This is a genomic window from Erythrobacter sp. HI0063 (assembly GCF_001635685.1).
Lineage (GTDB): Bacteria > Pseudomonadota > Alphaproteobacteria > Sphingomonadales > Sphingomonadaceae > Qipengyuania.
In genome coordinates this window covers 1-56,201 of sequence record NZ_LWFF01000333.1, presented here as the reverse complement: position 1 = coordinate 56,201, position 56,201 = coordinate 1, and the positions used below count along the sequence as shown (strand labels likewise).

Genomic DNA, 56,201 nt, shown 5'->3' with positions numbered 1-56,201 from the left:
GCGCGAGACGGCACTGTTCTACGTCCGGCAGCGCACGCAGGATCTGCTGACGCAGATGGCGGTCAGTGTGCAGGGCTATCTCGCGCTCGATCTGGTCAAGAAGAACAATGTCGAGCTGGTGAAGGGCGTCGATCGCGCCAGCACCACCACGGTCGGCGCGCTGCGCACGGCGGTTACGGTGGCCGAAGCGATGACCAATCAGCGCCTCGTATTGGGCCAGATCACCGCGCTCAACGAAACGACGGCGGGGATCATCGACAGCACGAGCACGATGCTGCGCGACCAGACGGGAAAGATCCACGAACAGGCCGCCGCCAGCACGATCCCGCTGGAAACGCTCCAGCGCGCCTTCCAGAACATCTACGACACGATGGACGAGGTCGACCAGTTCAAGCTGCGCGCGCTCCATTCGATGAAGCAGACCGTCACCGTGCTCAGCGACGAGGTCGAGAAGTCGAAGGGCTATATCGCCCGCGCCGAAGGCCAGAACCAGGCCCAGCGCCAGGTCGCCGAAAGCGGCCTGCTGAGCATCGAAGGATAAGATGGCGGATTTGACCAGCCAGTCCGATCGTCTGATCGCCGACGCGAAGAGCCTGCGCGACGACAACCGCACGGGCGGGCGCCACCGGCGCGCGGTCTCGAGCCGCTCGATCGGAGAAGCGTCCCGCAAGGCCAAGCGCGATTTGTGGGTCAAGCGCCTGCGCAATATCGCGATCGCCCTCTTCGCGATCTGGGCGGCAACCGGAGTACTTGGGATCGTCCTCAACGGCATTGGCTTCGTCGGCGTGATGGCGCTCATTCTAGCGAGCGTGGTCGCAGTGGCGGTGCTGGCGGGCTATCCCAAGGCGAAACCGCCCAAGCGTTCCGATCTCAACAAGGGCGATGTCGGCCAGATGGTAACGCGCACCGAGTTATGGTTGGAAGCGCAGCGCCCGGCCTTGCCGCCGCCCGCCGCTGCTCTTGTCAGCGATATGGGCGTCCAGCTCGACGCGCTGGGATTGCAGCTCGAAGGGCTCGACCAGAACCACCCAAAGGCACGCGAGGTCCGCAGCCTGGTGGGCGAACAGCTACCCGAAATGATCGACAGCTATCGCAGGATACCCGCCAATCTGCGCACGGAGAAGCGCGCCGGAGCGACGCCGGACGAGCAGCTGACTGACAGTCTCGCCAAGATCAGCGGCGAAATCGATTCGATCACGCGCCAGCTTGCCGAAGGTTCGCTCGACGATCTGGCGATCAAGCACCGCTATCTCGATTACAAATTCGGCGAAGGGGCAGAGACGAGCCCGCAATTGGAGAACCGGACCTGATGCGTGTGCCTATCGCCCACCAGCTTCCCAAGGAGGAAGTCCGCCGCCGCTTGAGGGAACGCAGCCACGAAATCGCCAGTTTCGTGCCCGGCGGCATGGCCGACGTCAAAACAGACTGGCCGCATGAAGACCGGATGGACCTCTCGGTGCGCGCGATGGGCCAGGGTATCGATGGGCGCGTGCTGATCGAGGATCACGAGGTGGTGTTCGAAGTCGACCTGCCCCCCGCGCTTTCTTTCGTGGAGCCGATGATTGCCGGAGCGATCCGCGACAAGGGCCGCAAGCTGCTGGCGCCCAAGTAGCGCTTCTTAAAGCCTTTTCAGCAAAAAATTTGCTTTTCTTGGAACGAATTTGCCAGTCTATCGCTAATCGTGATTGCGCGGGTGGGCTGCGTCATCGGTAAGCGGGCGCTCGTCAGACGCTTGCATGGTCGTTGCTGGCAAGCCGTAGGGCGATGCTCGCGACACTGGAGGGGCTGAACAGAATTTCATGGGTCGTACGGGTCGTTCCGATTTGAGAAGCGTGCTGAAGCGCGAAACCGCGTCGATGCATGATACGCTCGATGGCACCATGGGAGAGGAGGCAATCGCCTCGCCGCGTGATTATGCGCGCTTCCTCATGGCGCAGCATCGCGCGCGCAAACCCATCGAGGAATGGGTCGAGCGCAACCTCCCCGCCCATGCCGCCCCTCCGGCGCAGGCTCCGCTGATCGAAGCCGATCTTGCGGCGCTGGGCCAGACGATACCCTTGCGACACCATGGTTTCTCCATGCCCGAAAACGCCGATCCCATAGGGCTTAAATGGGCGCTGGCCGGATCCTCGCTCGGCAATCGGGCCATGCTCGCGCAGCGCCGCAAGCTCGGACTGGGCGGGCCGGAAGCTTTTCTGTCCGACGGAGCCATGCCCGCCTTTTTCAAGAAGTTGCGGCCCGAACTGGAAGTCGAGGCTGATCCCACGCGCGCGCGCCGCGCCGTGCTGGCCGCTGAAGCGGTTTTCGCTTGCTTCCTCGACGCGCTCGAACCAGTGGCCGAAACGGCATGAACGAACATGTCGATCTCGACCCGGTCGATCTGACCAATTGCGACCGCGAACCGATCCACCAGATCGGCGCGATCCAGAATTTTGGCGCCCTGATTGCAGTCACCACCGACGGCATGATCGCCCATCGCTCGGCCAATTTCGCGGACATCCTTTCTTTGTCCGAGCCTCCGGAAATCGGGACGCAATTGAGCGCGCTGTTTACGCCCGAAGCCATGTCCGCGATCGGTCGCGCCAGCGGAATGCTGAACGATCCGGAAAGCGTGGAACGGCTCTTCGCCGTGCATCTGGTCGGTGGCAAAGGGCCGTTCGACTGCGCGATCCACAACACCGACGGGTTGACCGTCATCGAGTTCGAGCCGAGTGCGTCGGACGAGATGGATCGGCAGTTGCGCAGCCTTCAGCCGATCCTTCGCCAGCTCGAACGCTCCGACGATTTGCTCGAACTGTGCCAACAGGCCGCGGATCGTTTGCGCGACCTGCTCGGCTTCGACCGGGTGATGGTCTATCGCTTCCAGTCCGACGAGAGCGGCGCGGTCATCGCGGAGTCGGTCGAAGAAGGGTATGACAGCTTCCACGGCCTGCGCTATCCGCGCACCGACATTCCCCAGCAGGCGCGGCGCCTTTATCTGCGCAATCGCTTCCGCATCATCAGCGATACGCTGGCCGAACCGGTGCCGATCGAACCGCAGATTCGTGCCGAAGGCGATCCGCTCGACCTGTCGATGAGCACGCTGCGCGCCGTCTCGCCCATTCACATCGAATATCTGATCAATATGGGCGTGCGCGCCTCGCTCTCGATCTCGATCGTGATCGACGGGAAGCTGTGGGGCCTGTTCGCCTGCCACCATTACGCGCCCAAAGTCCTGCCCTATTCGCTGCGCACGGCGGCGGAGTTGTTCTCCGAGCTGTTTTCGCTGACAGCCGAGCGCACCATCGGTAAAGAGCGCGCCTCCGTCCAGGACGCGGGCCGAAGCCTGCACGATCAGTTGATGCGTGCCATCGCCGGCGGCGAAGCTCTGGTCGAAGCACTCCCCACGCTGCGCCCGATCATCAAGCGCGCCATCCCGCATGACGGGATCAGCGCCTATGTCGATGGCGAATATCGCGCTCTTGGCGCTGCGCCCGACGAATCCGAATTCATGGCGCTCATGCCGGCACTCAATTCCTCCGCGACCAGCCGTACGATCGCGTCTGACAGTCTCGTGAAGCGCATACCGGCAGCGGCCGCCTTCGCCGACCGGGCGGTGGGCGCGCTGATCATCCCGGTTTCACGCAGTCCGCGCGATTACGTGATCCTGTGGCGGCGCGAATTGAAGCAGACCGTCACCTGGGCGGGTAATCCGGAAAAGCCGGTCGAATTGGGGCCGAACGGCGCACGGCTTACGCCGCGCAAGAGCTTCGAGGCGTGGCAGCAATCGGTCACCGGAAAGAGCGCGGAATGGACCGAGGTAGAGCTCGGGCTCGTCGAAAGCCTGCGCGTGACGCTTCTCGAAGTGATCCTGCGCGTCACCGACGAACTCGCTACCGAGCGGGCGAAAGCCCAGCGCCAGCAGGAATTGCTGATCGCGGAACTCAATCACCGTGTGCGCAACATCCTCAACCTGATCCGCGGCCTCATCAACCAGTCGCGTCACGAGGCCATAAACGTCGATGAATTCGCGCGGCTGATCGGCGGGCGGATCAACGCCCTTGCAAGCGCGCACGACAACATAACGCGCGAAAACTGGTCTCCCGCTTCCGTCACCGAGCTGATCGAGACCGAAGCGGAAGCGTACGTATCGGGCAAGCTCGACAGGATTTCGATTGTCGGGGACGAAGCCCTGGTCTCGCCCGAGGCCTACACTGTGTTGGCGCTGGTCATTCACGAGATGATGACCAATTCCGCCAAATACGGCTCGCTTTGCGACAAGAGCGGAAGGCTTGCGGTGGAAATCGCCTGCGATGAAAGCGGAATGACGATCTGCTGGAAGGAAACCGGCGGCCCGCCCGTGCGCGCTCCCGAACGCCGCGGCTTCGGCAGCACCATCATCGAAAAATCGATCCCCTTCGAGTTGAACGGACGTGCGGAGCTCGATTTCAAGCTGTCGGGCGTCGAGGCGGAATTCTGGATCCCGGGTCGATTCATTACTCACAAGGGCCGCATCGATGCGGCTTCCATGGCGGAAAGGGCGCGACCCAACCGCAAGGATACCGGCATGCAGGGCGAAACCATCGAAACTCTCCCCTCACGCGTGCTGTTGGTGGAAGACGGCATGATCATCGCCATGGACACCGAAGAAACGCTGCGCGATCTCGGTGTCGTCGAGGTGACCATCGCTGCGAAGGTGTCGAGCGCTCTGAAGGAGCTGGAGGCCGAGAGCTACGATCTCGCCGTGCTCGACTACAATCTCGGCACCGAATCGAGCGAGCCTGTGGCGGCGAAGCTGAACGAGTTGGGCGTGCCTTTCTGGCTCGCGACCGGTTATGGCGAGATGGCCGACAGGCTGGAAGAGATCGGCGCTCTCGGCGTGCTTACCAAGCCTTACGGCAAGGACGAGCTGCGCCGCATGCTCTGCAAATATTCCGAAATCGCCAAAGGCTAAACCCGTCGAGATGTATCGGGCCGGGTCAGGTCATCGCCCGGTCCGGAAGAAGTCCTGCCGCCAGCCGTAACGTGCGGCGACCGGTTCGCCCTGCGCATTGCGAGCCGGATTGAAGCGGATCCGCTCGACCACCAGACGGCAGACCAGCGCGTTGGTCTGGGCATCCGGTCCGGGCTCGGCCACGCTGCAATCGGAGGCGCGCCCGTCGGGGCCGACGGTGAAAACCACCGTGACCGATGTGCCTGCCCGCGCATCGCGTCCGCCCGGCGGAGGCGGGAAATCGCGCACCGCGTCGATCGATCCGGACCGCACGCTCGGCCGTGTGACCGGTCCGCCGCCATCGCCGCCACTGCCCTGCCCGCTACCCGAACGCCCGCTGCCCGTACCAAGGCCACTGCCCGCAGCGCCCGTGCCATCACCGTCTTGCGTAGCGCCCGAGCGGGTTTCCGTGCCCGTCGAGGACGCGCGGGGCGCCGGCGGATCGCGCCGCAGGGGCTCCGGTGGGGAAGGCGCGGTGACGGGCTGCGGCACGGCCTCGCGCCCGGGATCGCCTTGCGCGCCCTCGGCAGCCGGCTCTTCGTCGTCTTCCTCCAGCGGCGGGGGTGGCGGCTCTTCGGGGGTCGTGACGGTCACCGTGAAGGCGGACACGACGGAACGCTCGACCGACTGGACCGCGCCCGGCGCGAGCGCGCGGATCAGGCCGTAGAATAGCGCGATATGGATGACGGCCACACCGGCGATCACCCAGGGATTGGGCTTGCGGCGCGTGGCGCTGAAAGGGGTTGGACTGTCCGACACGCTAAGACGAACGCCCCGCAATGCGGCTGCGTTCCGGAACCGTTATCGCGTTCAGAAAGCGAAACGGCGGCCCTTCCGAAACGGAAAGGCCGCCGCTCTTGCCACGCACGAGGCGGGACGTGTTCGCTATTTAGAACTCGTAGCTCACGCCGAGCTGGATCTTCCACAATGACGACGAGACGCCGATGAACTGGTCACGCAGGCCAACCGTGTTGCTGGCCGCATCGTATACGCCGCCGCCGGGCGAGTAGACGTAGCGGCCCTGGCTATCGATATTGCCGCGAACCAGCGCTTCGGAATACCCATACGAACGCCGGACATTCGCACCGCTATCGATCAGGTTCAGGAAGTTGTCGAAGTCCACGAACAGGCGCAGGCTGTCGTCACGCACGCCAAACACGCTCATCGGACCGGGGATTTCCTGGCCGAAACGCAGGTCGAGATCGTAATACCAGTCATTGCGGCAGCTGTTACGCTCCACCGTCTGACCGCGGAAATCGTTCAGGCAATCGTTGGCCGAAACGAATTGATCCACCGCATTGGCGAAGTTCGCATTCGAGAACACCACGTTTGGATCGTTCGGACCGGTCGGCACATAAAGCAGCGAGTTGAAATTGCCGCTCGCGCTGTCGTTGAATACCGAGCTCGACGCGTTCTGGAACACGATCGAATACGGACGGCCCGAGCTCGCGCGGAACACGAAGCCGAAGCTCGTGTCGTAATCGCCGAAGAACGCCTCACGGAAGTTGAGCGCCGCCGAGATGTTGTGACGGTTCTCGAACTCGCCCGTCGCAACGGCGACCTGCTGACGATCGGCAGCGGCAACAATGTCGAAGCTCGACGTCGCGGTGGAGCTGTTCGAATAGCGATTGTTCTCCGCATCGGTGTAGGCATAGCCGATGTTGAAATTGACGCCGCCACCATCGGTGAACAGGCCGCGATTCCAATGCTTGCTGAGCACGACCGAAGCGATCTTGCTTTCGAAATCCTCGCCATTGGTGAGCTGGATTTCATCGTCGCGGCTGGTGTTGAAGCAAGGTGCGGTGACGTTCGCGTATTGCGGCGGGCGACCGCCCTGATTGAGGAGAGTGGCGTTACAGCCATTCGCCGTCGGATCGATCGCACGATAGATCGGGCGCCCATCCACGCTGAAGCCGTTCAGGCCGAGGCGCGTGTCGACGACCTGCGAGAGATCGACGAAGTCCACCGGGTTCTGGAAGCGGCTGTAGATGAAGTCGAGGTTCAGGCGCCAATCGGCGAAGAAGCCGGTCGGTGTACCGAATTCGGTCGAAAGGCCGAGATTGGCACGCCACACGGTCGGCTGCTTGAAGCTCGGATCGGTCGACTGCGTGTCGGCCAGGCCGCGAGCGGACTGCGCCGCAGCATTGTTGACGACGCAGGCCGGAACACCGGTGAAGGTGTTCCCATTGGTCACGTCGGCACGGCTTCCCACGAAGCAACCATCCCGACCGGTCTGGCCGAAGCCGACCGCGAAACCGTTGTTCGAGAACGCGTTGGAGAAATACACCGCCGGATCGCCGCCGGTGAACCGGCCGACGCCGCCCTTGATCTGCGTGTTGCGGATGAAGCCGTCATTATAGACGTCGTAGGTCAGGCCGAGACGCGGAAGCACCACCGGATCGACCTTGCCGAAGCTATTGGCATTGGTGAAGCCATAACGGTTGAAGAAGGCGGGGTTGGCCGCCGGAGCGTCACCCGACAGCCATTCGACGCGCACGCCGGCCACGAGACCGAGCTGGTCGGTCGCCTGCCATTCGTCCTGGGCGTAGACGGTCCAGGTGCGGCGCTTCCAGTTTGCCGCGGCATCGTTGATGTCGCCACTCGCGGTAAAGTTGCCGTAGGCGCCCGCCGCCTGACCCGCATTGATGGCATCGCCATCGGGGAAGGTGTTGGTCCCGCCCGACAGCACACCGTTGGCGAAATCGTCGAGATTGTTGAAGGTCAGCGTGCCGGTGGAGTTCTGCGCGAACAGATTGAACACGTCGAGCTCGTTGAATTCGCCGCCGATCGTGATCGTGTGATCGTCGGCGTTGATCCGACCGAGCGCCTTCAGCTGAGTGACGGTGGTCTTGAGGTCGTTCGAAGTGCGCGAGAAGCCAGGGCCCGCCACGATCGAACCGTTGTTGCCGTTATTGTTCACACCGACGACGAAGCGCGGCATGGGCATGTCGCTCTGGGCTTCGCCGCCACCGACGGGGCCCTGGACGTCCTGCACTTCGGCGCGGCTGGCGCGGATTTCCGTGGTGAAAGTGTCCGACCAGTCGGAATAGAGGCGCAGCGAGTAATAATCGCTGGTCGTGCCTTCTTCCTCGAAGCTGTTCAGGCCAGTAAAGATACGGTTGTTGAGCGAGAAATCGTCTTCTTCGACGTTGATTTCCTCGAGCCGCTGATAGGTCGCCTCAAGACGCTGGTTTTCGGTGATGTAGGCGTCGATACGACCGAAATAGCGCTGGCTGTTTTCGGCCAATGCCGTCGCCTGTCCGCCGCTTTCGAAGCCATACACGCTGCTCAGGATGTCGGAGAAGCGGTCGAATTGCGCCTGCGTCACGAAGTCGACTTCGTTGGCGAAGCCCTGGCCCGGCAGGCCGGTCAGCTGGCTGTCGCCGAGATCGGTTTCTTCATAGCCGAGGAAGAAGAACAGGCGATCGCGGATGATCGGACCGCCGAGAGTGGCACCCCAGCGCTTCTCTTCATACGGAGCACCGTCGAAATTGGTGCCTTCGATGCTGTCGCCCTGCAGGCTGTCATCGGCATAGGTGAAGAAGGCAGAACCGTGGAAGTCGTTCTGGCCCGACTTGGTGACCACGTTGATCGCACAGCCGGTGAACTGGCCGTACTGAACGTCGAACGGCGCGAATTCGACCGAGGTCTCGCGGATGGCGTCGTAGGGAAGCGGCAGCGAGTTGCGGCTGGCGAAAGGCGTGCCGTTGAGGCCGAACAGGTCGGATTGGGCGATACCGTCAACCGTGAAGGCGTTGGTACGGTCGTTGCCGCCGAGGCAGGATACGCGATCGACTTCATTCGAACGGTCGAGGCTGACGCGCGGATCGATGCGGATGATGTCGCGGATGTCGCGGCTGATCGAGGGGAAGGCTTCGATGGTTTCTTCACCGAAGGACTGGCCCGGACCGATGGCACGCTGGCTGAGCTGGACGCGCGCGCCGGTGACGACGATCACGTTTTCCGCAGCGGCAGTCGCAGCACTCGACAGCGAGAAGGTGAGCTGGCTGTTGCCCTGCAGGTTGATGAAGACGTCTTCGACCGCCTGACCTTCGTAGCCGGGCGCAGTAGCGGTGACGGTATAGGGGCCACCCGTGACGAGACTATCGACACGGAACGATCCGTCGGAACCGACGCTGAGCGTGCGGCTGGTGCCGGTGCGAGTGTCGGTGACGACGACCTGCGCGCCCGAAAGCGGCGTGCCCCCTTCGTCGGTGACGAAGCCTTGCACACCCGAGGTGATCTGCTGGGCGGCGGCGGGCGTGGCGACGAGGGCGGCGCCGGCGGTGAGGCTGACGACGGATGCGGCCAGCAGATATTTCATCTTCATGGATTATCCCTAACTCGGAAGCGAAGAAAGTTCGGATCGAAAAACGGCGAAGTGCGTTGTTGCGAATCCCCCGCTAGGCGGGGTTCGTGACGTCCAAGCTATCGTTTTATGACAGCGTGATTACAAGATCGCGTGCTAAGTTACCGCATTGCAGCAGAGCCGCTAAGGCCCTGCAAATGCGCGGTTTTCTGGTGTGCCTGAATCGCAACACTGAAAGATTTTTACAAATGTCGCGGCGAGAAGTCGCTCCCACATGCTGCAATGCAGCAAGTCAGGCCAGATTGATCTCGCGCAGGCGCTGCATCAGAAAATCGTGGCTGGAGATCGGTTCGGGGCCGGTTTCGCCGCTCTTGGCATCGACACAGGAGTGCAGCGTCTCGATCACGTAATCCGGCCGAAAATGCAGGAAGAACGGCATGGAATAGCGCGCGCGATAGGCCGCCTCGCCTGTCGGATTGACGACGCGGTGGGTGGTCGAGCGAAGGCGGCCATTGGTCAGCCGATCGAGCATATCGCCGATATTGACGACGAGCGCGCCCTCGGGCGGATCGACCGCCAGCCACTCGTCTTCGGTGGTCAGCAGTTCCAGCCCCGCTTCTTCGGCGCCCAGCAAAAGCGTGATCGTGTTGATGTCGCCATGCGCGGCGGCGCGGATCGCGCCTTCGGCCTCGGCACCTTCCAGTGGCGGATAGCGCAGCAGGCGCATCACCGAATTGCCGTCCTCCACAGTGGCGGCGAAGAAATCGCGCGGCAGGTCCAGATGGAGCGCGATCGCTTCCAGAATGCGGCCCCCCGCCGCTTCGAACGCGGCGTAGAGCTCCGAAAAGGTTTCGCGGAAACCTTCGACCTCGTCCGGCCAGACATTCGGCGCCATGAATTCGGACAGCGCATGGCCTGAGGGCAGATCGCGCCCGACATGCCAGAACTCTTTCAGATCATGGACTTGGGCGTCCTTCGCCTTTTCCGTCCCGAACGGCGTATAGCCGCGCGCGCCGCCGCCGCCTTCGATCTTGTACTGCCGCTTGGTCGCATCGGGCAGCGCAAAGAAAGCCTTCGACATCTCTTCCGCCCGCGCGATCAGATCCTGCGGGATGCCGTGATCGCGCACCACGCCGAAACCGTATTCGGCGAAGGAGCGGCCCAGCTCGTCGGCGATTTCTTCGAGCGGGCGGGCAAGCGATACGGAAGCGATCTGGGACATGATGCGTCTCTAATGGGTCGGTCTAATAGGGAAGGAACAGGCCGGCGAGCGCGGCGCTCATCAAATTGGCGAGCGACCCGGCGGCCAGCGCGCGCAGGCCGAGCCTGGCGATGACGGGACGCTGATTAGGGGCCAGCCCGCCGGTGACCGCCATCTGAATTGCGATCGAGCTGAAATTGGCAAAGCCGCACAGCGCGAAGGTGACGATGGCGCGGCTGCGCTCCGTCAGCGCGGCCGCATCCAGCGCGCCCAATTCGATGAAGGCGACGAATTCATTGAGGACGATCTTGGTCCCGAAGAGGCCGCCCGCGATCTGCGCCTGGCTCCATTCGGGTATCCCGATCAGGAACATGACCGGCGCGAACACCCAGCCGAGCACCATCTGGAACGAGAGCGCTTCGTAGCCGAACCAGCCGCCGACCACGCCGAGCAGGCCATTGGCGAGCGCCACCAGCGCCACGAAGGCGAGCACCATCGCGCCCACTGCCACTGCCAGCTTGACGCCCGTCTGCGCGCCTTGCGCGGCTGCCTCGATCACATTGGCGGGGCGATGCCCTTCCTCGAAGGTTTCGGCGACCTCGACTTCGTGTGCCTTGTCGCCTTCGGTGATGGCGGCGGGCCCATCGCCGCTGATGCGCGTTTTGGGAAGGCTCAGCTCGCCTTCGGCTTCGGGCGAAGGTTCGCCATCGTCGGGCATGATGATCTTCGCCATCAGGATCCCGCCAGGCGCGGACATGAAGGCCGCAGCGAGCAGGAAGGGGAGATATTCGGGGCCGAGCAATCCGGCGTAGGCAGCGAGAATCGTGCCCGCGACGCCCGCCATCCCCACCGTCATCAGCGTGAACAGCCGACTGGGCGCAAGCGCCGCCAGATAGGGGCGCACCACCAGCGGGCTTTCCGACTGGCCGACGAAGATGTTCGCCGCCGCGCCCAGCGATTCGACCTTGGAGATACCCGTGACCCAGCCGATCGCTCCGCCGACACAGCGTACCATGCGCTGCATGATGCCGAGGTGATAGAGGATGGAAACGAGCGCGGCGAAGAAGATGATCACCGGCAGCGCGGCAAGCGCAAACGTGTTCGACAGCGGATTGTTCTCCGCTGCGCCGAACAGGAAGGCCGTGCCCTGATCGGCATAGGAAAGCAGCGCCGCCACCCCGTCCGACATGCCGCGGATGACCGCGCGCCCGCCGCTCGTCGCAAGCACCAGAAACGCCATCAACGCCTGCAGGGCGAAGGCGGCCGCCACCACGCGCAACCGGATGCGCCGCTTGCCGGTCGAAAGCAAGAAGGCGATGGCAAGGATCGCAACGATGCCGAGCAGGCTGAAGACGATGGGCGGCATGCGGGCCTTTCGCGCAGAGGCTGGAGCGGTGACTGGAATCGGGTAATTGCGGATGAAACCGACCGCTCTCTTGCGCGCGAAGCCGCGTTAGTCAATTTCGCGACCCTAGAAGCACACACAAACGTAGCCCCCATTTTCGGAGTCCCGCGCCATGAGCGAGCCGCACAACACCGCCCGCGCCAATGCCGCCAGCATGCCCTTGGGCCTGTTCGTCTATACGTTGCTCTATGGCGGGATGACGGTGCTGGCTGGCGTGCTGGCGTTCAAACAGGTGCGGTTGTGGCCGACCGATCTTGCGGTGGAGGCGGGCATTTTCGCCTTTCTTCTGCTCGTCGCGATCTCGAGCACTATCGCCCAGCTCTATGGCGAGAAGCTGGCCAAGCGGCTGGTCTGGTTCGGCTTTCTTCCCTTGGCGATATCGGCGGGGCTTATCCTGCTGGTGCTGCAATTGCCCGCCGCGCCCGACATGGTTCAATATCGGGGCGAGGACCTCGCCGCGTTCGAGCGCGTGCTGGCGCAGACCCCGCGCATCATGGCAGCGGGCCCGGCGGCCTATATCGTCTCGCTGCTGCTGAATGTCTGGATCTTCTCGCGCCTCAGGGGCGATGGAGAAGGCGGCACCATCGCGCTGATGATCCGAGGTGCGATCGCGTCCGCGCTCAGCCAGGCGATCGATTCGGTGATTTTCGTGACGCTCGCCTTTTACGGCCAGTTCGACATCACTCCGCTGCTGATCGGACAGGTGATCGCCAAAGTCACGCTGAGCGTGGTGCTGGTGCCGTTCCTGATTACCGGCGGCGTCGCCCTGGCGCGGTGGCTGGATCGGGACCTCGATCGGCGGGCTTGAGGGCAGTTCGCTCGACCGTGATTTTGCGCTCTATTGCGCAGTCACGTTCTCGATCAGTCGTTCATCCAGCCTGTCACCGTGCAAAACGGAAACATCCCCGGTCGTCTCAAGGACCACGGCGTGTACCTTGTCGAGATCGAGCGCATTCGCCTCGCGCAGCTTGGCGATGACGTCGCTCTTCGCGACCCGCGTCGTATCAAGCGCGTCTTCGCAGAACTGACCGTCCCGCATCAGGAATACGGGCGCGTTCTGCATCACGGTCTCTATGGTGTCCGAACTCCGGCGCAATTTCGCGGTGCCCCATTGGACGAAGAACAGGGCAGCCTGAGCGGCAAGGGACTGGCCGAATACCTGCCAGCTATCGGCGCCGGCGGCAGTCGCCAGTAGCGAGCCGAGCGCGATCGTCATGACGAAGTCGAAATTCGTCATCTTGGACAGCGATCTGAGGCCGTTGAGGCGGATCAATACCACCACCCAGAAAATGCCCATCGCGGCCAGGGCGAAGCCGCGGGCGACCAGATCGAGAAGCGTGTTTTCGAAGAACATGCCCGCTCAACGTCCAGAAGCGCAGGAGTGTCCCCTGATAATTGTTTGCCGCCGGATCAGGCCGAACAGCTCGCCCCGCCCAGTACGCAGAAGCGGGCGCAGTGCGGGTGATTAAGCGAGACCTCGCGCGAGGCTTCGGCAAGATCGCCGCCCATATCGAAACCGGGATCGTAGGGGATTAGCGTGCAGGCGGCGACGCGCGGCGCGGCTTCGCCCTTGCGGTGGACGACCATGCGGCTGGTCGCGCACATCACGTCCGCTGGCGATTTGTCGAGGATCGACCAGCAGGCGGTCGTGATCTCGGCGATGTCCTTGCTCTCGTCCATTTCGGGAAACAGCACCAGCCGCGCCGGATCGCGCGCATCGACGTGGATTCCCTCGCGCTCGAACAGGGCGGCATAATGCTGGCGCGCATCCGCCTCGCCCTCGCCCGGCAGCAGCCGCCCGGCGACGGCGAGCGAGAAGCCTTCGCGCGATAGCCAGCGCAGCCCGTCCATCGCGGCCTCCCAACTTCGGGGGCCGCGCTCCGCCTCGTGGACGGTCTGCGTGTGATGATCGAGGCTCACCCGCAGCGTCAGGCGGTCGCCATGCGCCTCGCGCAGCGCGACCAGCGCCGCCTCGTGCCGCCGCATCGGCTTCATCGCATTGGTCAGGACCAGCGCTTCGAAGCCGCGCCCGAGCGCATCGTCCAGCATGGCGAGCATGTCCGGATTCATGAACGGCTCGCCCCCGGTGAAGCCGATCTCGTGTGTGCCCATCCCGTCGATTTCGATCTCGTCGAGGAAGCGGGCGACGTCCTTCGCCGCGATATAGACCAGCGCATCGTTGGTCGGGCTGCTCTCGATATAGCAGCTCGCGCAGGCGAGATTGCACAGGGTTCCGGTGTTGAACCACAGCGTTTCGAGCGCGGTCAGCGGAACATGCGCGCGCGGCTCGCCCTTGGCCGTGACCTCGGGATCGGAAAACTTCTCGACCGGCAGCGCCGCCGCCTCGACCGCGAAGGGCGATGGGCCGGTCGGCGCGTTGCGCGATTTGGTGCTCGTACTCATGCGAAAATCCGTCTCAGTCTGGCGACCAGGGCCGCGTATTTCTTGGGCAGCGATCCGAACACGGTCGGCTCCCACGCGCCGAAGGCGGCGGCCTTCGAAATCTCGCTGCGGGTCGGGTAGGCGATGATGGCGCTGCCGAGAGCGAAAGTGCTCGTCTTGCCGGTGATCGATTGGGCGAGCGGGAGCAGCAATTCGCCCGCATTCACGCCCACCACGCTGGCGCCGAGCACTTTCTTGCCCTTCATCACCAGCTTGAGATGGCCCCTCGACGCCCCCTCGGCGACCGCGCGCTCGTTCTCGGAAAACTCCTCGCGCACCACCGTGATAGCATCGCCGTGCTTCTCGCGCGCGTCGCTCTCGGTCATGCCGACCTGGGCGATTTCAGGATCGGTATAGGTGCACCAGGGCAGCGCGGTATAATCCACCTTGGTCGGCAGGCCGGTGACGATTTCGAGCGCCACATTCGATCCCTCATAGCCCGCAACATGCGTCAGCCTGATCCCGTCGCGGCAATCGCCGATGGCGTAGATCGAGCGCAGGCTGGTGCGGCGCCGCTTATCAACGGCGAAGCCGTTCCTGCCGAGCTTAAGGCCGAGCTCTTCCGGTCCGAACCCTTCCACGCGCGCCGTGCGCCCGGTCGCGATCAGCAGGTGACTCCCCTCGACCGCTTCCGCGCCCTCGATCTCCAAACGGATCGATCCGGCCGCGCCCGACACGGCCTTCGCCTTTCCGTGGACGAAGCGCACGCCCTCTTCGCGCAAGGCTTCTACCATCACAGCCACGCTGTCGCGATCGTCGCGGCCCATGATGGCATCGGGCTCGATCACGGTCACCTCGCTGCCCAACCGGCGAAAGGCCTGCGCCATCTCCATCCCGATATTGCCGCCACCCACGATCACCAGATGGCCGGGCTGCTCGTCCAACTCGAACACATTCTCGTTGGTGAGATAGGGCACCCCGTCGACCCCCTCGATCGGAGGGACGAAGGGTCGCGATCCGGTTGCAAGGACGATGCGGGGCGCTTGCAGCGTCTGTCCCGCGACTTCGACCGAGTGCTTCCCCGTCAGCCGCGCATGGCCCAGAATGACCTCGCAGCCCATCTCCTCGAATGTCTCGACCGAATCGTGATGCTCGATATCGGCAATCGCGCGCCGGACCTGCCCCTTCACCCCGCTCCAGTCGATTTCGGGCGGCGCGATCCTGACGCCCATTCTCTCGCCCTTGCGCGCCACTGCGGCGCGCTTGGCCGCGGCGAGCAGCGCTTTCGACGGCACGCAGCCATTGTTGAGGCATTCGCCGCCCATCTTGTGACCTTCGATCAAGGCCACCTTCAATCCGAACAGCGCGCAGCCGCCCGCTGCGGTCAGACCGCCGGCACCGCCGCCGATCACGATCACGTCATGTGTGAATTTCATCGCTTGTCGCCTACCCGATAAAGCTGGCAATGCGAACCGGAACCCGCACACACGCCAATAAGGGCCGCACACGATGAACCTCGAAAACTCGCAGGACTATTACGGCAAGGTTTTGGCCGGATCGTCCGACCTGAAGACCGATGCCTGCTGCACAATGGAAGCGCCCCCGCCCGAAATCCTGTCGGCGCTGCGCAATGTGCACGAGGAAGTGAAGGCGCGCTATTACGGCTGCGGCCTCGTCGCTCCGCAGGCGATTGCGGGCTGCCATGTGCTGGATCTGGGATCGGGCAGTGGGCAGGATGCCTATATCCTGGCCCAGCTGGTGGGATCGGAAGGCTCGGTCACCGGCGTGGATGCCACGCCCGAACAACTCGCCGTCGCGCGCGGGCACGAGGACTGGCACCGCCAGCGCTTCGGCTATGACAAATCGAACGTCCGCTTCCTCGAAGGCGATATCGAGAAACTGGGCGATCTCGACCTGCCGGAAGGGCATTTCGACGTCATCGTCTCGAACTGCGTGATCAATCTCGTCGCCGACAAACGCGCCGTGTTCGAAGCGGCGCATCGCCTGCTGAAACCAGGCGGCGAGCTCTATTTCAGCGACGTCTACAGCGAGCGCCGCGTGCCCAAAAACCTGCGCGACGATCCGGTCCTGCACGGCGAATGCCTGTCGGGTGCGCTCTATTGGGGCGACTTCCTGGCGCTCGCCAAATCCTCCGGCTTCCTCGACCCGCGCCTCGTCACCAGCCGTCCGCTCGGCATCGGCGACAAGGCGGTGCAGGAAAAGCTCGACGGTATCGCCTTCCATTCGGCGACGTATCGTCTGTTCAAGCTCGACTTGCTGGAAAGCCAGTGCGAGGATTACGGACAGGCGGTCCGCTATCGCGGGACGGTTCCGGGGCAGGAGCGCGTGTTCGAACTCGACGGCCACCACCATATCGAAGCGGGCCGGATGTTCCCGATCTGCGGCAATAGCTGGAAGATGCTGGCCGACACGCGCTTTGCCGAGCATTTCGACTTCTTCGGCGATTTCATGACGCATTACGGCGTCTTCCCCGACTGCGGCGTCGCCGTGCCTTTCGGCGCGACCGGGCCCACATCCGACGCTTCCGCGCCCGCAGCCTGTTGCTGAACATCCTCGTAACCGGTGCCGCCGGCCTCTTGGGCGGCGAGGTCTGCGCGCGCCTTCTGAGGGAGGGGCACCGGGTGACCGGTCTCGTCCATCGCAACCGCGACATCCGCGCCAATGACGGGTCGGACGTCGCGATCGAGACGTTGGCGGGCGATGTCTCGCAACCGCATTTCGGCTGGAGCGAGGCGGACTTCGCGCGGATCGCCCAGACGCACGACCTCCTGATCCACTGCGCTGCGACTGTCCGCTTCGATCTGACCGACGAGGAATACGACGCCGTCAACGTGGCCGGAACGCGCCACGCGATTGCGCTGGCGGAAGCGGGCGGCATGGCGCTGCTCCACGTCTCCACCGCCTATGCCTGCGGGCGTCGGGATGGGCCGATCGCGGAGGAAGACCCGCTCCCCGAAACGGGCTTCGCCAATGGATACGAAGCGAGCAAGGCGGCGGGAGAGCGGCTGGTGCGTGCCTCCGCGCTCGACTGGGCGATCGCCCGGCCCTCCATCGTGGTCGGCGCATCCGATACCGGGGCGATCCGTCAATTCGACACGACCTATGCCGCGTTCAAGCTGATTGCCGAGGGCCGCGTGCGGCACATGCCTGCGCGCCCGAGCGCAAGTCTCGACTTCGTGCCGATCGACCACGTTGCGCGGGGGATCGTCGAACTGGCCGAGCGGATGGAGGCGGCCAGGGGCGGAACCTATCATCTAGTTTCGGTCCAGCCCCTCGCGGTCGCGGACTTCACCGCGACGATCGGCGCCTATCCGCATTTTCACGAACCGGAGCTTGTCCCGCCCGAAAACTTCGACGCCGCCATGCTTCCCGCGCTCGAACGCCGCCTGTTCCGGCGCGTAGCGGGGCTGTACGCCAGCTATTTCCAGCGCGATCCGCACTTCGGAGACGATAATTTCCGCGCCGTCACCGGGCTGGCCTGCCCCGTCACCGGATCGGATTACATGAAGCGGTTGATCGATTACTGCATCGCCGCAGGTTTTCTGGCCGAGCCGGACGCTCAACGCACGTCGGGATAATGCTTCGCCATCCGGTCCCGCAGGCCGAAAGCCCATAGCATGCCGACCTTGAAATAAATCCAGTTCGCCTTCCACGGCCCCCATTCCGCGATCCGCCGGTCCGATGTCTCGATCCAGCGGGGCACCAGCTTCACGCGACCCAGTGTCGCGAAGCGAACGCACAGATCCGCCTCTTCCATCACCGTATCGCCCGGAGTGCAGCCGCCGAGCTTCAGGAAATCGGCGCGGCGAAAGAACATCGCATGGTCGCCGAACAGGAGGCGTACGCCGCGCACGAACAGATGCGGGCGAGTAATCAGCGGCGCGTACCAGGTCTTGACGATATTGTGCGCGGTGGTGACCCAGCGGGTCTTGTCCGGCCCGCAAATGCGCGGCGTGAAACCCGCGAGCGCGATCCGCCTGTCCGCCAGCGTCTCTTCGATTACGGCGACCATGTCCGAAGGAGGTAGGGTGTCGCCATGCAACACGCAGACCAGATCGCCGCGCGCTTGGGCCACGCCCGCATTGATCTGGACCGCCCGGCCCCGTTCGCTCTCGATCACGCGCCACCCCGCCGCACGTGCAATGGCGACGGAAGCGTCCGCGCTGCCGCCATCCACCATCAGGATGTCGGCGGGCGGGGGATCGAGCGCCGCCAGCCTTTCGACCAGAGCCGGCAAGGCCTTGGCCTCGTCCAGCACCGGGATGACCAGCGCCACGCTCACTGGCCTGAAACCGCAGCGAAGTCCGGCCAACGGGCGAGATCGCCGGGCGTGTCGATATCGTCCAGCTCGGGCAGGACCGCAGGGCCGATCCCTTGCGCCGCGGCCCGCGCCAGCGTTTCGGCGAAGACCGTTTCGGTGCTCCACTCCATCTCCGCGAACAGGAACGGCATCGGGCGCGCCAGGCCGATCAGGTAATAACCGCCATCGCTCGCCGGGCCGATCACCACGTCGCGTTCCGCAAGCTCGCGCGCTGCGACGCGGAACAGTTCGGGCGTCACAGCGGGGCAATCGCTGCCGATGATGATGGCAGGCGCGTCGACCCGCACCATCCGCGCGCCGAGATCGCCATCGCCCTGTTCGACGACGCGGACATCCTTGCCGAACAACTCGCCGAACGCGGCCATCTCGCCTCCGGTCACGCGCAATTCGAACGGCAGCCCGCTCGCCTCAACCTGCGCCACCGTATGGTTCAGCAGCCGCGCATAGACCCGCGCCGCGCCCTCCTCGCCGATCGCGGGGATCAGCGCGTCTTGGCCTTTCCCGGAACCGGCAACCGCGCAAAGATCGATATCGTGGGAGACGCCATGGATACGGCGATAGCGCCGCGACGGGGGCCACGCAAAGGCAATGCGGCGCGCCATTCGCCAAGGCTTTCCACGGTCCGGCTTCCAAAGATCGCGAAGGCGCGATACGACCGCGCGATGCCGACCATTTCGACTCCTTCCGGTCCTGTGGAACTGACCGAAAAGCAGTTCGATGCGCTCGATCTGGCCGCGCGCCATTTGAATACCAAACAGATCGCTCGCGACCTAGATATCTCGCCGCGCACCGTTCAGGCGCATCTCGATGCGGCGCGCCAGCGGCTCGGCGTGGCGACACGCGTCGAGGCGGTTCAACTCCTCCTCGACACACCGTCTGCTACTACATGTAGCGCGACACCAATAGTCGATCCGGCCCCGGAACTGGCAGAAACTCCGTCGCCGAGGGGTACTTTCGAATTCCACGACGCAGCCGCCTTCAGGGAGCCTGCGCCATGGGTCGAAGCGCCTCGGTCATTGTCGGACATCGAGCCCCGGCATCTGGGAAAAGGCATGCGGGTCCTGCTGATCGTGGCGATCGCAGCCCTGACGATGGTTCTTCTCGGATCGGGCCTGGTGGTTGCGGACGCGCTGGCGAGCATGCTCGACTGATCGCGATCCCCTCTTCCGGCGATGCCATGCACGCTGGAGGAGATCATGTTGGACCTGCATCCCGACCGGGCTCGCTGCGATCGATCGGCGGCTTCCTTTCTCGCAACCACGGACGCCGATGGCAGCCGTGTAGCTCGCGCGGGCGGCAGATAGGGTCCGGATTCCATGCTGCGCAGCATTTCAGCCCGCCTCAATCGCCAAACATCGTTCGAAGCCAATCCGCTTCGGGACACGGGAAGCGGCCGATACGACGCCGATCATAATGGCGGTCTGCGTAACGCCTGCCCTTCACCGGCGATGCGATGCGGGGGACGGGTCGCCTACCTCGCCGAAAGGCTGAACGAGCTGGGGGTGGACAAACCTTCGGACACGGCGGCCTCGATACTTCGGCAATTTGGGTCGATCGCCGCCTTTACGTGCAGCGGCGAAAGCGAATTTCGCAGGATCCTCGGACAAGACGATGTCGTGAAGATCGTTCTGGCGACGCGCGATCTGATCGAAGCGGGTCTGCGCGAACAGCTCGACAGGACAATTCTCGCTCCCGACGATCCGGCCCTGCACCGCTATCTGGTCAGGCGGATCGGCCATCTGCGTCACGAAGTGCTGCTGGCCTTCTTCTGCGACGAGGCGGGAGGCTTCATCGCGGAAGAAACGCTCGCATCCGGCGTTCAAGACTCTGTCGCGATTTCGGCGAGGGTCGTCGTGCAAAAGGCGATGGCGCTCGACGCCCGCTCGTTCCTGCTCGTCCACAATCATCCATCGGGAACGCCCGTTCCAAGCGCACAGGACGAACGCGAAACGCGCGCCATCCAAGCGCTCGCCCAGAAGCTCGAACTGCGATTGATCGACCATCTCGTCGTGGGAGGAACCCAGATACGCTCGGTCTTCGAAAGGATTTCTCGCGATGACTAGTCGGTCCAGCGCTCTGCGGGATGAACTCGCGGATGAATTTCGCAGCCAGAGCCCCGAAACGTCCACATTGGTCGCTCCTAGGGGACGGGCGGCGATCGGCAAAAACGTGACCAAGCGATCGTCCGAAGCGATTACGACGACGAACGAGGCCGAGCTTCGCCTCGCCGCCAAGCAGGAACTCGAAGCGCGCGCCATGCGGGAGAGATATCTTCCAGAGGATCTGTGCGACGGTGCGACGTGGAACATTCTCGTCGATCTCTTCGTCAATCGGCTGGAAGAACGGGACGTATCGATCTCGTCCTCCTGCCTCGCCGCGCGCGTGCCCACTTCGACGGCTTTGCGCCACATCAACGATCTGGTGCGCAGGGGCTGGTGCCGCAGGACCAACGACGCCTCCGATGGCCGCCGCTGCTGGCTCGAATTGACCGACACGGCGGTGGCAGCCCTCTCGGACTATTTTTCGAGAAGCTGAAGATCGCGGCGCGCCGATCTGGTCGCCTTACCGCATCCGCGTGATCCAGAGGTCGAACAAGCGCGGCTCGTTGAGGCAGGCGAGCACGCCCACCCCATGTACCGCCAGCGCCACCAGCAGCACCCACCAGGCGCGAAAGATTAGAAACAGCTCGACCGCGATCACGGCGTTGATGACGAAAAAGCTGTAGGTCACGCCTGCAAACATCTGCGGCCGCGTGAGCGCAGTGAACAGCGTATCGCGACGTATTCGCTCGGCCATGATGAAGCGACGACCCTCTCGTCAGGTGTGGGCGTTGATTTCAGGGAAACGGGCGCGATTACAAGCGAAGGGTGGGCGCAGATGGGTCCGAATGCGATGTTTACGGTTGTAGTGTTCGAGACGGCAGAGTCCTAGGGTCACATGACGACATACAGATGCGTCTTCGTTACTTACGCAGATCCATCCAACGTAAGTCTCTCAATCTTTAGGGCCGCACATTTTTCCGCCACAAACAAGGCAGCTATTGACTAATCCTGTATCGCAAAATTTTAACAACTTAAAATTAGAGTAAGTTGAACTATCATGAAACGATGCACCGCATCAGGAACAATTATAAGAATAGAGAAAAATGATAGCAATTACCGAAGGAATAAATACAACTTGACTTTCAAAAATGATATATCCTGTGATAATCAACCAGGGTGAAGCTTGGGCTGTCGCAAGTGCGGTTGCACTACTGCCAAGCGATAAGTTCGCTGCTCCACCGACACCAGCGTCCACGTCTATTCCGGCGCTAAATCCCAACCGACCCGATTGGGGATCGAATGCTATATCCGAAGCGACCCCACCACCTAAAATCCCCTATCCCCGTGCGGAACCACTTAATCCCAGTGAAGGTACTGAACAATATATGCTAATTGTTGTATCTACCAATTCACATAGGAGACCGCTCCCTTGATCTGATGGCGCCATTCCATCACGCCAAATAGATTCATCTGGTATCCCTCGGTCCGTACAGACCTTGCGAGCGTTAATATTTATTAAAATCAGCTTATCGCCGTCATAGATGAGGCTGTTGAAGTAGTTGCAAGTTTCGACGCTTCGCAACCCCGTCGGATCGGTAAAGTTCACCGGATCGCCGCCTACGTAATTTTACATATTCATGCCATCGGCGTATCCGATCGGGTCGGTTTGCATGAACCGGCCAAGGGTGGGCGAGTACATGCGGGCCTTGTAATAATAGGGGCCGAGTTCCGGCAGCCAGGCCTGTCCGGTATAGCGGAACCGCCCAAGTCCCGCTCCGCCCGGAATGCCGTATTCGTCGTAGCTGTTGATGCCGAGGAGCGCGCCCGAGGCGTTCGAGACTGCCGTCACCGAGCCGCGCTCGTCGGTATGGAGGTAGCGGCGGTCGCCCGTGCCGGAGCCTTCGTACCAGACCAGCGGATTGTCGACGCCCGGCCCGTGGACGTAGCGGCGCATCATCTGGTTGGCGCCGTTATATTCGGCGATCATGTCCACCCCGTCATAGGCGAAGCGGGTGTCGGTCGACGGGCCGGTATAGCGATAGAGCCGCCCGATCGGATCGTAAATCAGCGAGCCCGAGCCGCCCGGATGCGAGTAGCTCGTCAGGAAGTTCTCGCTCGAATAGCCGAACGCGTCGCTGCCCGAACTGGTGAGGTTGCCGCGCGCGTCGTAGCCGAGCGAGACACCGCCTGCCTGCGTATACTGGTTGAGCCCGTTCGCCGTGTAGTAACGATCGGCATTCGCCAGCTGGTCGAAGGCGTAGCTGTCGTTCGACTGGGTCGTCTGCGCGATCTGGCCTGCCGGATTGTAGGAGAAGCCGCGCGTGTTGTCGCCATTGCTGCCCGCGATATCGGTGACCAGCGAGCTCAACCGCCCGACCGGATCGAATGCCATCGATTGTGTGGTGCCGTTGGCGAAGGTGATGGAACTGGGGTCGCCGGCGCTGTCGTAATTCCACGTCGCAAGCGCAGTACCGCCATATTCGCGCAAGTACCGCATCGATCCGTCCGCGAGATAATCGTAGGTGACGTAGAACCCGTCCGCCCAGGTCATGCGCGTCCTTCGTCCGGCGGCATCGTATTGGTAGCTGGTGGTTCCGTAGGGGCCGGACTGCGACGTGTTGCGGCCAAGGGCATCGTGCGCGAAGCTCAGCGTCTGGCCGTTCTGCACGGCCTGCGTCAACCGGCCCATCAGGTCGAAGGCATAGGTGGCATCGGATTCGCTGCCGGGCAGGTTCTTCGAGGTCAGACGGCCGAGATTGTCGTAGCCGTAATATATCGTCTGCCCATCGCGCAGGCGGCGGCTGGTGACGTTGCCCGCATTGTCGTAGCCCAGCTGTTCGTAATCGTTCGGGTTGGAGGCGTTCTTCGATCCCGCATAGGGGAACCGGGTCTGCGAGAGCCTGTCGAACGTGTCGTAGACATAGGTCGTGCGGTTGCTCTCCCCATCGGTCAGCGTCTGGGTGCGGCCGTTCAGAGTGAAGGTCGCGACGTAATCGTTACCGACCTCGGCCGTGCCAACACCGCTTTCGACGCGCACGATCCGATCGTCGCCGTCATAGTGATACCGCGTAATCCGGTCCGGCCCCTGCGTGCCCGTGGTGGCCAGCGTGCAGGCGGCGGGAAGGCTCGCATAGGTCGAGGGGTTCATCCTGACCGCGACACATTCGAGCCGGTTCTGCGCGTCGTAGCCGTATTGGGTGAGGCTGTAGATCTGGCTGCCCGAGACGAGCCGCTGCTGCGTGCGGCGGCCATTCGCGTCCACGATGTTCTCGACCCTCTGGCGCACGTTCATCCCGTCGAGATTGCTTTGCGCAGTGCCGGGGGTGGTGCCGACATCGGCATAGAGGACCTGTCCAGCGCCGTCATCCGTATAGCGGATGGCCTGACGCGGCATGGCGCCCGGCCCGCTGGAGGTATTATAGAACTGGACGGTCTTGCGGTTGTAGTAGCTGGGCGGCGGCGGGCCGGCATTGTAGCTGGACTGATCGCTGTCGTAGCGGATCGCCATCGTGTAACCGGCGTTGCTCGAGATGCGGTCCAGCCGGAAGGGCGAGAAGCATCGTTGGCTGCGCCGCCTAAACAGCCGCCTCCCAGCTCCCCACCGCCGCCGCCAAGGCCTCCACCCGGAATTGCAGGCTGCCCGTTCTCGAAGCATTCGGTCTGCACCATCCAGGTAAGCGAATAGACGACGCCATTGGGACGGCGCACTTCGACCGGAAGCCCGCAGCTATTCCCGTCCGTGCTGCAACCCGGCCCGGCATATTGCGCCTGGCCCCCGGGATACATCGACAGAGACGAGGGGGAATTATATGTGATCTCCACTCCCTGGGGAGGGGAGCGGTAGGTCCACGCGACGCCGCTTCCAGTCAGCGTGCCGCCATTGGCCTTGGCCGATATCCAGGTGGAGCCCGAAAGCGTGAATTTCTCCGACACCTTGCCGAGGCTGACCGTCGCCACCGTGCCGCTGTTCGTGAGCTGGAGCGTGCCGCTCCAATTGTCCTGAAGACCGTTCTGCCCGTAATGGCGCACGAGCGCGATCGCCCCGTCGCCCGAGCCGATGCTGCCTTCGAGGATGTCGAGATAATAGCGCCCATTGGTGAGATCGACGCCGTTCTCGTCGGTCGCAACCCACGGATCGACCGGCGCGGCGGTCTACTGCGCCATGGCGGGTGCCGAAAGGCCTGCGCAAAGAATGGCCGATGCCAGCAGGCCGATCTTGCCTGCGTGCGCTCCCAATAGGCTCATGGAAAATCCTCCCCGAATGAAGACGATCGAAGCCGTGGGCCAACCTCTCCTGCGAGGCGCCCGAACATTGGCTTGCGACCGGTTTTTAAGAAATCAGCGGCCGGTGGTGCGGACCCGCTTGCGATTATCGGCCTTGTCGTGCCGTTATTCGTCCCGCCCGAACGCTGGACCTTCACGAGCCGACCCTTCGCATCGTAAGTATAGGTCGTCGTCTCCGACGCCTGCCCCGCAGACGCACAAGAAAGCGCCGACAGCGCCAGTACCATCGACCGTTTCACCCGTCGGGCAGTCCAAAACACTGCCCATGACGATTGCGCGGTGACCGCTTTCATAGCTAGAATATAAGGGTTGGCGGATCGCTCGGAGAGCACTGAAGAGACCAGGATCTCGGTTGCGCGACCACACAAAGGGCGTGGGGCGGCGTTGCGGTTGAGTCGCCGGGACGCCACTCTCCATCATTTATTGCGAAGTTCGATGAAATGGTGAGCCCTGCTGGGTTCGAACCAGCGACCTACTGATTAAAAGTCAGTTGCTCTACCGACTGAGCTAAGGGCCCACGCGCGCAGCTTCGACGCGGTTGGTATGGCGCGCCCTAGGGAGCGGGCGCGGGGCGGTCAAGCGGGTCGATAGCTGACGCAGCGTTCGGCCCGTAAAAGGATCGCGCCAATGGGGGGCGATCGCGGCCGCGGGGGCGAGCACGAAGGAGCGGGTGCGAAAGGCCGGATGGGGAATCGTCAGCCGGTCGGAAAGGACTACGCCGCCGTCCCAGAGGATTAGATCGATGTCGAGCGGGCGGCCCCGCCAGCGTTGGCCTTGCCGGCGGCGTCCGAAGGCGCGTTCGATAGTCTGAGCCCGTGAGAGCAGATTTTCCGGGTCCAGATCGCTCGACACCAGGGCTGCGGCGTTGGCGTAGCGGCGCTGCGACGGGCCGATAGGTGCGGTCGAGAGAATGGGCGACACGGCCTCCACTGCCACGCCCGCCTCTTCGAGCGCTTCGAGCGCGGCCGTGATGACCGCATGTGGGCCCCCGATGCCCGGCACGCGCATGTTCGATCCCAGCGCGACAAGGTAGCGATGCGCGCTCAGATATCCTCGCAGAGACGACCGTAAAGCTGCGGGCGGCGATCGCGGAAGAAGCCCATGCCCGCACGGTGAGTCGCCGCCCGGTCGAGATCGAGCCGCGCGGTCAGCACGCCGCTTTCATCCCTGCCGTATTCGGCAAGGTAATCGCCCCATTCGTCGGTAATGAAGCTGTGGCCGTAAAAGCTCTGGCTGCGGTCCGCCGGGCCTTCGTGGCCGATGCGGTTGGCGGCGGCGACGGGCATGCAGTTCGACACCGCATGGCCCACCATCGCGCGCCGCCACATGCGGCTGGTGTCGAGATCGGCGTCATAGGGTTCGGACCCGATCGCGGTGGGGTAAAGCAGGACTTCAGCCCCCTTCAGCGCCATCGCCCGCGCACATTCGGGATACCATTGGTCCCAGCACACGCCGACGCCGATGCGCGCCGTCCCACCTTCACAAGCGATATTCCACACCTTGAAGCCGTCGTTACCGGGGCGGAAATAGTATTTCTCCTCATATCCCGGACCGTCGGGAATGTGGCTCTTGCGATAGGTCCCCCTGATCGCGCCATCTGGGCCGATCATGGCGAGCGTGTTGTAATAATGGTGCCCATCCCGCTCGAAGAAGCTGGTAGGGATCGCGACCTTGTGGCGCGCGGCGAGCTCGCGCATCGCGGCGACGCTTTCGTCCTGCTCCGTCGGGCGCGCGCGGGCGAACAGCGCCTCGTCCTCCTCGCGGCAGAAATAGTCGCCTGCGAACAGTTCGGGCGGCAGGATCAATTGCGCGCCTTCGCCCGCCGCCTGTTCGACCAGGTCGGCGACGGCGGCGATGTTGTCGGCAGGCTCGGGCCGGGCCAGCGGCAATTGCAGGACGGACAGGGTCAGCGCTCTCATGCGCGCCGAATTAGGTTTCGCGCAGTGCGAAGTCCACCTGGATATAGACGTCGGACCGCGTGGTGCCGACCATCATCGAGGGCGAGCGGGTGGGTATCCGCGATTGCGGCGGCGGAGGCGGGGCAACGGGCGGCGGCGCAGCGGACTGTTGCACCATAGCGTCGCTCATGGCTTCCGCCCCGCGCAGATAGGTCTGCCCCTGCGTGCCGCCCCCATCGCGGATGTAGAGCACTCGGCTCACCTCCATCCCCGCAGCCTTGGCATAGGCTTCGGCCCTTTTGCGCGCGGCCTTGTAGGCGTCGGCATAGGCAAGATTGGCGGTCGCCTCGGGATCGGTCATCGACAGAGACGGGCCGGAGACGATGTTTGCACCCGCTTCCGTCACCGCAGTGACCGCCTCACCCGCGCGATCGGGATTGCGCATCGTCACTTCGACCACATTGGCGGCCTGATACTGGCCCTTTCGGTCGCCATATTCGACGCGCCTGACAGTGACGGCGCGGGTCTGGATGTCCTTTTCCGCCACGCCGAGCTGGCGCAGGGCCGCCACGATCTCGGCGATCTTGTCCTGATTGGCCTCGCTGGCGGCGCGGGCATTGCCGGCAAAGGTTTCGATTCCGGCCTGGAACTGCGCCTGGTCGGGCCGCGATTCGGCCTGGCCGCTGGCGCTGACGGACAGCAACGTCTCGCCGTGATCGACGCCGCGCGCTTCATCGGCCCGATCGCCGCAAGCCGCCAGAGCGAGCGGTGCAACGGCCACGAAAACAAAGCGTTTCATACAAAACCCCCCGATGTGATAGTGTCACACCGGGGGATTTGCATTCGGTTTACTGAACGATGGCTGACAGGATCAGCGCTTCCTGAACAGCAGCGTCATCCGATCGCTCTCGCCAATATTCTCCAGTTCCGGCTTCTTGCCGCCCCAGCTCGGCGGCATCTGCCAGACACCGCCTTCGTGGTCCGCGCTGTCGAGCGGATTGGCGTTGATGTCGCTCATGCCGACGAGTTCGAAGCCGTGCGCTTCGACCAGCGCGATCACGTCTTCCTGCCGCAGATAGCCGTTGGCACCGGTGGTGTAATCGCCCGGCGCATCGGACTTGGCGCGGTGCTGGACGATGCCGAGCATCCCGTCCTCCTTGAGAAGGCCCCGCATGCGCATCAGCTCGGTGTAGAGCACACCGGACCGCATCAAGTTATGCATCTCGCGGAAGACGAGCACGCGATCGACCTGGCCCTTCAGTTCTTCGGGAAGGTCCTGCGAAGCGTAAGTCGAGATCGGTGCGCCGGACAGATTCCAGCCGCCCCGCGCCGTTTCGAAATCGCCCGGTAGCTTGGCGAAGTAATTCGCAAACCGCTCGCCATCGGCAGCGGCGGGATCGGGCGTCAGCCCGACATAGCGGCCCTGCGCGCCCAGATAGGGCACCAGCACGCGCGTGTACCAACCGCTGGCGGGCATGTAATCGACCACGGTCATGCCCGGCTTCACCTCGAAGAAATCGAGCGTTTCGAAGGGATGGCGGTATTGGTCGCGGGCGCGATCCTCGGCCCGGTTCTCCATCGCGAGGGCGCGGGTCAAGGCTGCGTGATGGGCGTGGTCCATCGCCATCGAACCGGCGTGCGAGCCCATTTCGTGACCGGAATGGTCCTGAGCCATGGCAGGCGTGGCGAAGGCCGCGAGCGCGCAGGCGGCGGCAAACAGGATACGCATCGAAATCTCTCCCTGATTTGTCGCACCGGCTTCTGCCCGGTCAGCCTCCCCCTGACAAGCGGGCACACCGTACCTATCTCCCTTTGCGAAGGAGATTACAAATGGCTAAGCAACAGGCGATCATGGCGGGCGGGTGCTTCTGGTGCACCGAAGCGGTGATGAACGACGTGATCGGCGTGGACGAGGTCGAGAGCGGCTACATCGGCGGCGATGTTTCCGATCCGACGTACAAGCAGGTGTGCAGCGGCAATACCGGCCATGCCGAAGCGGTGCGGGTGACGTTCGATCCCGACCGGATCGCGCTCGCCGACCTTTACGACGTGTTCATGGGGACGCACGATCCGAGCCAGCTGAACCGGCAGGGCAACGATGTCGGCACCCAGTATCGCAGCGCGATCTTCCCCTTGGACGATGAACAGCGCAGCGAAGCCGAAGCCGCGATCGAACGCTGGAATGCCGAGCACGACAAGGACGCGGTGACCACGATCGAAGGCCCGGCCGAATGGTATCCGGCGGAAGACTATCACCAGGAATACTGGACCGGCGAAGGCCAGCGCAATCCCTATTGCCAAGCGGTGATTCCGCCCAAGCTGATGAAATTGCGCAAGAGCTTCCAGAAATATCTGAAGGAAGACGCCTGAGGCTATCAGTCCGGGGCGCGCCATCGGGCGATGAAAAACCCGTCCATGCCGCCCTGGTCCGACAGCATGCCGGGATCGGTGCGTAGCCAGCCTTCGCCGGTTGGTTGCACGCCGTCCGGTAGCTCGTCCTGCGTGATCGGAACCGGATCGAGCGCGGCGCGCGCGGCCTGATCCTCCCCCTCCTCGCGCTCCAGCGAGCAGACCGTGTAGACCAGCGTTCCGCCCGGTTTCAGCCAGCCCTGCGTGCGCTCCAGCAGCGCCGTTTGCAGTTCGGTCAGTTCCTCGATCTGGCGCGGGCCGATGCGGTGGAGCACATCGGGATGGCGGCGCGCAGTGCCGGTGGCGGTACAGGGCGCATCGATCAGAATCGCGTCGTAATGGTGCTTCGGCTCCCATTTCAGCGCATCGGCGCGGATCGTCCCGGCGGAAAGACCGGTGCGTTTGAGGTTGGCCTTGAGGAGATCGAGCCGCTGCTTCGAAATATCGAGCGCGGTCACTTTCCACCCCTGCGCCGCGAGTTGCAGCGTCTTGCCCCCCGGCGCAGCACACAGGTCGAGCGCAGTGCGGCCCTCCCCTGCCCCGAGCAGGCGCGCGGGCAGGGATGCCGCCAGATCCTGCACCCACCATGCACCGTCCTCGAAACCGGGTAGCGTCTCGACTGCAGCACCGCGCGGCAGGCGCAGATGGCCGGGCATCAGGCTGTCTGCGGCGAGCTGGGTCTTGAAATGCTCGGTTTGGGCGGAATCGCGCAGCGTCAGGTCGAGCGGGGGCGGCTCGGCCAGACCGGCGGCGATGGCTTGCGCCCGCTCGCCCCAGCGCGCGGCGACTGCATCGGGAAGCGTCGGCGCCTTGGGCAGTTTCGCTTCGCGCTTGGTCAGAGTCGAGAAGACGCCGTGCGCCAATCGGCGTGGTCCGCCAGACAGCAAAGGAAGCCCGGTCGCGATCACGGCGTGGAGCGGCGTACCCAGTCGCAGCCATTGCGCCAGCATCAGCCGCAGGACCTGCCGCGCTTTCGCATCGTCGGGCAGATTCTGGCGCGTGGCGCTGTCGATCAGCGCGTCGAAATCGATCGCCCAGCGCAGGGTTTCGCTCGCAATGGCGCGGGCGAGCGCCTTGTCCTCGAACTTGCGGATGTCGGATGTCGCCGCGCCGAAAGCGACATCGAGCGTCTCGCCCCGCCGGAGAACGGCATCGAGCAGGCGAAGCGCGGCGCGGCGCGCGTGGATACCGGGGGGTTGAGCCATGGCGCTGCCCCTAAAGCATCGCGCGAATAAGTGGGAACCGGTTTTTCGCGCAATGCTGTAAAGCCGATGCGGCACCAGGGGCTACGCTTGAAACTTCGCGCCAGCCTGCGCATTTCACCATTATGGAAAAGCGCGCCACCAAACGTCCCGAAGCTTTCGAGAAGCCCGCCCACTGGACGAGCGAACCGCCGCCCAAGCCGGAAAAGCCGGAGATGGACGAGGAACTGAGCCCGACGCGCTATGGCGATTGGGTAAAAGACGGCATCGCGATCGATTTCTGATCGCTTGCAAGAAATCCGGGGTCTTCGGGCCTAAAGCGGCCGAAGCGTGATCTTCAGGCCGTCCTTGGGCTGCGGGATCGGCCAGGCCTGCCATTCCGGCTCGTAACCCGGCTCGACCTCCACGCGATACCGCGTCAGCATCTGCGCCATCAGGATCTTGATCTGCATATAGGCGAAGTGGAGCCCCAGGCACATATGCGCGCCGCCGCCGAAGGGCACCCAGGCGTATTTGTGCCGCGCCTTCACCGCCTCGGGCGTGAAGCGCAGCGGATCGAACCGGTCCGGATCGGGCCAGTGTTCTTCCATGTGGTGGACAAGGTGCGGATTGATCCCGACCCGCGCGCCCGCCGGGATGGTGTAGCCGCCGAATTCGAAGCTCTTCAGCGCGCGGCGCGGGATCGAAGGCACCGGCGGGACCATCCGCAGCGCTTCCTTGAACGCCATTTCGGTCAGCTCGGGCTTGGCCAGATCCTCGTAGGCCAGACCGCCGCCATCGTTCGTGATCGCGCGCAATTCCTCGCGCAGCCTGTCCTGCCAATCGGGATTTTTTGCCAGCAAGTGCACCAGAGACGTCGCACTCGACGTGATGGTGTCGTGCGCCGCCATCATCAGGAAATTCATGTGGTCGACGACCGCTTCGACGCTCATCAGGCTGCCGTCTTCGAATTCGGCGGTGGCGAACTGGCTGAACATGTCCTGCCCGCCTCCCTCGGCCCTGCGGCGTTCGGTCTCGCGGGTGAAATAGTCGACGAGGAAGGCGCGGCCATCGACGCCCTTCTTCATCTTCGTGAAGGGCAGCGGGCGGCGCACCGGCGCGATCGAGGCCTGGACCATGTCGATGAAGGCCTGATTGATCCGGTCCGCTTCCGGCCCGAACGGCAGGCCGATGAAACTGTCCGCCGCCAGATCGAGCGTCAATTGCTTGATGGCGGGATAGAACTCCATATCCCCCGCACCCCACTCGTCCATCCGCGCGGAAATCCCGCGATTGAGGCTGTCCGCATAATGCCGCATGGGGCCGGGCTTGAACGCGATCGACAGCGCGCGGCGATCGGCGCGGTGATGGTCGAAATCGAGCAGCATCAGCCCGCCGGGAAACAGGCGATGCAGCACCGGGCTCCACCCCTGATCGCTGGAAAAGATCTTCGCCCGGTCGAACAGCATCAGCTCGTTCGCCTCCGCCCCGATCAGTGCGACGTGCCAGCCGCCCATGGTATGGACCTTGTAGACGGGGCCATAGGTCTCATACATCCGCCGCGCGAAGGCATGCGGATCGGCAAGCTGATTGAACGTGTGGCCGACCAGCGGCCAGCCTTTTTCGCCCTGAATGTGGTCGAGCGCTTCTTCCGGCAGGCTGTCGCGCCAGCTTTGTGGCGTGAATTCGACCGGCTGATGCGGTGCTATGGTGGCCATGGCTCTCTCCGGATTACTTACACATGTGTAAGCACCTCTCAGCCGGGAATCCACCCCGCCAGTTCGCGCCGCAACAGCCCCTCCAGCATCGTCAGCCCGGCATCCGAGGTGTTGAGGCAGGAAAGCGCCGCGAAATGCTCGCCCCCCGCTTCCTTGAACTGATCGCGCCCCTGCATCGCCAGTTCCTCCAGCGTTTCGAGGCAATCGGCGGAAAAGCCCGGCGCGGCGATGGCAATGCGCCTGGTACCCTTCGCGCCCTCTTCGGCCAGCACCGTGTCGGTCGCGGGTTCGAGCCATTTGGCGCGCCCGAAGCGGGACTGGAAGGTTGTGCGAAACCTTAAGTCAGGCCGGTTCATGCGCGCTTCCAAAAGCCGCGCAGTCTTCTGGCAATGGCAGTGATAGGGATCGCCCAGATGCAATGTCCGCTCCGGCATGCCGTGAAAGCTCAGCATGAGCAGTTCGGGTTCGAAATCGAGCGCATCCAGCTGGCGCGCCAGATCATCGGCCAGGGCATCGATATAGAGCGGATCGTCGTGATAGGGTGGCAGCGTGCGCAGGCTCGGCTGCCAGCGCATTTTCGACAGGGTTTCCCCCGCCTTGTCCACAACCGTCGCCGTCGTCGCCGCGCAATATTGCGGATAGAGCGGGGCCAGCAGAATGCGCTCGCAGCCCGCATCTTTCATGGCGGTCAGCCGCTCGGGGATCGACGGATTGCCGTAGCGCATCGCCCAGTCGACCGTGACGCCCTCGCCCAGCCGCGCCTGCATCTTTTCGGCCTGCGCCTTGGTGATCGCGGCCAGCGGCGATCCGTCCTCGGTCCACACCTGTTGGTATGCATGGGCGCTTTTCTTGGGACGGGTGTTGAGGATAATGCCGCGCAGGATCGGCTGCCACGCGATCGCGGGAATTTCGACCACCCGCTTGTCGGACAGAAATTCGCCGAGATAGCGCTTCACCGATTTCGCATCGGCTCCGTCGGGCGTGCCGAGATTGACGATCAGGACGCCGATTCTGCCGGAACGGACGGGGGGATGGTCTGCGGGGAGGGTTTGGGGCTGCCAGGTCATGGCCTCGCTCTAGAGCCCTTCCGACAGGAGCGGAAGCCGTCGGAAGCGCAGGCCGGTCGCCGCGTGCAGCGCATTGGCGATGGCGGGCGGCGCCACTGCGACGCCGAGCTCGCCCGGATCGAAAGGCGCTTCCTCACTGGCGAGGAAATCCACGCGCAGGTCCGGCGTATCGCCAAGCGTCGGCAGCATCAGCGCGCCGAGGCGGCGATTTTCCGGCATGCCGTCGCGATAGACCGCGCTCGCCCCGGTGGCGAGCGAGAGGCCGAAGATCAGCCCGCCCTCGATCTGCTGGCGCGCGAGATCGAGATTGGGAATGCGGCCGATATCCGCGACCGCCGACAGGCGATCGACGCGCACGCCGCCCTCGCCCAGCCGCGCCTGCGCGACGCAGGCGATGAAGCCGCGCGCTTCGCCAAACGCCATGCGGATCAACGCCAATCCCTGCGAGGTGCCTTCGACGCCGCCATCCCACTCGCCGAGCCGCGCCGCCGCGCGCAGAACCGTGGCGGCGCGCGCATCCTGGCCGAGCAGCGACAGGCGATAAAGCAGCGGATCGCGCCCTGCGATTTCGGCCAGCTCGTCGAGGAAGCACTCGGTGGCAAAGCCGGTATAGGCGGCGGAATTGCCGCGCATCCGGGTGGTGGGCAGGTCGATCGTCACCGGGGCGTGATCGACCACGACATTCGGGATCGCATAGGGCGGCACCGCCCCTTCGCAGGCGAGCGGATCGGCCTCGCCCGCCGCCGCCTCGATCGCGGCCTCGACGGTGCGATCGTCGAACAGGCGTGCGCCGAATTCGCGCATGGTGGCAGGCATTGCCAATTTCGCGCGCCACGCTACCGGCTGGCGATCCGTATTGGGGTCGAGCCGGGCGCTGAGCGCGATGGCGGCAGGCGTGCGCGGCGGCACTGCCTTGAATTCCTCGCCGCGCGGCCATGTCAACTGCACCGGGCGGCCTACTTCGCGCGCGATCAGCGCCGCCTCAATCGCGTGCATGCTCTCCAGCCGCGCATCGAAGCTGCCGCCTGCCGCCACCGGATAGATCGCCACGTCGCGTTCGGACAGGCCGATCGCCTTCGCCGCGACCCGGCGCGCGGCGGCAGGAGCCTGGCTGGCGATCCAGAGTTGCAGCCGTCCGTCGCGATACAGCGCAGTGGCGCTTGCAGTCTCGACCGGCGCGTGGAGCGCGGGCGCGATGTCGTAACGGCGGGTGAGCGTGGGCGTCTGCATCGCCTCGGTATCGCCCAGCACCGTAAGACGCTCGACATCCGTGCGCTCGAGCGCCTCGCCCAGGGTGGTCTCGACCGCGTCGCTTTCCACGCCACCCGGCCCCGCAAAACGCGGTCGCAGCCTGTCGAGCGCCCTGTCCGCCTTCCACCAGCTATCCGCCACTGCCGCGAGCCAGAATTTCGAGCGCACGAGCGCCACCAGCCCTAGACCGCGCGCGGCCTCCTCCTCGAACCCGACCAGTTCGCGCATTCCCCAAGCCCCGTGCCTGATCGAGACATAGACCATGCCGGGCAGGCGTATATCGCCCGCGAAGGGGAAGCTGCCATCGACCTTGGCGGGCAGGTCGAGGCGGGGATAGGCGCTGCTTGCCGGAACATCGCCGGGCAGCGGTTCTTCCATCGGTGCCTGGGGCCGCAGCGGGGGTGGATCGGGCGGCGTCATCCGCGCGGCTTCCGCCGCCAGCTCGCCGAAGCGAGCGCGCCGCTGCCCATGCGTCACGATCCCCTCGGCGACCTCGCATTCCTCCCACGCGACGTCCCAGCGCTCCGCCGCCGCCATCGCCAGCATCGCCCGCGCCGCCGCGCCCGCCGCGCGGCAATCGCTTTCGAAAGCGGCCAGCGTGCTGCCCCCCGCCGTGGCGGCGAACGGTTCGGAGCGGGCGAAGCGGTTCGCGAGGAAGCTGTCGGGCTCACCCGCCAGATCGGGCAGCGCGGACCAGAGCGGTGCCCATTTCGCCGCCAGCGGAATATTCGCCTGCGCGCCATTGGGCGGCACGGGGGCGACCGCGACCTGTCCCCAGGCCGCGCCCATCTCCATCGCCACGATCTGCGGCAACAGCGTGGTCACGCCCTGCCCCATTTCGAGCTGCGGGACCGCGACCGTCACCACACCGCCCTCGTCCACGGTCAGCCAGGCGCCGAAGCCATGTTCCTGCGCGCCGGGCTCCAGCGCGCTGGAATAGCTGCGCGGCCAGACATACCAGGCCAGCAGCAATCCGCCGCCCGCCGCAGCGCCTGCGATGAGGCCGCGCCGCGTGATCGCCAGACCGCTCAGCCGTTCGCGGCCAGCCACGCGGACAGTCTCTCGGCGATGGCGACGAAGGGCTTCGCATGGACGCCGTCGCTCGCTGCCGGAGGCGCGCCTGCATCGCCGCCTTCGCGGATTTCCAGCGCCAGCGGAATGCGGCCGAGGAAGGGCAGGTCGAGCTTTGCCGCTGCCGCCTCAACGCCGCCCGCGCCGAACGGATCGGACAGCTCGCCACAATGGGGGCAGACATATCCGGCCATGTTCTCGACCAGGCCGATCACCGGCACGCCCGCCTGGTCGAACAGATGGCCCGCGCGCACCGCGTCTATCAGCGCGAGATCCTGTGGCGTCGACACAAGCACCGCGCCCGCGGGCTTGAACTTCTGCAACATGGTCAGCTGCACATCGCCCGTGCCCGGCGGCAGATCCACGATCAGAATCTCGGTCTCGCCCCAATGCGCGTCGATCAATTGCGACAGCGCATTGCCCGCCATCGGTCCGCGCCAGGCGATCGCCTGCCCCTGCTTGACGAGATGCCCCATCGACAGCACCGGCACGCCGAACCGGCTTTCGACCGGGATCAACTTGTTGTCCTTCGCTTCGGGCTTGGCGTCCCGCGTATCGAGGATCATCGGCTGCGACGGGCCGTAGATATCGGCATCGACCAGCCCGACCTTGTGGCCGGAACGCTGGAGCGCGATCGCGAGATTGGCGGCGAGCGTCGATTTGCCCACGCCGCCCTTGCCCGATCCCACCGCGATCAGGCGGCGCGCGGTCCGCTCGGCAGTCTGGATCACCTGGACCTCGTCCACGTCCTCTCGCTCCGACAGAGCCTCGGTCAGTTCGGCTTCGATCCGCGTGCGCCCGGCGGCGTCCAGACCGGCGGCGTCGAGCACCACCAGAGCGCGCCCCTTGACGATGCGGGCCGACTGGACCCGTGCCGCCAGAGCGGCGGGAAGCGATGCGACGATATCGGTTTCGGCCATGGCTGAGCGCGTGTAGCATCGAAAACGGCGGCACAAGTCCTGATTTTCGCCCGCCCCCCTGTTTTTCCGCGGCGCGATACCTATAAGACAGGCATGCGACTTTTGGACGGGTTCGGCGACAGGATCAGGCTGGCAATGGCTGGCAAGGACAACCCTTGGGGCAAACCGCCCAAGGATGGTGATGGCGGTTCCGGCAAGGATGACGGGCCTTCATCAGAAACGCCGTCGGGCGACAAATCGCGCGGCCCCCGCAATCCGTGGCTTCCGCCCAGTGGTTCCGGCAGTGGCGGCGATCGGCCCGGATCGCGCCGTCCCGCCAATATCGAAGACATTTTCAAGAATCGCGGCCCCGAAGGCCCGCGCCGCCGCAGCGGTGGGCCGGGTGGCCCCGGTGGCCCCAATTTCCGCATCCCGCAGCGTCCCAATGGCAAGAGCTGGCTGCCGCTGATCATCGGCGGTCTGGTCGCGCTGCTCCTTGTGGCCACCAGCGTCCATCTCGTCGGACCGCAGGAAAAGGCGGTGGTCAAAACGCTCGGCAATTACACCCGCATGCTCGATTCCGGCCTCAAGGTGACGGCGCCCTGGCCGATCGAAACGGTCGAGATCGAGGACGTGGAAGGCGTGCGCGCCGTCCAGGTGCCCGAAAACCGGGCGCAGGCGAAGCTGATCCTGACGGGCGACCAGAACCTGGTCGACCTTTCCTATATCGTGCGCTGGAACATCAAGGATCTGGCGGGCTTCAAATTCAGCCTCGCCGATCCGATCGAAACCGTTCGCGAAGTGGCCGAAGCGGCGATGCGCGCCTCGGTCGCGGAAAAGACACTGGACGAGACGTTCTCGGGCCAGGGCCGCGCGGAAATCGAACTCGACGTGCGCGAGCGCATGCAGCGCGCGCTTGACGCCTATAATGCCGGGATTACCGTAATCGGTGTCGAAATCGACAAGGCCGATCCGCCTGCCGATGTCGTGGATGCCTTCCGCGATGTGTCGGTGGCCGAACAGAACGCCGATGCGGCCCGCAACCAGGCGCGCGGATATGCCCAGCAGGTGCTCGCACAAGCCGAGGGTGAAGCCGAAGCGTTCGACAAGGTGTACGAGCAATACCGCCTCGCCCCCGAAGTGACGCGCCAGCGCCTCTATTACGAAACCATGGAGCGCGTGCTGAGCCAGACGGACAAGACCATCGTCGAGACCGACGGGGTTCAGACCTATCTGCCGCTGCCCGAAGTCAATCGGCGCCGCAGCGCAAACGGCGTGGGTCCGGTGGCGCCGCCATCGCAATCCAGTGGGCCGCAAGCCAACACGGGAGGGCAGTGACATGACCCGTCTCTGGAACAATCACCGCACCGGGGTCATCATCGCGCTGGCCGTAATGCTGATCCTCGCCTTCACCAGCCTCTACGTCGTCGGAGAGGAAGAACAGGCCGTCGTCATCCGCACCGGTGAGCCGGTCGGGGTGGCGAATACGCCGGGCGGCGAGAAGGGTGCGGGCCTCTATGCTCGCGTGCCGTTCCTCGACAGCGTACGAAAGGTCGACAAGCGCCTGCTCGACCTGGAAATGACCGACGAGGAAGTGCTGTCGAACGACCAGCAGCGCCTGCTTGTCAACGCATACGCCCGCTTCCGCATTGTCGATCCGGTCCGCATGGTCGAACGCGCCGGGACCACCGATGGCGTGCGCGTGGCGCTCGAACCGATTCTCAATTCGGTTCTGCGCCAGGAATTGGGCCGCCGCACGTTCCAGGCCATGCTGACTGCCGAACGCGGGTCCGCGCTCGCCAATGTGCGCGCCAATCTCGACCGGCAGGCCCGCCAGTACGGCGCGCAGGTGGTGGACGTGCAGATCAAACGCACCGACCTGCCCGATGGCGCACCGCTGCAATCGGCATTCCGCCGCATGGAATCGGACCGTGAACGCGAAGCGCGCACCATCCGCGCCCAGGGCGGCCGCGATGCGCGGATCATCCGCGCAGAAGCGGACGCGGAATCGGCCCGTATCTATGCCGAAGCCTTCGGCAAGGATGCGAGCTTCTACGATTTCTACCGCGCCATGCAGAGCTACGATTCGACCTTCAGCCCGGCCCGCGAAGGCGAAGGGCCGAAGGGGGATAGCAACATCATCCTGTCGCCGGACAACGAATATCTGCGCCAGTTCCGCGGCGAGAATTGATCGTCGACGCCGGTCGGGCCCGGTTCGCGTTTCGTCGAGCGTACCGGCCCGATCCCGCGAACATTCAATCGCGGTTCAGCGCCCGAGGCGTGAAATCGGCTAATTCGGATACCGGCAGGACACTTCGGATACCCGGCGCGTTGAGCCGCTATCCGGTCGAAGCCAGATAAAGGAAGAAGAGGACGTGAAGCCTGTGCGATATGCCTATGGATTGACGAGTGCCCTGTTGGTGGGCGGAGCCGCGCTTTCGCTGGCGACCGGCTATCCCGCCGGTGCCCAGGTCGCCCAGAACGACGACAGCCGGATGTCCAGCATGGTGCCGCGCGCCGGAGCTCCTGCCAGCTTCGCCGATCTGACCGCCCAATTGCAGCCTGCCGTGGTCAACATCTCCACCCGCCAGCGGGTCGAGGTCGCAAACAACAATCCCTTCGCGGGCACGCCGTTCGAAAACATGTTCAACCAGCGGCGCGGCAACCAGTCGCAACCGCAATATCGCGAAGGCCAGTCGCTGGGTTCGGGCTTCATCATCTCGGCGGACGGCTATGTCGTCACCAATAACCACGTCGTCAGCCCACGCGGGCGCGGCACCGTGGAAGAGATCACGGTGACGATGCCCGACGGCACCGAATACGAAGCCGAAATGATAGGCACCGATGCCGAATCCGATCTCGCCGTGCTGAAGATCCAGCGCCGCGAAGCCTTCCCCTTCGTGAAGTTCGGCGATTCGAGCCAAGCGCGGGTCGGCGATTGGGTCGTTGCGATCGGCAATCCCTTCGGCCTCGGCGGTACCGTGACGAGCGGGATCATCTCCAGCGTCCTGCGCAACACCGGCGCGGGCGCCTACGATCGCTATCTCCAGACCGATGCCAGCATCAATCAGGGCAATTCGGGCGGTCCGCTGTTCGACATGCAGGGCAATGTCATCGGCATCAACAACGCCATCCTGTCGCCTTCGGGCGGCAGCGTGGGCATCGGCTTCGCCATCCCGGCGGAAACCGCTGCGCCCATCGTCGCCCAGCTGCGCGCCGGTCAGGAGATCGAGCGCGGCTATCTCGGCGTCAGCATCGCGCCGGTCGATAACGATACGGCGAGCGCCGTCGGCATCCCGCGCAATCGCGGCGAGATCGTCCAGGGCGTCCAGTCCGACGCCGCCGCCGAGCGGGCCGGCATCCGCGCAGGCGACATCGTGCTGAGCGTCAATCGCCGCGAGGTTACGCCGGAACAGACCCTGTCCTTCCTCGTCGCCAATATCGATCCCGGCACCACGGTGCCGATCGAACTGATCCGCGACGGTCAGCGCCGCACGGTCAACGCCACGATCGGCCGCCGCCCCAGCGCCGAAGAACTGCGCCAGCAGCAGATGTTCGAAGGCGACGAGCAGGAAGAAATGCTGCCCGACGAAGGCGACGGCACGGTGGTGGAAGAACGGCTCGGCCTCCAGGTCGTGCCGATGACGCCCGCGATCGCGCGCCAGCTGGGTCTGGGTGCGGACGTGCAGGGCCTCGCCATCGCAGGGGTCGACCAGAACTCCGACGCAGCGCGCAAGGGACTGACGCGCGGCGATGTCATCATCAGCGCGAATTATCAGGAAATCTCGACGGTTGCGCAGCTGGAAAGCATCATCGCCGGTGCGCGCAGCGAAAACCGCGATGCGGTGCTGCTCCGCATCCAACGGCGCGGTCGCCCGGCTGGTTATATAGCGGTTCGCTTGCGCTGATCGCCGAATACGACAGCCGAAACGAAGAGCCCCGCCAGCGATGGCGGGGCTTTTTTGTGGCCGAAGCTCTATGCAAAGGCGGACGGCAACGCGTCGTTAGTATTCCCTGGCCGGCGGCGTGGGGCTCGGGCGCGGCGGGGGCTGGGTCGTGCCGCCGCCACCGCCTGTCGCGCGCCTCAGGAAATCGTCGCTGGCGGCAGACGGGGCGCCCTCGTTCGGTTGCTGGGGAGGGCGCGCGGGCTGACGCTGCGGATCGGTCGCGGGAACGGCGCGGCGGCGGTCCGCTTCGCCCACGCCGGGCTCTCCCTCGACCGGGAAGGGCGCACCTTGGCCCGGCGGCGGCGCACCCCGGCCCGGCTCGATCAGATTGCCCTGCTCGTCGATGAAATAATAATCGTCCGGATCGGCGAAGAATTGCTCGTCATCCGGCTCCATCTGCCATTCGGGCAATTGCAGCTCGGTCTCGAACTCCTCGACCGGGCGGTCCTTGACGGCATAGCGCATGAAAGCGGCAAAGGCCTGCGCGGGCGCGCGCCCCCCTTGCAGGCTGGCGACGCGGGCATTGTCGTCACGCCCCATCCACACCCCCGTGGTCACACCGCTCGAAAAGCCGACGAAATAGCCGTCCTTGTTCGAATTGGTCGTGCCGGTCTTGCCCGCCACGGGCCGCCCGATCTGCGCCGCCCGTCCGGTGCCGGTATTGACCGCGGTCTGCAACAGGTCGGTGATCCCAGCCGCGACATAGTCCGGCACCAACTGGACCGGTTCGCTGCGCTCGTGCTGGTAGAGCAACTCGCCCTCCGAAGTGATCACCTTGAGAATGCCATAGGGTTCGACCGACTGGCCCCCTGCAGACACGCCGGCAAAGGCGCGCGTCATGTCGATCAACCGAACTTCGGACGTGCCGAGAACCATCGACGGATAGGTCGAAATCGGCGTGGTGATCCCGAACCGGCGCGCCATGCTGGACACCGTGCCGAAACCGACTTCATTGCCGAGCTGCGCGGCGACGGTGTTCTTGGAATAGGCGAAGGCGGAGCGCAGATCCATTTCGCCCGCGAAACCGCCGCCCGAATTGCGCGGGCTCCACCCGTCGATCGTGACCGGCGTATCGACCACGCGATCCTCAGGTGTGTATCCGGCCTCGAGCGCGGCGAGATAGACGAACAGCTTCCACGACGATCCCGGCTGGCGAACCGCGTCCGTCGCACGGTTGTAATTGGTCTCGACATAATCGGTCCCGCCCACCAGCGCGAGCACCGCCCCGTCGCGGTCCATGCTGACGAGAGCGCCCTGCGCGCCCTCGGGCGTGTTGGCCTTGATCGACGCGGTGGCCGCGCGCTGCATACCGGTGTCGAGCGTGGTCCAGACCTCGATCGGCTCGAAGGTTTCGGGCAGGAGAAGGTCGAGCTGGGGCAGCGCCCAATCAGTGAAATAGCGTACCGAGTTCTGTCCGGTCTCTTCCTTCAGCTTCACGGCGGAGGGATCGATCGTAACGCTGTCGGCAATGCGGCCCTGTTCCTTCATCAGGCGCAGCACCACGCCCGCGCGGCTGACGGCGGCATCGACATCGGCAGTGGGGGAATAGCGGCTGGGCGCTTTGACCAGCCCGGCGATGATCGCGGCTTCGGCGGTGCTGAGGTCGGTCGCCGGATGGCTGAAGAATTTGCGGCTGGCGCTGTCGATCCCGTAGGCTCCGCCGCCGAAATAGACCTTGTTCAGATAAAGCTCGAGGATCTGCTCCTTCGAGAATTTCCATTCGAGCGCCATCGCCAGCACCGCTTCGCGCAGTTTGCGATCGAGCGTGCGGTTGGAATTGAGGAACACGTTGCGCGCAAGCTGCTGCGTAATCGTGGAGGTGCCGCCGATCCGCTCGTCCCCCGTCGCGCCTTCGATGATCGCACCCGTCAGGCGCACCGGATCGATGCCGAAATGCGACTGGAAGCGCTGATCCTCGACCGAGATCATCGCATCCTTCATCACCTGCGGTATTTCGGAGGAATCGAGCCATTCGCCGAAACTGGGGCCCAATTCCACGATCTCGCTGCCATCGCGCGCGCGCACGACGATAGTCTGGCCGACCTGAGTTGCCTGCAATTGATAGAAGCTGGGGAGAGAACGCGCAGCAAAGGCAACCGCCAGCGCGGTAAAGAGCAGTACAAGCAGAGCCAGCATGCCGCCGCCGATGACCAGCCGCCGCATCCACAGCGCCAGGCCGCTCGGTTCTTCCCTGGTACGCTTGGCCGCCGCTGCCCGGTTGCTCGCGCCGCTTCTGCCGCGTCGGCTATCGTTGCGTCTCGCCAAAACCCGTCACCCGTCCTTACCTGCGATCCGCATGCATAGGCGAGTTGTAACTTTCGGTGAACGGCTAAGTTGCGAAACGCCCCCGAACTTTAGGGGGCGCCGCATAATCAGTCCTCAGGTTCGAAATCCAGCGAGGCGCTGTTGATGCAATAGCGCAGACCATCCGGGCCCGGCCCATCGGGGAAAACATGGCCCAAATGGCTCTCGCACTTGGCGCAGACCACTTCGGTGCGGCGCATTCCCATGCTGGTATCGCTGTGCTCCTCGACCGCATCGCCATCGGCGGGCGCGGTGAAGCTGGGCCAGCCGGACCCGCTATCGTATTTGTCCTCGCTTTCGAACACGAGCTGCCCGCAGGCGGCGCAGTGATATTCGCCCGCCTGCTTGTTCTTCTCGTATTTGCCGGTGAAGGCTCGCTCCGTCCCTGCTTCGCGCAGGATATGGTACTGCTCGGGCGAAAGCTTTTCGCGCCATTCGGCATCGGTGAGTTCGAGTTTGTCGGTCATGGGATACTCCTTGCCCCTACAACCGACCAGAAAGCCGCCGGTTTCCGTAGAATTGACAATCCCCAGAACGGTCCGCGACCAGCGGACCGCGAGCGCACGCGCGCGAGCCGCAGGTGCCCCGGAGCGAAGCGGAGGGAATAGCACCGAGGACGAACCGGCGGAGGCCGGTTCGCAAATCAGAAAAACCACGGTCGGCGACCAGCCGACCGCAAGCGCGACTGCGCGCCCGCAGGTGCCCGACCGAAGGGAGGAACAGCACCGAGGACAAACCGGCAAAGGCCGGTTCGCCCCTCAAACTACCCATCCACCATCGCATAATGCGATGGTGGGTGAACCCCTTCCATCTTCTCGGCCAACAGGGGCCGGAAGCTCGGACGGCTCTTGAATACGGCGTACCAGCCGCGCGCCTGATCGTGGCCGCGCCAGTCGATCCCGCCGAGATAATCCGCCACCGAAACCTGCGCCGCGGCGGCGAGGTCCGCCAGGCTCATGGTCGAGCCAGCCAGCCAGCTGCGATTGTCCACCAGCCAGTCGATATAGTCGAGATGGCCGTGCGCGCGCTTCATCGCTTCGCGCAGGATGCGGCCATCGGGCGGCTGGCGCAGCACGAGGCGCTTAGTCATCTTTTCGTGCAGCAGCGGCGCGACCACGTCGGCGTAGAAATTCTCTTCGAACAGAGCGACCAGACGCCGCGTCTCGGCCCGCGCCAGGGCGCTGCCCGCCAGCATGGGCGATCGTTCGACCGTCTCTTCGAGATATTCGCAGATCGCCCGACTGTCGCACAGCGCGATGTTGCGGGCCCTGTCTTCCAGCACGGGCACGCGCCCGGCATCGTTCAGGCGCCACAGATCGTCGCCCTCGTCCCACGGTCGGCGCTGGACCAGATCGTAGGCGATGGATTTCTCGCCGAGAAGGATGCGGACCTTGCGGCTGAACGGGCAAAGGGGGAATTGGTGGAGTGTCCACATGACCAACGCGCCTTGCCGCAAGTGCGGGCGATAATCCACACCCCAACGTGCGAGGAATCAAATTGATGCGCGAAGCGTGCGCGTCAGTCGCGCGGCAGGGCGCTCTCGACTCGATCTTCCAGAGTGCGAACCACATCGCGCAGGACCGGGAGAAGCGCGGCGATCCCGTCGCTGGCATCCGCCATCCGGTCCATCGCGCGCGGCAATTCGCGCGCCACCCGCGCGGTCACGTCTCCGGCGCGCGGGCTCATCCGGCGCAACGTGAGATCGGGATCGACCGGGCGGCGCGGCACATCCGCCGCATCGGCCGTGGCCTTGGCGAGCGGCTCGATCAGCGGAGCGAGCGGCATATCGAGAAGAATTTCCGACAACACGGCGACGGTCGCGGCCATTTCGCTCTGCGTGCGCGGATCGGACAGGCGCTGCGACAGCGATTCGAGTGGCGTTTCACTATCGGGCGCGGCCGCGTCGAAATCCGGCAGGACGATCGCGGTGTCCGCTCTCATGTCAGCATCCGCCTGAGCGGCGACGGGCGCGGCGAATAGGGCGAGAGGCAAAGCCAGGATTACAGGGCGCATAGGGGACGACTCGATTGTTCGGGACTGTCGAAAACTATCGAACGATCGGCGTGAACCCGGCCTGACATTGCGTGTCAGAGCCCCGACAGGTCGAGCAATTGGAGGCAGGCGGGCATCACCGCCGACAGGGCTTCGGGCCCGCCGCGCGCCAATTCCTGCGTCTCGCGCATGGCGAGACTGGTGACGAGGTCGCGCGAGAACCGCGGGTCTTCCATCAGCGCGGCCATGAACCGGACGAAGAATTCCTTCCCGCGCGGATTCATCGCCGGATAGGCCAAAGCGGCGGGATCGCCCGCCTGCTGTCCCTGCGCCACGAGCGCGAAGGCCACGCCGCAGCGCAGCCCGGTCGCCTGTTCGAGCGAAAGCTGCGGCGCTTCGGTGGCAGGAGGAGCCGGCTGCGCGGCGAGAGCGAGACTTGCGGCGGCGGAAGCGAGAAGCGACATCATCCCCTCCCCCTAGCGATGCCGCGATGAACCGCCAACGACAAGCGGCGCGGCGTTGCGCGCATCCATTGCTCCTGTATCTTTTCGCGCCTAGGTGCGGGGCGAAAGAGGAGACCACACGCTTATGAAAACCCGCGCCGCCGTCGCCTTCGAAGCCAAGCAGCCGCTCGAAATCGTCGAACTCGACCTCGAAGGCCCCAAGGCCGGCGAAGTCCTGATCGAAATCATGGCGACGGGCATCTGCCACACCGACGCCTACACTCTCGACGGGTTGGATAGCGAAGGGTTGTTCCCCAGCGTCCTCGGCCATGAAGGGGCCGGCATCGTGCGCGAAGTGGGTGCGGGCGTGACCAGCGTGGTGCCGGGCGATCACGTCATTCCGCTCTACACCCCCGAATGCCGCCAGTGCAAAATGTGCCTTTCGGGAAAGACCAACCTGTGCAGCGCGATCCGCGAGACGCAGGGCAAGGGCCTGATGCCCGACGGGACGACGCGCTTCAGCTACAATGGCAAGCCGATCTACCACTATATGGGCTGTTCGACCTTTTCGAACTTCACCGTCCTGCCGGAAATTGCGGTCGCCAAGATCCGCGAAGACGCGCCGTTCCACACCGCCTGCTATGTCGGCTGCGGCGTTACGACGGGGGTGGGCGCCGTGGTCAACACGGCGCAGGTCAAGCCGGGCGACAATGTCGTCGTGTTCGGATTGGGCGGCATCGGATTGAACGTGATCCAGGGCGCGAAGATGGCGGGCGCGGACCGGATCGTGGGCGTCGATATCAACAACGACAAGAAGACCTGGGGCCAGCATTTCGGCATGACCGATTTTGTGAACCCCAAGGAAGTGGACGACGTGGTCGCCACGCTCGTCGCCATGCTTGATGGCGGGGCGGATTACAGCTTCGACTGCACCGGCAACACCACTGTCATGCGCCAGGCGCTGGAATGCTGCCACAAGGGCTGGGGCACCTCGATCGTGATCGGCGTCGCCGAAGCGGGCAAGACGATCGAGACGCGGCCCTTCCAGCTGGTGACCGGCCGCAACTGGCGCGGCACCGCGTTCGGCGGCGCCAAGGGACGGACCGACGTGCCCAAGATCGTGGACTGGTACATGGACGGCAAGATCCAGATCGATCCGATGATCACGCACGTCCTGAAACTGGAAGAAATCAACAAGGGCTTCGATCTGATGCATGCGGGCGAAAGCATCCGCAGTGTCGTCGTGTTCGATTGATGGGAGCCAAGATTTCCCTGGCGGACAAGTTCGCGACGTTCAGCGAGACCTGGGCGCCGCGCATCGTCGCCCGCTATGAGGGCCACGAGGTGCGCATCGCGCGGCTGGACGGCGAATTTGACTGGCATGCGCACGATCACGACGAATTGTTCCTGTGCCTCGACGGCACGCTCGACGTCGAATTCCGCGACCGGACGGAGACGCTTGGGCCCGGCGAACTGCTCCTGATCGGAAAGGGCGAGGATCATCGCCCGGTCGCCTCGCGCGGCGAAGTCAGGCTGTTGATGCTGGACCCCGCCGGATCGCCCAATACCGGCGATCACGACACCGCGACGGTCGCGGTCGACGCCTGATTCACAAGCTCAAGAGGAGAGACGCAATGTTCAATCACATCATGATCGGCACCAACGACATCGAAAAGTCGAAGGCGTTCTACGAAAAGGTCCTGGCCGTGCTCGGCGGGCGCAATGCCATCGACAACACCAGCGCCAGCGGCCACCAGCGCGCGATTTTCATCCATGACGGCAACACCTTCATGCTGACCCAGCCGATCGACGGCGAAGCGGCGACGTGCGCCAACGGGATGACCATCGGCTTCAAATGCGATTCGCCCGAACAGGTGAAAGAATTGCACGACGTGGCAGTCGCGAACGGCGCGACCAGCATCGAAGGCCCTCCCGGACCGCGCGACGCCGGACAGCTCGGCACGATGCACCTGTCCTATTTCCGCGATCTGGACGGCCACAAGATCTGCGGCATCCACCGCGAAGCCTGATTACGATGGAAACGCTGAGCCGCAACCGCTCGCACGAGGGCGTGCAGGGTGTGTATTCACACGCCTCGCAGGAAACGGGGACCGAGATGACATTCTCGGTCTTCGTGCCCCCGCAAGCCGCCGAACTCGGAGCTGGCGCGAAGCTGCCTGTGCTGTGGTATCTTTCGGGCCTCACCTGCACGCACGCCAACGTCACCGAGAAGGGCGAATACCGCGCGGCCTGCGCCGAACACGGCATCGTCTTCGTTGCGCCCGACACGTCCCCGCGTGGTGACGACGTGCCCGATGCCGAGGACGAGTATGATTTCGGCAAGGGCGCGGGCTTCTATATCGATGCGACCGAAGAGCCGTGGGCGAAAAACTTCCGGATGCGCAGCTATATCGAGCGCGAACTGCCCGACCTGATCGCGGCGGAATTCCCGGTCGACATGACACGTCAGGCGATCACCGGCCATTCGATGGGCGGCCACGGCGCGCTGACGATCGGCCTGCGCAATGCGGATCGGTTTCGCTCGATCAGCGCGTTCAGCCCCATCGTGGCGCCCACACAGGTGCCCTGGGGCGAAAAGGCGCTGGGCCGCTATCTGGGCGACGACCGCGATGCCTGGCGAGACTACGACGCGGTCGCTCTGATCGAGGACGGCGCGCGGCACGACCATATCCTGGTCGATCAGGGCACGGCGGACAATTTCCTCGAAGAGCAGCTCAAGACGGGCCTTCTCGCCATGGCCTGCGCCAAACAGGGCATGGAGCCCACGATCCGCATGCAGGAGGGGTACGACCACTCCTATTACTTCATCTCCACCTTCCTGGCCGAGCATGTCGCCTGGCATGCGGAGCGCCTGCGCGGCTGAACGCGGGGACTGCAACGATGCTCGAATTCTTCCGCGTCAATCAGGGGCTCATCAGCGTCCTGCTCAGCATGGCGATGCTGGTAGTCTGGGTGGTCTATCTGCAGATCCTGCTGGTCCAGGTGCGGGCCTCGCGCCGCTCGTCCATCCTGATAACCCGCGCCGCCGGACGGGGCATGCGCAGCCGCTGCCTCGTCACCAATATGAGCAGCCAGTCGCTCTACGTCACCAGTCTGATCGGCATTCTGCATGCAAGCGACAAGCAGATAGAGATCGCGCTGACCGATCTGCGCGAACTGCCCGAGGATCTGGGTGCCGATCCGCGCTCTACCATGCGGCAGGGCAGCCTTTCGACCGGCCAGTATCTCGATATCGGCCATTTCCAAGATATTCTCGAAGTAATGCTGCGCGATGACGAAGCCGCCGGGCTGGAGCGTGAAGACGTGAGCCAGCTTGATCTGATCGTGGTCGCCTTCTACGCGCCCGAATCCCTGCCGGTGGGGGCGCGGCGCAGCTTCCAGTTCCGGTGGGACTCGCCCAGCGGCACACGCGTGCAGCCGACCAGCCTCAGGACCGAACAGATCCGCGGCCACCGCCAGCGCAAGCGCCTGTTCCAAGCCGTCGAACGCCATATGTAGGCGCCATCAGGCGAGTTCGAAGACCGCGAATTCCGCGCGCAGATTGGCTCCCGCGCCGCCGATGGGCCGCTCGCCCGAAAAGAACCATTCGCCTTCGATCCGCGCGCCCTTGGCCCGCGCCAGATCGCGGAAATCGGCCACCGTCAAATGGTGGATGTTCGCCGTTTCGTACCACGTCACCGGCAGCGCGCGCGTCACCGGCATTCGCCCGCCGAACATCAGCGCGGCGCGCGTGCGCCAGTGGGCGAAATTGGGGAAGCTGACGAAGGCCCGCGTGCCAACACGCAAAAGCTGCTCCAGCATCCGGTCGGGACGCGCCGCGGTCTGCAATGTCTGGCTCAGCACCGCATAGTCGAAGCTCGCATCGGGATAATCGCCAAGGTCGCGATCGGCATCGCCCTGCACCACGCTGAGGCCGCGCGCCACGCAGCGCTCGACGCAGGCCCCGTCGATCTCGATCCCGCGCACGTCGCAATCCTTGTCGCGCAGCGCCAGCATCAGTGCCCCGTCCCCGCAGCCGATATCGAGCACGCGGCTTCCCGGCGCGACCTGTGCGGCGATGGCTGCAAGGTCGGGACGCAGATTCATTCGACGAACCCCTTCACCACCCGGTCCAGCGCGGGCACGTCGAGCAGGAAGCTGTCGTGCCCGAACGGCGCCGACAATTCGACGAAGCTGACCGGCGCGCCCGCCGCGTTCAGCGCGTGGACGATATGGCGGCTTTCCGCCGTCGGATAGAGCCAGTCGCTGTCGAAGCTGACCAGACAGAACCGCGCCGGACCGCCCGCAAAGGCCTGCGCCAGCGATCCGCCATGTTCCTCCGCGAGATCGAAATAATCCATTGCCCGGGTGATATAGAGATAGCTGTTCGCATCGAAGCGGCGCGTGAAGCCGCTGCCCTGATAGCGCAGATAGCTTTCGACCTGGAAATCGGCATCGAAGCCGAAGCTCTTCTCCGGGCGATCCTGAAGATTGCGCCCGAATTTCGCGGTCAGCCCATCTTCCGACAGATAGGTGATATGCGCCGCCATGCGCGCCACGGCCAGCCCGTTGTCGGGCGTGTCGGCGCCGTAATAATCGCCCTGACGCCAATTGGGATCGGCCATGATCGCCTGACGGCCGAGCTCGTGAAACGCGATGTTCTGCGCCGAATGGCGGCTGGTCGAAGCGATCACGAGGACGCGCTCCGCCCGATCGGGCCAGTTCGCCGCCAGGCTCAGCGCCTGCATCCCCCCCATCGATCCGCCGACCACTGCATGCAAGCGCTCGATCCCCAAAGCATCGAGCAGGCCGACAAGGCCGCGCACCATGTCGCGCACGGTGATGACAGGAAAGCGCATGGCATAGGGCGCACCGTCCGACGCGATACTGGCGGGGCCGGTGGAGCCCAGACAACTGCCGATGACATTGGCGCAGATGACATGATAGCGATCGGTATCGATGGGCTTGCCCGGCCCTACCATCCGTTCCCACCAGCCGGGCTTGCCCGTCAGCGGATGGTTGCTGGCGACATACTGGTCCCCCGTCAGCGCGTGGCAGAGCAGGATCGCGTTCGACCGGTCGGGCGCCAGTTCGCCATAGGTTTCGTAGGCGATCCGCGCCTCTGCCAGCGTCCCGCCCCCGTCGAGCGGCAGCGGATCGGGCAGGGTCAGGCTTTGGGGTTCGAAGCTCAAGCGAGGGGTTCCAGCAAAAACGTGCGGGGGCTCCTCTAACCTTTCCTCCCAAGCTTGTCGAAGGACTGCTTTCCGTTATGGCGAAACCCATCATGGCCGACCGCCCCACTCCCAAGCCGTGGATCGACGCGATCCATCCCTATGTCCCCGGCAAGGCGAAATCCGCCGACGGGCGCGAGCTGATCAAGCTGTCCGCGAACGAGAACCCGCTGGGATGCAGCCCTGCGGTCATCGACGCGCTAGCATCCGCCCATTCGCCCGCGCTCTATCCCGATCCCGACGCCAAGGAATTGCGCGCGGCGATCGGCGCGCTGCACGGGATCGATCCGGCCCGGATCGTATGCGGGACGGGCTCGGGCGAGCTGTTGCATGGCGCGGTGCAGGCCTTTGCGGGAACGGGGGACGAGGTTCTGTTTTCGCGCTATTCCTTCTCGCTCTATCCCCTGCTGGCGCACAAGGTCGGGGCCGAGCCGGTGCTGGCGGAGGCGAAGGAGTACGGCGCCGATGTCGATGCGCTGCTGGCCGCCGTGAGCGATAGGACCCGGGTCGTCCTGCTCGACAATCCCAACAATCCCATCGGCAGCTGGCTCGATGCGGGCGAGGTCGCGCGGCTCCATGCGGGGCTGAGGCCGGATATCCTGCTGGTGGTCGATCAGGCCTATGCCGAATTTCTCGCGCCCGATATCGACGATGGCGGCATGGCTCTGGCGGCGCGTCATGACAATGTGTTGGTCACGCGGACTTTCTCGAAGGCCTACGGGATCGCGGGCGAGCGGGTCGGCTGGGCCACCGGCGCGCCCGCACTGGTCGATATGCTCAACCGCCTCCGCGGCGCCTTCAACGTGACGGGCGGCGGCCAGCGCGCCGCGCTTGCCGCGATCGAGGATCAGGATTTCGTCCGCGCGACGCAGAAAGCGAACGCTCGAGTCCGTGCACGCTTCGCCGATCGGATCGCAGCCCTCGGCAATCACGGCCTGTCCGTCGTGCCGAGCGAGGCGAATTTCTCGCTTGTGCTGTTCGAAGGGGCCCTGCGCGCGGAGGCCGCGATGGGCGCGCTTGCCGATGCAGACTATGCCGTGCGCCACCTGCCGAGCCAGGGGCTGCCCCATGCGCTCAGAATCACGATCGGGACGCAGGCGCAGATGGACGAGGTCGCCGCCATATTGCAGCGCGAGGCCGAAGCCGCAGGCTAGCCCGCCCTACCCGTTCAGCGCGTTGATTTCGGCCAGTACCCGCTCTTCCACCTCGGCGCGCGGCAGGCCGGGGGGAATGGGTTCGCCGAAGCGGTAGGTTATCGTGCCCCGGCGCTTCAGCCCGCGATGGTAGATCGGCCCGCTATCCACCGCGACGGGGACCACGGCCAGCCCCAGCATCTTGTAGAGCCCGGCAAAGCCCGATTGCAGCGCCCGCACCTCGCCATGCGGCACGCGCGTTCCTTCGGGAAAGATCACCAGCGGCCGTCCGTCCGCATTCAATGCCTTGGCCGACCGGATCATGGCGCGCAGCATGGTCGCCCCCGCCTCGCGCGAAACCGGCACCAGTCCATAGGCAAGCGCGGCCCTGCCCCATCCGGGTATCGAGAAAAGCTCCTGCTTGGCGAACACGGCGGGCGTGTCGAACAGGGTCGGCGCGTCGATCGCTTCGAAGAAGCTTTCATGCTTCACCGCATACAGCACCGGCTCGTCCAGCGGTGCGCCTTCGATCTTCAGCTCGACACCCAGCAGATTGACCACGCACCAGCGCTGCAACCCGCTCCAATTGCTGACGCGGCGACGGAACACCTCCCACCCGAACGGGATCGACAGCAGCGCCGCCGATGTCACCACGATCGAACCGAGGTAGAAGACGAGGTAGAACGCGATATTCCGCAGCACGATCATGCCGGTATCCCCTGCGATACCGTCGCTAGCAGCAGCTTGTTGTATTCGAGGAATAGCTGACGGAAATCGGGATCGGACGGCACCGCATCCTCCACGATCGTCACATCCTCGGGCAGCGCGCCGCGCATTTCGGAGGCCGCGCGGCGCATGTGCCAGTCGGTGGTGACGAGGCGCACGGTCTCGACATCGTTATCCTTCATCCACTGCGCCGCCTCGCCCGCATTGCTGCGCGTATCGACGGCGAGAAAGCCGAGCGTCACGCAGCATTCCATCTCGCGATCCGTCACGTCGAATTCGGCGGCGAATTCGCCCGGCTTCACCTCGGGATCGACGCCGGAGACCAGCATGCGCCTAGCATCGCCGTCGCGCAGAACCTCCAGCCCGCGCGGAATGCGTCCGCTGGCGCCGGTGGGCACGATCACCGCATCGGTCTGCGCATCCTCGAGCGGCTGCGGCAATGTCACCGCGAACCCGATGAAACCGAGCGCGTAAGCGAGAACGACGAAGGCGGCGAAGCGAAGGATCACGGCATCTTTCCGAGCGAAGCCAATACCGTCATTCGCGCGGTGAGCAAGGCGATTGCCGCGCCCGCCACCGGAACGAGAGCGAGCAGGAGCCAGTCGACCGGATCGAGGCCTCCGCCAGCCACCATGCCCGATTCGAGCGCGGCGAACTGCGCGCCGAGCACTTTCAGCGCGATCGCGCCGAGCACCAGGCCCACCGCCCCGCCGATCGCGGCATCGATGATGGCCGAACGCTGGAAGATGCGCGCGATCTGCCCATCGGTTCCGCCAAGGAGATGCACCACCTCGATCGTTCCGCGATTGGCGTTGAGCGCATTCCTCGCCGCCAGCCACACGGCGGCAGCGCTGGTGAAGGCGAGCAGCACGATCAGGCCGAGCGCCAACCAGCGCAGCGCCGAAATCGCATCGAATACCGGGCCCAGCCACTGGGCCTGCGCATCGACCCGCGCATCGGGCGCGATCGGGCCGAGCGCGGCACGCAGATCGTCCAAAGTGCCCGCATCCGCCGCGCCATTCAGATCGACGTCGATCAGCGCGGGCAGCGGCACCGCCTCGCTGCGGACGCCGCCGCCCAGCCATGGTTCGATCAGCGCCTGCAATTCGGCATCGGGCACGCGGCGCATGCCCTGCACGATCTCCATATCCTCCAGCGCGGCGAGCGCCCGGCGCGTCTGCGCATCGCGTAGGGCCGGATCGGCTTCCACGATCTGGACCGTCACGCCGCCCGCCAGATCGCTGCGCGCCTGCGCGGCGAGATTGGCCATGGCGAGCGCCCCGCCCGCCGCCAGCACGGTCAGTGCGACCATGATCGCGATCACCCAGGGCATCGGCCCACCCAGCCGGGTACGCGGCAGCATCTGCGACGCGGCCCGGCCGCGAAACGGCGCCAGCCCGCGCTCCCACGCCCGCGCCGCGACCGACGATCCGGCAGGCGGATTTGCGTTCGGCAGGAAAGACGGGCGCGTCACGCGTCCTACCCGGAAAGCTCGCGCCGGGGCGGAAAGCGCAGCGCGCCGGTGGGATCGGACAGATGCCCCTTGTCGAGCCGCATGATCAGCGAATCCGGCACTTTCTTAAGCAGCTGGACGTCATGCGTCGCGACCACCACGGTCGTCCCCAGACGATTGAGCGCTTCGAACAGGCGGATGAGCTTCAGCGCCATTTCGGGATCGACGTTTCCGGTCGGCTCGTCCGCGACGAGGAGATCGGGGCGACCAATCACGGCCCGCGCGATCGCAACGCGCTGCTGCTCGCCGCCTGAAAGCGTCGCCGGGCGCGCATCGGCGCGGTGGCCGAGACCGACCCAGTCGAGCATGTCGAGAACGGGCTGCGTCAGATCGTCCTCGCGCACGCCCGACACGCGCAGCGGCAGCGCGATATTGTCATAGGCGGACAAGTGATCGATCAGGCGGAAATCCTGGAAAACCACACCCAGACGGCGGCGGAAGGAAGGCAATTGCGCGCGCGGCTGGGTGATTACATCGCGTCCGAACATGCGGATCGCGCCGCGCGAAGGACGCTGCGCGAGATAGAGCAGTTTCAACAGCGAGGTCTTGCCCGCCCCGCTCGCGCCGGTGAGGAAATAGAACCGACCGGGAAACAGAGTGAAGGACAGATCGCTCAAAACCTCACGGTCCGTGCCGTAGCGAAGGCCGACATTGTCGAAGCGCGCGACCTCTTCCTCGCTCCGGTTCACAGCGCGGTTCATCGCGCCAGCCCGCCCATTTCACCCGAACACATCATCCGTCCGGCGCTATAGCGGCGCATCGATGTGGAAAAAAGGCTGCATAGGGCCTGTGTTCACGGTGGCACACTTGTTGCGATTCGCGCACGGGTCTAGGAATGGTCCGTCATGATAATCGCCTGCCCCGCCTGCGCCACGCGCTACGTCGTGCCCGACAGCGCGATCGGCGTGGAAGGCCGCACGGTCCGCTGCGCAAAATGCAAGCATAGCTGGTTTCAGGACGGCCCCGAAATCGCAGCCCCCGAAGCGGGTGCGAACCGCGCGGGCAATACGGCCCCCGGGACTGGCCCCGCTCCGGCCTCGCCTGCGCAAAAGCGGGAGGCGGTTCCCGCGCCCTCCTCGCCCGAAGCAGACGCGCGCCCCCATTTCGGCGATGCGCCACCCGCCGCGCCGCGAAACGCCCCGCCCGCGGCTGCGACAAACCCTTCCGCCGACAAGCGAACGGACCCGTCGCAGCCGAATGCGCGCGATAGCGCTGACGACAGCGAACCCGATTTCTCGTCCGCATCCGATCGCGATGAATCCGATGCCGATCCGGCGGCCATGGGACCGAGCTTCGACGAGGGCGATCCGCCCTACGGCGCCCTGCCCGATGCGCCGCCGCGCCCCACAGTCTATGACGACACGGTCAGCCAGTTCGATTACAGCCCGCCCTTCCGCCCGCGCCGCAATTACGTCAAACTGTGGACCTGGGCGGCGGGGATCTTCGCCATTCTGGCGCTGGGCACGGTCGTGGCTGCCAACACGTTCGGCCTGCCATCCTGGATGCCCGTCGATCGGCCACTCTTCGCCGTGGCGGAGCCCGATCTGGAGCTGGAATTCCCGGTCGAGGAGCAGGAGCGGCGGACGCTTCCCAACGGGACCGAATATTTCGGCGCGCGGATCATCGTTACCAACACCGCCCGCGAAACGCGCGACGTGCCGCCGATCCTGATCGTCCTGCGCGACGGGCGCGAGCGGATCGTGTTCAGCTGGGAAGTCACGCCGCCGCAAGCGTCGCTGGCCCCAGGCGAATCGATGACGATCAACGAAGCGATGACCGATGTGCCGCGCTCCGCCGTCTTCGCCGATATCGGCTGGGCTCCGCGCTGAACGCGCCCGCAGGGGGCCTAGCGCACACCACCTGTCCAAAACGCTTGCGGCACCCCCGCACCGCTGCTAGGGGCGCGCTCCTACCGACGCGGGGGCCAGCGCCCCCACGGTCATGTGCGGTCGTGGCGGAATTGGTAGACGCGCAACGTTGAGGTCGTTGTGGGCGCAAGCCCGTGGAAGTTCGAGTCTTCTCGACCGCACCATTTCCGGTCCAAAGTGGGCATCGTTCCCTCTGGCCGTGCAATAACGGCAACGCCGTCAGCCTATTGCCGGGAGAAACGATTCCCCAATTCGGCGAATGCCGGAAGGCTTTTGAGCCCTGCGTCAGCCCGACGATTTGCAGGATGCTGTCCATGGCTGTCCAGCCACGCAAGCAGGTTCGCAATGTCCATCGGTCGCGCAAAGGCATAGCCCTGCGCCAGTCTGCATCCCATGCTTTCCAGCGTCAGGCAGTCTTCGGCCGTTTCGATTCCTTCGGCGATGCATTCCAGATCAAGCGTTTCGCACAGGCCCATGATCGCGGTCACGATCTTTTTGACGCCCGGCTCGTCCAGCTTGCACACGAAGCTGCGATCGATCTTGATCTTGTCGATGGGGAGCCGGCTTAGATAGCTCAGGCTCGAATAGCCGGTGCCGAAATCGTCGAGCGCGA

General features: G+C 64.7%; 57 protein-coding genes and 2 tRNA genes (1 of these 59 running past the window's edge). 24 read left to right on the top strand and 35 right to left on the bottom strand.

Features of this window, described 5'->3' with window-relative positions:
• From A3736_RS14470 to A3736_RS14450, 5 genes are all read left to right on the top strand, one after another.
• Window positions 1–541 carry the final stretch of a toxic anion resistance protein gene (locus tag A3736_RS14470; RefSeq protein WP_233999403.1) on the top strand. 701 nt of this gene lie to the left of the window's left edge, so only the last 541 of its 1,242 coding nucleotides appear in the window; its start codon lies off the left edge, out of view; the stop codon is at window positions 539–541.
• Window position 542: 1 nt separating this feature from the next.
• Window positions 543–1,310, top strand: a complete 768-nt coding sequence (locus tag A3736_RS14465) for a hypothetical protein (RefSeq protein ID WP_067684398.1) — start codon at window positions 543–545, stop codon at window positions 1,308–1,310.
• Entirely contained in the window at window positions 1,310–1,612 is a 303-nt protein-coding gene (locus A3736_RS14460; protein ID WP_067684396.1) for a polyhydroxyalkanoic acid system family protein, read from the top strand. Before A3736_RS14465 ends, A3736_RS14460 begins: the two co-directional genes overlap by 1 nt.
• Before the next feature lie 187 nt (window positions 1,613–1,799).
• Window positions 1,800–2,351, top strand: coding sequence for a biliverdin-producing heme oxygenase (locus tag A3736_RS14455; protein ID WP_156502148.1), 552 nt, complete (start codon window positions 1,800–1,802; stop codon window positions 2,349–2,351).
• Window positions 2,348–4,933 (top strand): HWE histidine kinase domain-containing protein, encoded by a 2,586-nt coding sequence (locus tag A3736_RS14450; protein WP_067684394.1) that lies wholly within the window; start codon window positions 2,348–2,350, stop codon window positions 4,931–4,933. The genes A3736_RS14455 and A3736_RS14450 overlap by 4 nt, the downstream gene beginning before the upstream one ends.
• 30 nt (window positions 4,934–4,963) lie before the next feature.
• Here the strand turns inward: A3736_RS14450 and A3736_RS14445 are convergent, their stop codons facing one another.
• The 4 genes from A3736_RS14445 to A3736_RS14430 form a co-directional block, all read right to left on the bottom strand.
• On the bottom strand, window positions 4,964–5,731 hold the full coding sequence (locus A3736_RS14445; RefSeq protein ID WP_082851523.1) for an energy transducer TonB: 768 nt from the start codon (window positions 5,729–5,731) through the stop codon (window positions 4,964–4,966).
• Between the two features lie 130 nt (window positions 5,732–5,861).
• A complete protein-coding gene (locus A3736_RS14440) occupies window positions 5,862–9,302 on the bottom strand; it encodes a TonB-dependent receptor domain-containing protein (RefSeq protein ID WP_067684392.1) in 3,441 nt (1,146 codons plus the stop codon).
• Between the two features lie 271 nt (window positions 9,303–9,573).
• Complete coding sequence (locus tag A3736_RS14435; RefSeq protein ID WP_067684390.1) at window positions 9,574–10,503, bottom strand: isopenicillin N synthase family oxygenase; 930 nt, start codon at window positions 10,501–10,503, stop codon at window positions 9,574–9,576.
• A gap of 22 nt (window positions 10,504–10,525) precedes the next feature.
• Window positions 10,526–11,848 carry a NupC/NupG family nucleoside CNT transporter gene (locus A3736_RS14430; RefSeq protein WP_067684388.1) on the bottom strand — a complete coding sequence of 441 codons (1,323 nt, stop codon included), beginning with the start codon at window positions 11,846–11,848 and terminating at the stop codon, window positions 10,526–10,528.
• Between the two features lie 151 nt (window positions 11,849–11,999).
• On the opposite strand from A3736_RS14430, the gene A3736_RS14425 reads away from it, so the two are divergent.
• On the top strand, window positions 12,000–12,695 hold the full coding sequence (locus A3736_RS14425) for a queuosine precursor transporter (protein WP_067684386.1): 696 nt from the start codon (window positions 12,000–12,002) through the stop codon (window positions 12,693–12,695).
• A 30-nt stretch (window positions 12,696–12,725) separates the two neighbouring features.
• Here A3736_RS14425 and A3736_RS14420 read toward each other — a convergent pair whose 3' ends face one another.
• The 3 genes from A3736_RS14420 to A3736_RS14410 are packed head-to-tail and all read right to left on the bottom strand — an operon-like array spanning window position 12,726 to window position 15,705.
• The gene (locus tag A3736_RS14420; RefSeq protein WP_067684384.1) at window positions 12,726–13,241 is read right to left on the bottom strand and encodes a DUF421 domain-containing protein; all 516 of its coding nucleotides are present in this window, start codon (window positions 13,239–13,241) and stop codon (window positions 12,726–12,728) included.
• Between the two features lie 56 nt (window positions 13,242–13,297).
• Window positions 13,298–14,290 (bottom strand): radical SAM protein, encoded by a 993-nt coding sequence (locus A3736_RS14415; RefSeq protein WP_067684382.1) that lies wholly within the window; start codon window positions 14,288–14,290, stop codon window positions 13,298–13,300.
• On the bottom strand, window positions 14,287–15,705 hold the full coding sequence (locus A3736_RS14410; RefSeq protein ID WP_067684380.1) for an NAD(P)/FAD-dependent oxidoreductase: 1,419 nt from the start codon (window positions 15,703–15,705) through the stop codon (window positions 14,287–14,289). Before A3736_RS14410 ends, A3736_RS14415 begins: the two co-directional genes overlap by 4 nt.
• Before the next feature lie 73 nt (window positions 15,706–15,778).
• Between A3736_RS14410 and A3736_RS14405 the strand changes: the two genes are divergently transcribed.
• Window positions 15,779–16,837, top strand: a complete 1,059-nt coding sequence (locus tag A3736_RS14405) for a methyltransferase domain-containing protein (RefSeq protein WP_067684378.1) — start codon at window positions 15,779–15,781, stop codon at window positions 16,835–16,837.
• Entirely contained in the window at window positions 16,831–17,868 is a 1,038-nt protein-coding gene (locus A3736_RS14400; protein WP_067684376.1) for an SDR family oxidoreductase, read from the top strand. Before A3736_RS14405 ends, A3736_RS14400 begins: the two co-directional genes overlap by 7 nt.
• Here the strand turns inward: A3736_RS14400 and A3736_RS14395 are convergent.
• Window positions 17,850–18,566 (bottom strand): glycosyltransferase, encoded by a 717-nt coding sequence (locus tag A3736_RS14395; RefSeq protein WP_233999402.1) that lies wholly within the window; start codon window positions 18,564–18,566, stop codon window positions 17,850–17,852. The genes A3736_RS14400 and A3736_RS14395 overlap by 19 nt on opposite strands.
• A gap of 2 nt (window positions 18,567–18,568) precedes the next feature.
• Complete coding sequence (locus A3736_RS14390; RefSeq protein ID WP_233999401.1) at window positions 18,569–19,213, bottom strand: TIGR04282 family arsenosugar biosynthesis glycosyltransferase; 645 nt, start codon at window positions 19,211–19,213, stop codon at window positions 18,569–18,571.
• Between the two features lie 60 nt (window positions 19,214–19,273).
• On the opposite strand from A3736_RS14390, the gene A3736_RS14385 reads away from it, so the two are divergent.
• From A3736_RS14385 to A3736_RS14375, 3 genes are all read left to right on the top strand, one after another.
• Window positions 19,274–19,762: a response regulator transcription factor gene (locus tag A3736_RS14385; RefSeq protein ID WP_067684372.1), complete on the top strand. Its 489-nt coding sequence runs from the start codon at window positions 19,274–19,276 to the stop codon at window positions 19,760–19,762.
• Window positions 19,763–20,113: 351 nt separating this feature from the next.
• Window positions 20,114–20,674 (top strand): JAB domain-containing protein, encoded by a 561-nt coding sequence (locus A3736_RS16785; RefSeq protein ID WP_197465621.1) that lies wholly within the window; start codon window positions 20,114–20,116, stop codon window positions 20,672–20,674.
• Window positions 20,667–21,146, top strand: a complete 480-nt coding sequence (locus tag A3736_RS14375; RefSeq protein WP_156502146.1) for a hypothetical protein — start codon at window positions 20,667–20,669, stop codon at window positions 21,144–21,146. The genes A3736_RS16785 and A3736_RS14375 overlap by 8 nt, the downstream gene beginning before the upstream one ends.
• A gap of 27 nt (window positions 21,147–21,173) precedes the next feature.
• Here A3736_RS14375 and A3736_RS14370 read toward each other — a convergent pair whose 3' ends face one another.
• The 9 genes from A3736_RS14370 to A3736_RS14340 form a co-directional block, all read right to left on the bottom strand.
• Window positions 21,174–21,407, bottom strand: coding sequence for a type IV secretion system protein VirB3 (locus A3736_RS14370; RefSeq protein WP_067684368.1), 234 nt, complete (start codon window positions 21,405–21,407; stop codon window positions 21,174–21,176).
• Between the two features lie 321 nt (window positions 21,408–21,728).
• Complete coding sequence (locus tag A3736_RS18070) at window positions 21,729–21,908, bottom strand: hypothetical protein (protein ID WP_156502145.1); 180 nt, start codon at window positions 21,906–21,908, stop codon at window positions 21,729–21,731.
• Window positions 21,909–22,280: 372 nt separating this feature from the next.
• Window positions 22,281–24,161, bottom strand: a complete 1,881-nt coding sequence (locus A3736_RS14365; RefSeq protein WP_067684366.1) for an RHS repeat-associated core domain-containing protein — start codon at window positions 24,159–24,161, stop codon at window positions 22,281–22,283.
• Between the two features lie 733 nt (window positions 24,162–24,894).
• Window positions 24,895–25,164 (bottom strand): RHS repeat domain-containing protein, encoded by a 270-nt coding sequence (locus A3736_RS18300; RefSeq protein ID WP_369815455.1) that lies wholly within the window; start codon window positions 25,162–25,164, stop codon window positions 24,895–24,897.
• Window positions 25,165–25,378: 214 nt separating this feature from the next.
• Window positions 25,379–25,454: transfer RNA gene (locus A3736_RS14360), tRNA-Lys, on the bottom strand.
• Window positions 25,445–25,945 (bottom strand): 2-amino-4-hydroxy-6-hydroxymethyldihydropteridine diphosphokinase, encoded by a 501-nt coding sequence (folK, locus tag A3736_RS14355; protein ID WP_233999400.1) that lies wholly within the window; start codon window positions 25,943–25,945, stop codon window positions 25,445–25,447. Before folK ends, A3736_RS14360 begins: the two co-directional genes overlap by 10 nt.
• Before the next feature lie 35 nt (window positions 25,946–25,980).
• On the bottom strand, window positions 25,981–26,856 hold the full coding sequence (gene aguB / locus A3736_RS14350) for an N-carbamoylputrescine amidase (RefSeq protein WP_067684362.1): 876 nt from the start codon (window positions 26,854–26,856) through the stop codon (window positions 25,981–25,983).
• Window positions 26,857–26,866: 10 nt separating this feature from the next.
• Window positions 26,867–27,634: an SIMPL domain-containing protein gene (locus A3736_RS14345; protein ID WP_067684360.1), complete on the bottom strand. Its 768-nt coding sequence runs from the start codon at window positions 27,632–27,634 to the stop codon at window positions 26,867–26,869.
• Between the two features lie 72 nt (window positions 27,635–27,706).
• Entirely contained in the window at window positions 27,707–28,564 is an 858-nt protein-coding gene (locus A3736_RS14340; protein WP_067684358.1) for a class I SAM-dependent methyltransferase, read from the bottom strand.
• Between the two features lie 101 nt (window positions 28,565–28,665).
• Between A3736_RS14340 and msrA the strand changes: the two genes are divergently transcribed.
• The gene (msrA, locus tag A3736_RS14335) at window positions 28,666–29,205 is read left to right on the top strand and encodes a peptide-methionine (S)-S-oxide reductase MsrA (RefSeq protein WP_067684356.1); all 540 of its coding nucleotides are present in this window, start codon (window positions 28,666–28,668) and stop codon (window positions 29,203–29,205) included.
• Window positions 29,206–29,210: 5 nt separating this feature from the next.
• Here the strand turns inward: msrA and A3736_RS14330 are convergent, their stop codons facing one another.
• Entirely contained in the window at window positions 29,211–30,449 is a 1,239-nt protein-coding gene (locus A3736_RS14330) for an RsmB/NOP family class I SAM-dependent RNA methyltransferase (RefSeq protein ID WP_067684355.1), read from the bottom strand.
• Window positions 30,450–30,571: 122 nt separating this feature from the next.
• Between A3736_RS14330 and A3736_RS16780 the strand changes: the two genes are divergently transcribed.
• Window positions 30,572–30,730 carry a DUF1674 domain-containing protein gene (locus tag A3736_RS16780; RefSeq protein WP_082851519.1) on the top strand — a complete coding sequence of 53 codons (159 nt, stop codon included), beginning with the start codon at window positions 30,572–30,574 and terminating at the stop codon, window positions 30,728–30,730.
• A gap of 30 nt (window positions 30,731–30,760) precedes the next feature.
• Here A3736_RS16780 and A3736_RS14325 read toward each other — a convergent pair whose 3' ends face one another.
• Genes A3736_RS14325 through A3736_RS14310 form a run of 4 tightly spaced genes read right to left on the bottom strand, consistent with a single transcriptional unit; the run spans window position 30,761 to window position 36,452 of the window.
• Entirely contained in the window at window positions 30,761–32,143 is a 1,383-nt protein-coding gene (locus tag A3736_RS14325) for a cytochrome P450 (protein WP_067684353.1), read from the bottom strand.
• Window positions 32,144–32,181: 38 nt separating this feature from the next.
• On the bottom strand, window positions 32,182–33,210 hold the full coding sequence (hemH, locus tag A3736_RS14320) for a ferrochelatase (protein ID WP_067684351.1): 1,029 nt from the start codon (window positions 33,208–33,210) through the stop codon (window positions 32,182–32,184).
• Window positions 33,211–33,219: 9 nt separating this feature from the next.
• On the bottom strand, window positions 33,220–35,511 hold the full coding sequence (locus A3736_RS14315; RefSeq protein WP_233999399.1) for a molybdopterin cofactor-binding domain-containing protein: 2,292 nt from the start codon (window positions 35,509–35,511) through the stop codon (window positions 33,220–33,222).
• On the bottom strand, window positions 35,490–36,452 hold the full coding sequence (locus A3736_RS14310; RefSeq protein ID WP_067684349.1) for an Mrp/NBP35 family ATP-binding protein: 963 nt from the start codon (window positions 36,450–36,452) through the stop codon (window positions 35,490–35,492). Before A3736_RS14310 ends, A3736_RS14315 begins: the two co-directional genes overlap by 22 nt.
• 135 nt (window positions 36,453–36,587) lie before the next feature.
• Between A3736_RS14310 and hflK the strand changes: the two genes are divergently transcribed.
• From hflK to A3736_RS14295, 3 genes are all read left to right on the top strand, one after another.
• Window positions 36,588–37,769, top strand: coding sequence for a protease modulator HflK (hflK, locus tag A3736_RS14305; RefSeq protein WP_067684431.1), 1,182 nt, complete (start codon window positions 36,588–36,590; stop codon window positions 37,767–37,769).
• Window position 37,770: 1 nt separating this feature from the next.
• The gene (gene hflC, locus A3736_RS14300) at window positions 37,771–38,622 is read left to right on the top strand and encodes a protease modulator HflC (protein ID WP_067684347.1); all 852 of its coding nucleotides are present in this window, start codon (window positions 37,771–37,773) and stop codon (window positions 38,620–38,622) included.
• A 193-nt stretch (window positions 38,623–38,815) separates the two neighbouring features.
• Window positions 38,816–40,339, top strand: a complete 1,524-nt coding sequence (locus tag A3736_RS14295) for a Do family serine endopeptidase (RefSeq protein ID WP_082851524.1) — start codon at window positions 38,816–38,818, stop codon at window positions 40,337–40,339.
• Window positions 40,340–40,435: 96 nt separating this feature from the next.
• Here the strand turns inward: A3736_RS14295 and A3736_RS14290 are convergent, their stop codons facing one another.
• The 5 genes from A3736_RS14290 to A3736_RS14270 all read right to left on the bottom strand — a co-directional run bounded on the left by A3736_RS14290 (window position 40,436) and on the right by A3736_RS14270 (window position 45,141).
• Window positions 40,436–42,643, bottom strand: a complete 2,208-nt coding sequence (locus A3736_RS14290; protein ID WP_369815454.1) for a PBP1A family penicillin-binding protein — start codon at window positions 42,641–42,643, stop codon at window positions 40,436–40,438.
• Between the two features lie 107 nt (window positions 42,644–42,750).
• Complete coding sequence (msrB, locus tag A3736_RS14285) at window positions 42,751–43,149, bottom strand: peptide-methionine (R)-S-oxide reductase MsrB (protein ID WP_067684345.1); 399 nt, start codon at window positions 43,147–43,149, stop codon at window positions 42,751–42,753.
• A gap of 296 nt (window positions 43,150–43,445) precedes the next feature.
• Window positions 43,446–44,117, bottom strand: coding sequence for a glutathione S-transferase family protein (locus A3736_RS14280; protein WP_067684343.1), 672 nt, complete (start codon window positions 44,115–44,117; stop codon window positions 43,446–43,448).
• 83 nt (window positions 44,118–44,200) lie between these two features.
• The gene (locus tag A3736_RS14275) at window positions 44,201–44,623 is read right to left on the bottom strand and encodes a hypothetical protein (protein WP_156502144.1); all 423 of its coding nucleotides are present in this window, start codon (window positions 44,621–44,623) and stop codon (window positions 44,201–44,203) included.
• A gap of 146 nt (window positions 44,624–44,769) precedes the next feature.
• Entirely contained in the window at window positions 44,770–45,141 is a 372-nt protein-coding gene (locus A3736_RS14270) for a hypothetical protein (RefSeq protein ID WP_197465620.1), read from the bottom strand.
• A gap of 121 nt (window positions 45,142–45,262) precedes the next feature.
• Between A3736_RS14270 and A3736_RS14265 the strand changes: the two genes are divergently transcribed.
• From A3736_RS14265 to A3736_RS14245, 5 genes are read left to right on the top strand one after another with little or no spacing between them, the layout of a single operon-like run.
• Entirely contained in the window at window positions 45,263–46,372 is a 1,110-nt protein-coding gene (locus A3736_RS14265) for an S-(hydroxymethyl)glutathione dehydrogenase/class III alcohol dehydrogenase (protein ID WP_067684339.1), read from the top strand.
• A complete protein-coding gene (locus A3736_RS14260) occupies window positions 46,372–46,725 on the top strand; it encodes a cupin domain-containing protein (RefSeq protein WP_067684337.1) in 354 nt (117 codons plus the stop codon). Before A3736_RS14265 ends, A3736_RS14260 begins: the two co-directional genes overlap by 1 nt.
• A gap of 26 nt (window positions 46,726–46,751) precedes the next feature.
• Window positions 46,752–47,147, top strand: a complete 396-nt coding sequence (locus A3736_RS14255) for a VOC family protein (RefSeq protein WP_067684335.1) — start codon at window positions 46,752–46,754, stop codon at window positions 47,145–47,147.
• Window positions 47,147–48,001 (top strand): S-formylglutathione hydrolase, encoded by an 855-nt coding sequence (fghA, locus tag A3736_RS14250; RefSeq protein WP_067684421.1) that lies wholly within the window; start codon window positions 47,147–47,149, stop codon window positions 47,999–48,001. The genes A3736_RS14255 and fghA overlap by 1 nt, the downstream gene beginning before the upstream one ends.
• Window positions 48,002–48,018: 17 nt before the next feature.
• Window positions 48,019–48,636, top strand: coding sequence for a hypothetical protein (locus A3736_RS14245; protein ID WP_197465619.1), 618 nt, complete (start codon window positions 48,019–48,021; stop codon window positions 48,634–48,636).
• Between the two features lie 6 nt (window positions 48,637–48,642).
• Here the strand turns inward: A3736_RS14245 and metW are convergent, their stop codons facing one another.
• Both metW and A3736_RS14235 read right to left on the bottom strand, forming a co-directional pair.
• Entirely contained in the window at window positions 48,643–49,224 is a 582-nt protein-coding gene (gene metW, locus A3736_RS14240) for a methionine biosynthesis protein MetW (RefSeq protein WP_067684332.1), read from the bottom strand.
• Window positions 49,221–50,309 (bottom strand): homoserine O-acetyltransferase, encoded by a 1,089-nt coding sequence (locus tag A3736_RS14235; protein ID WP_067684329.1) that lies wholly within the window; start codon window positions 50,307–50,309, stop codon window positions 49,221–49,223. The genes metW and A3736_RS14235 overlap by 4 nt, the downstream gene beginning before the upstream one ends.
• 77 nt (window positions 50,310–50,386) lie before the next feature.
• On the opposite strand from A3736_RS14235, the gene A3736_RS14230 reads away from it, so the two are divergent.
• A complete protein-coding gene (locus A3736_RS14230) occupies window positions 50,387–51,502 on the top strand; it encodes a histidinol-phosphate transaminase (protein WP_067684326.1) in 1,116 nt (371 codons plus the stop codon).
• 6 nt (window positions 51,503–51,508) lie between these two features.
• Here the strand turns inward: A3736_RS14230 and A3736_RS14225 are convergent, their stop codons facing one another.
• Genes A3736_RS14225 through ftsE form a run of 4 tightly spaced genes read right to left on the bottom strand, consistent with a single transcriptional unit; the run spans window position 51,509 to window position 54,421 of the window.
• A complete protein-coding gene (locus A3736_RS14225) occupies window positions 51,509–52,189 on the bottom strand; it encodes a 1-acyl-sn-glycerol-3-phosphate acyltransferase (protein ID WP_067684323.1) in 681 nt (226 codons plus the stop codon).
• Complete coding sequence (locus A3736_RS14220) at window positions 52,186–52,716, bottom strand: YdcF family protein (RefSeq protein ID WP_067684320.1); 531 nt, start codon at window positions 52,714–52,716, stop codon at window positions 52,186–52,188. The genes A3736_RS14225 and A3736_RS14220 overlap by 4 nt, the downstream gene beginning before the upstream one ends.
• Window positions 52,713–53,681, bottom strand: coding sequence for an ABC transporter permease (locus A3736_RS14215; protein ID WP_233999398.1), 969 nt, complete (start codon window positions 53,679–53,681; stop codon window positions 52,713–52,715). Before A3736_RS14215 ends, A3736_RS14220 begins: the two co-directional genes overlap by 4 nt.
• A 5-nt stretch (window positions 53,682–53,686) precedes the next feature.
• Entirely contained in the window at window positions 53,687–54,421 is a 735-nt protein-coding gene (gene ftsE / locus A3736_RS14210) for a cell division ATP-binding protein FtsE (protein WP_233999397.1), read from the bottom strand.
• Window positions 54,422–54,565: 144 nt separating this feature from the next.
• Between ftsE and A3736_RS14205 the strand changes: the two genes are divergently transcribed.
• The gene (locus A3736_RS14205; RefSeq protein WP_067684317.1) at window positions 54,566–55,549 is read left to right on the top strand and encodes a zinc-ribbon domain-containing protein; all 984 of its coding nucleotides are present in this window, start codon (window positions 54,566–54,568) and stop codon (window positions 55,547–55,549) included.
• A 116-nt stretch (window positions 55,550–55,665) separates the two neighbouring features.
• A tRNA-Leu gene (locus tag A3736_RS14200) sits at window positions 55,666–55,752 on the top strand.
• Window positions 55,753–55,812: 60 nt separating this feature from the next.
• Here the strand turns inward: A3736_RS14200 and A3736_RS14195 are convergent.
• Window positions 55,813–56,201: EAL domain-containing protein (locus A3736_RS14195; RefSeq protein ID WP_156502143.1), on the bottom strand; the 389-nt coding region annotated here is incomplete at its 5' end.

Coding starts and splice junctions, on each gene's coding strand:
- A3736_RS14430 (WP_067684388.1), bottom strand. CDS start 11,848: ATGCCGCCCATCGTCTTCAGCCTGCTCGGCATCGTTGCGATCCTTGCC.
- A3736_RS14255 (WP_067684335.1), top strand. CDS start 46,752: ATGTTCAATCACATCATGATCGGCACCAACGACATCGAAAAGTCGAAG.
- A3736_RS14415 (WP_067684382.1), bottom strand. CDS start 14,290: ATGAGTACGAGCACCAAATCGCGCAACGCGCCGACCGGCCCATCGCCC.
- A3736_RS14410 (WP_067684380.1), bottom strand. CDS start 15,705: ATGAAATTCACACATGACGTGATCGTGATCGGCGGCGGTGCCGGCGGT.
- A3736_RS14460 (WP_067684396.1), top strand. CDS start 1,310: ATGCGTGTGCCTATCGCCCACCAGCTTCCCAAGGAGGAAGTCCGCCGC.
- A3736_RS14330 (WP_067684355.1), bottom strand. CDS start 30,449: ATGGCTCAACCCCCCGGTATCCACGCGCGCCGCGCCGCGCTTCGCCTG.
- A3736_RS14260 (WP_067684337.1), top strand. CDS start 46,372: ATGGGAGCCAAGATTTCCCTGGCGGACAAGTTCGCGACGTTCAGCGAG.
- msrB (WP_067684345.1), bottom strand. CDS start 43,149: ATGACCGACAAACTCGAACTCACCGATGCCGAATGGCGCGAAAAGCTT.
- hemH (WP_067684351.1), bottom strand. CDS start 33,210: ATGACCTGGCAGCCCCAAACCCTCCCCGCAGACCATCCCCCCGTCCGT.
- A3736_RS14365 (WP_067684366.1), bottom strand. CDS start 24,161: ATGGCGATCCGCTACGACAGCGATCAGTCCAGCTACAATGCCGGCCCG.
- aguB (WP_067684362.1), bottom strand. CDS start 26,856: ATGAGAGCGCTGACCCTGTCCGTCCTGCAATTGCCGCTGGCCCGGCCC.
- hflK (WP_067684431.1), top strand. CDS start 36,588: ATGGCTGGCAAGGACAACCCTTGGGGCAAACCGCCCAAGGATGGTGAT.
- folK (WP_233999400.1), bottom strand. CDS start 25,945: ATGCGCGTGCCGGGCATCGGGGGCCCACATGCGGTCATCACGGCCGCG.
- A3736_RS14375 (WP_156502146.1), top strand. CDS start 20,667: ATGACTAGTCGGTCCAGCGCTCTGCGGGATGAACTCGCGGATGAATTT.
- A3736_RS14245 (WP_197465619.1), top strand. CDS start 48,019: ATGCTCGAATTCTTCCGCGTCAATCAGGGGCTCATCAGCGTCCTGCTC.
- A3736_RS14230 (WP_067684326.1), top strand. CDS start 50,387: ATGGCGAAACCCATCATGGCCGACCGCCCCACTCCCAAGCCGTGGATC.
- A3736_RS14465 (WP_067684398.1), top strand. CDS start 543: ATGGCGGATTTGACCAGCCAGTCCGATCGTCTGATCGCCGACGCGAAG.
- A3736_RS16780 (WP_082851519.1), top strand. CDS start 30,572: ATGGAAAAGCGCGCCACCAAACGTCCCGAAGCTTTCGAGAAGCCCGCC.
- A3736_RS14310 (WP_067684349.1), bottom strand. CDS start 36,452: ATGGCCGAAACCGATATCGTCGCATCGCTTCCCGCCGCTCTGGCGGCA.
- A3736_RS14455 (WP_156502148.1), top strand. CDS start 1,800: ATGGGTCGTACGGGTCGTTCCGATTTGAGAAGCGTGCTGAAGCGCGAA.
- msrA (WP_067684356.1), top strand. CDS start 28,666: ATGGCTAAGCAACAGGCGATCATGGCGGGCGGGTGCTTCTGGTGCACC.
- ftsE (WP_233999397.1), bottom strand. CDS start 54,421: ATGAACCGCGCTGTGAACCGGAGCGAGGAAGAGGTCGCGCGCTTCGAC.
- A3736_RS14390 (WP_233999401.1), bottom strand. CDS start 19,213: ATGGCGCGCCGCATTGCCTTTGCGTGGCCCCCGTCGCGGCGCTATCGC.
- A3736_RS14385 (WP_067684372.1), top strand. CDS start 19,274: ATGCCGACCATTTCGACTCCTTCCGGTCCTGTGGAACTGACCGAAAAG.
- A3736_RS14440 (WP_067684392.1), bottom strand. CDS start 9,302: ATGAAGATGAAATATCTGCTGGCCGCATCCGTCGTCAGCCTCACCGCC.
- A3736_RS14270 (WP_197465620.1), bottom strand. CDS start 45,141: ATGATGTCGCTTCTCGCTTCCGCCGCCGCAAGTCTCGCTCTCGCCGCG.
- A3736_RS14265 (WP_067684339.1), top strand. CDS start 45,263: ATGAAAACCCGCGCCGCCGTCGCCTTCGAAGCCAAGCAGCCGCTCGAA.
- A3736_RS14425 (WP_067684386.1), top strand. CDS start 12,000: ATGAGCGAGCCGCACAACACCGCCCGCGCCAATGCCGCCAGCATGCCC.
- A3736_RS14280 (WP_067684343.1), bottom strand. CDS start 44,117: ATGTGGACACTCCACCAATTCCCCCTTTGCCCGTTCAGCCGCAAGGTC.
- A3736_RS14275 (WP_156502144.1), bottom strand. CDS start 44,623: ATGAGAGCGGACACCGCGATCGTCCTGCCGGATTTCGACGCGGCCGCG.
- A3736_RS18300 (WP_369815455.1), bottom strand. CDS start 25,164: ATGGTACTGGCGCTGTCGGCGCTTTCTTGTGCGTCTGCGGGGCAGGCG.
- A3736_RS14450 (WP_067684394.1), top strand. CDS start 2,348: ATGAACGAACATGTCGATCTCGACCCGGTCGATCTGACCAATTGCGAC.
- A3736_RS14205 (WP_067684317.1), top strand. CDS start 54,566: ATGATAATCGCCTGCCCCGCCTGCGCCACGCGCTACGTCGTGCCCGAC.
- A3736_RS14370 (WP_067684368.1), bottom strand. CDS start 21,407: ATGGCCGAGCGAATACGTCGCGATACGCTGTTCACTGCGCTCACGCGG.
- A3736_RS14420 (WP_067684384.1), bottom strand. CDS start 13,241: ATGTTCTTCGAAAACACGCTTCTCGATCTGGTCGCCCGCGGCTTCGCC.
- hflC (WP_067684347.1), top strand. CDS start 37,771: ATGACCCGTCTCTGGAACAATCACCGCACCGGGGTCATCATCGCGCTG.
- A3736_RS14345 (WP_067684360.1), bottom strand. CDS start 27,634: ATGAAACGCTTTGTTTTCGTGGCCGTTGCACCGCTCGCTCTGGCGGCT.
- A3736_RS14405 (WP_067684378.1), top strand. CDS start 15,779: ATGAACCTCGAAAACTCGCAGGACTATTACGGCAAGGTTTTGGCCGGA.
- A3736_RS14225 (WP_067684323.1), bottom strand. CDS start 52,189: ATGATCGTGCTGCGGAATATCGCGTTCTACCTCGTCTTCTACCTCGGT.
- metW (WP_067684332.1), bottom strand. CDS start 49,224: ATGAATCTGCGTCCCGACCTTGCAGCCATCGCCGCACAGGTCGCGCCG.
- A3736_RS14340 (WP_067684358.1), bottom strand. CDS start 28,564: ATGCGTATCCTGTTTGCCGCCGCCTGCGCGCTCGCGGCCTTCGCCACG.
- A3736_RS14325 (WP_067684353.1), bottom strand. CDS start 32,143: ATGGCCACCATAGCACCGCATCAGCCGGTCGAATTCACGCCACAAAGC.
- A3736_RS14435 (WP_067684390.1), bottom strand. CDS start 10,503: ATGTCCCAGATCGCTTCCGTATCGCTTGCCCGCCCGCTCGAAGAAATC.